Genomic DNA, 57171 nt, shown 5'->3' with positions numbered 1-57171 from the left:
GTAGAAGCCGATGACGGTTTTTTCTTCGGCGAGTTTTTCCGATTCGCTCCACATGGGGGCATCGACGAGCTGCACCGGTTCGATGGCGTCTTCCATCATGTCGAAAAGCCCGCCCTGATTGGCGTTGGCGGCTTTTTGGTCGGCGTTGTTCATGGCAAGGTCGATGTTCGCCAAGAGCATGGCGCGGTTGGGTTCGATGCTGTCGAACGCGCCGCCGCGTATCAGGGCTTCGAGGGTGCGGCGGTTCATGTGTTCTTTGCCGACGCGCTCGCAGAAGTTCAAGAGGCCGGTAAACTTGCCGCCGCTTTGCCGCGCGGCGATGATGGATTCGACGGCGGCTTCGCCCGTGCCTTTAATCGCGCCGAGTGCGTAGCGGATTTTCATGTTCGGATACGGCGTGAAGCGGTAGTCGGATTCGTTGATGTCGGGCGGCAGGAACTCGATGCCGTTGGCGCGGCAGTCGTCGTAGAAATGTTTGAGCTGGTCGGTATTGTCCAATTCAGACGACATGGTTGCCGCCATAAATTCGGCGGGATAGTGGGCTTTGAGCCATGCGGTCTGATAGGAAATCAGGGCGTAGGCGGCGGCGTGGGATTTGTTGAAACCGTAGCCGGCGAATTTTTCCATGTAGTTGAAGATTTCGTCGGATTTTTCGCGCGAAATACCTTGTTTTGCCGCGCCTTCGGCGAAGATTTCGCGGTGTTTCACCATTTCTTCAGGCTTTTTCTTACCCATGGCGCGGCGCAGCAAGTCCGCGCCGCCGAGCGAGTAACCGCCGATAATCTGCGCCGCCTGCATCACTTGTTCCTGATACACCATAATGCCGTAGGTCGGCGCGAGGATGCCTTCGAGCAGCGGATGGATGTATTGGAATTCTTGGCCTTTCATACGCGCGACGAAGTCGGGAATGTTGTCCATCGGGCCGGGACGGTAGAGCGATACGAAGGCGATGAGTTCTTCAAACTTGGTCGTATGCGCCGTTTTCAGCATTTTTTTCATGCCGGTCGACTCAAACTGGAAGACGGCGGTGGTGTTCGCATCGCGGAAGATTTGGTAGGCGGCCTGGTCGTCAAGCGGAATCTTGCCGACATCGACGATATCGCCGGTGGTGCTTTTGATGTTGTTCTGCGCCATTTCGATAATGGTCAGGTTGCGCAGACCCAAAAAGTCGAATTTCACCAAACCCACGTCTTCCACGTCGCCCTTGTCGTACATGGATACGGGCGAGGCGGATTCGTCCGCCTGATACACGGGGCTGTAATCGGAAATCTTGCCCGGCGCAATTAACACGCCACCCGCGTGCATACCCAGACCGCGCGTCAGGTCTTCCAGCTTTTTCGCCAGCGTAATCAGTTCGTCCGCTTCTTCTGCTTCAATTAATTCCTGAATTTGCGGCTCGGCCTCCATGGCTTTTTCCAAACTCAGGGGTTTGTTGGCTTCCAACGGAATCAGCTTGGACAGTTTGTCGCACAGCATAAACGGCAGTTCCAGCACGCGTCCCACGTCGCGGATGACCGCTTTGGACGACATCGTGCCGAAGGTAACAATCTGGCTGACCGCTTCCGCGCCGTATTTTTCGCGCACATATTCAATCACGCGGCCACGGTTTGCCTGACAGAAGTCAACGTCAAAGTCAGGCATGGAGACGCGTTCAGGGTTTAAGAAACGTTCAAACAGTAGCGCGTATTTGAGCGGATCAAGGTCGGTAATCTTCAATGAATACGCCACCAGCGAGCCTGCACCCGAACCACGGCCCGGCCCGACCGGACAGCCGTGCGTTTTCGCCCAGTTGATAAAGTCTTGTACAATAAGGAAATAGCCGGGGAATTCCATCTGGATGATGATGTTCAGCTCAAAATCCAAACGTTCTTGATATTCCGGCATTTTTGCCGCACGCTCCGCCTCGTCGGGATAAAGCTGAACCATGCGTTCCTGCAAACCCTCGTTGGACAGCTTCACCAAATAATCGTCCAGCGACAGACCGTCCGGAGTAGGGAAGAGCGGTAGGAAGTTTTTGCCCAGTGTGATGTGCAGATTGCAGCATTTGGCAATTTCCACCGTGTTTTCCAAGGCTTCGGGCAAGTCGGCGAAACGTTCCAGCATCGTTTCCGGCGGAATGAAAAACTGGCTCGGCGTAAAATCGCGCGGACGTTTCTTGTCCGTCAGTACCCAGCCGCCCGCGATGCACACCCGCGCTTCGTGTGCGTTAAAATCATCGCGGCTCATAAACTGCGTCGGATGCGTCGCTACCACCGGCAAACCCAACTCCTCCGCCAGCTTCACGCTGCCCGAAACGCAAGCCTCCCATTCGGGGCGTTCGGGCAGGCGTTGCAGCTCCAGATAAAACGCATCGGGAAACCACGCCGCATACTTCAACGCCGCCGCACGCGCCGCGTCTTCATTGCCGTTTAAGAGATTCACGCCCACTTCGCCGTAATGCGCGCCGCTCAAACAAATTAAGCCGCTGTTGTCGCCGTTTTCCAGCCATTCGGGATTGAGTTCCGCATGATGGATATTACGGTCTTTGCCGACATAAGCCGCCGTCAAAAGCTCGCTCAAGCGCAGATAGCCCGCATCGTTGCGGATAATCAGCATGGCGCGGAACGGCTTGTCGGGTGCATTCGGATTGCCTATCCATACGTCCGCCGCACCGATGGGCTTAATCCCCGCGCCGCGGCAGGCTTTATAGAATTTCACCAAACCGAATTCGTTCATCAAATCACTGATACCCAAAGCAGGCAAACCGTATTCCTGCGCTTTGGCGATCAGTTTTTTAATCCGCACCATACCGTCGGTAATCGAAAACTCGGTATGCAGGCGCAGGGGGATATAGGTCGGCTCGGTCATGGCAAAATCGGCGGAAAAAGAAAAGCTGTATTGTAGCAGGGTTGACAAAGGCCGTCTGAAAACGAGCGCAGCGAGTTTCGCTAAAATTAAGCGTAGCAAGTTTTATCAGAATGAATAAAACAGGAGGAGGATTTTCTTTCAGACGGCCATGTTAAAATATCGCCATCATTGAAAAGGATTGAATTATGGAAGCCACCGTCTATCTTGAAGACAACGAATACATCGCCTTATGCGACCTGTTGAAACTGGCCGGACTTGCCGAAAGCGGCGGACAGGCAAAAGCGTTTATCGCCGAAGGGCTGGTGTTGCGCAACGGCGAAACCGAAACGCGTAAAACCGCCAAAATACGCGGCGGCGAAGTGATTGAGTTTGACGGTGCGCGCTTGGAAATCGCCGATGGATACGACCCTGAAGAATAAAGCCGAAGCCATCTTGGGCGAGCCGCTTTTAGACGAACCTATCCGCCCCGAGTCGTGGGAGTGTTGCGGCAGCGAGTGCGGCGATGCCTGTATTCAGACAATGTATTGGGCGGAAAAATCCCGATATGATGCGCAACAGCGGAAGTTGAAAGAAGCAGGTTTGGTGGACGGCGAAGATGGTGCAAAGGCCGTCTGAAAATGGTTTGGTTGAATAGAAACCGCATATCTTTGAGAATCTTACTGATATATCGTTATGGCGTTTTGAGTTTTCGATAAGAAAAAAGCGCAATAAAAAAGGGTATGTGCATACATACCCCTTGAAAGTAAGATAGAAAACGGCATGATAGAAAAACAAATGACGGAATAAGATTTGCGGTTGGTCAATTCATCTTATTCCGCCTTGTTTTACAATCACTCAGGCGATGTTTCGCCTGCAAGATTCTCGATTTCTTCGCGATGCGCGTCAAACCATGAGCCGACCACTTGATTGACTTCGTCCATACCTTGTTTTTTCAGGCTGGAGAACAGTTGAACGCTGATTTTTTGGCGCTCGGTGTAGGGTTTAAGTGATTTTTTTACCGACGCCAACGTTTTAATCTGATCGTTTTTAGACAGTTTGTCTGCTTTTGACAGCAGGATATGCACAGGACGGCCGGTGATGTGGAAAAAGTCCAGCATTTGAATGTCTAAAGCTTTGAGCGGATGGCGCGAGTCCATAATCAGAATCAGGCCGATCAGCTGGCGGCGTTGTTGCAGGTAGTCGCCCAAGAGTTTGACCCAGTGCGCACGGATGGCCTCCGGTACTTGCGCGTAGCCGTAGCCGGGCAAGTCGACCATGAAATTGCCGTTTTCCAGCTCAAAGAAATTGATGTGTTGGGTGCGGCCCGGTGTTTTGGAAACATAGGCAAGGCGCACGTGATTGGTTAAGGTATTGATGGCGCTGGATTTGCCGGCATTGCTTCGGCCGACAAAGGCAATCTCGGCTGGCGTGTCGGGCAGGTCTTTCAGATGGTTGACCGTTGTAAAGAATTTGGCGTTTTGAAAAAGGTTCATCAGGATTTCCTTACATGGAAACAAAACTGCAACATCATAATTTGTATCGGGCATTTATGTTGCAGCAGTTTGGTAATTTGAGTAGTAATTTAATGTAAACTTGGTATAGAATAGCACGTTTATAGAATTATCGGTTTTAATCGGGAAAATTCCCCGGTATTTGAGAATAAAAAGGGCATTGACGCGGTACGCAATGCTGTAATCAGGAGCACTCCATGAAACGATTGACTTTATTGGCCTTGGTATTGGCTGCCGGTGCGGTTTCCGCTGCCCCTAAAGCAGATGCTGAAAAAGGCAAACAGGTAGCGACTACTATCTGTGCGGCGTGTCACGCAGCCGATGGTAACAGCGGTATCGCAACTTATCCTAAACTGGCAGGTCAGGCTGCGGCCTACACCTACGGTCAAACCATGGCCATCAAAGACGGTACCCGTACGCACGGTGCTGCCGGCGTAATGAAACCGATGGTGATGAACTTGTCCGAACAAGACATCCGCGACGCTGCCGCCTACTATGCTAAACAACAAGGCAAACCGGGCGAAGCCAATCCTAAAGAAAACCCAGAGCTGGGCGCGAAAATCTATCGCGGCGGCCTGAGCGCTAAAAAACTGCCGGCATGTATGTCTTGCCACGGTCCTAGCGGCGCAGGTATCCCTGGCGGCGGTACTGAAATCCAAGCCTATCCTCGTCTGGGCGGCCAGCACAAAGCTTACGTTGTCGAGCAAATGAAAGCTTACCAATCCGGCCAACGCAAAAACGCCATCATGGCCGATATTGCCAACCGCCTGAGCGAAGAAGAGTTGAACGCAGTAGCCAACTTTATCCAAGGTTTGCACTAATTTCGTTTTGAAACGAGCTTATTGATACAGGCCGTCTGAAAACCCTTCAGACGGCCTTAGCCAATATAGGCCGATAAGCCTGATTGTTTTTTTCAAATAGCGACAGCAAGATTTTTACTACAATATGCAGTATTCTTCCTTTCGCATCACACGTCATTGCAGTCCGTTCCATCGGATCGGGTTGCCCCAAGCCGACATTTGAGACATGAGTAAATCTTCATCATCCGTCCCACTCATCCGCAGACCGTGGTTTGCCTTTTTCAGCTCCATGCGTTTTGCCGTCGCCCTGCTCAGCCTGTTGGGCGTGGCTTCGATTATCGGTACGGTCTTGCAGCAAAACCAGCCACAAGTCGATTATTTGGTGAAATTCGGCCCGTTTTGGTCGCAGATTTTCGGCTTTTTGGGCCTGTACGACGTATACGCCTCGGCGTGGTTCGTTGTCATCATGATGTTTTTGGTGATTTCCACCGGATTGTGCCTGATTCGCAATGTTCCGCCGTTTTTGCGCGAGATTCGTTCGTTCCGTGAAAACGCGAAGGAAAAATCGCTGGCGGCAATGCGCCATTCCATCGTTTTAGTCGGACAGGTGACGCCTGAAGTCGCGCAACGATATTTGGAAGTGCAGGGCTACGGCTGCAAAACTGTTACGCGTGAAGACAGCTCGGTTTTGGTGGCGGCGAAAAAAGGCGCGATGAACAAATGGGGCTATATCTTTGCCCATGCCGCGCTTATTGTGATTTGTTTGGGCGGTTTGATAGACAGCAATATCCTGCTGAAAATCGGTATGCTTACCGGCCAAGTCGTGCCGGACAATACGGCGGTTTATGCCAAAGACTTTAAGCCCGAAAGCGTGTTGGGAGAATCCAACCTGTCGTTTAGGGGCAACGTCAATATCGCGGAAGGGCAGAGCGCGGACGTGGTGTTTCTGAATGCGGATAACGGCATGCTCGTGCAAGACTTACCGTTTTCCGTCAAATTGAAGAAATTCCATATTGATTTTTACGATACCGGTATGCCGCGTGATTTTGCTAGTGACTTGGAAGTAACGGACAAGGCGACCGGCAAAGTCAGCGAACACACCATCCGCGTCAACCATCCTTTGACGCTGCACGGTATTACAGTTTATCAGGCAAGTTTTGCCGACGGCGGCTCGGACTTGACGTTTAAAGCGTGGAATCTGGCTGATGCCGACCGCACTCCGGTCAAACTCAAAGCAACTTCCATGCGCGAGTTTCCGCTGGATTTGGGCAAGGCTTCTTATAAATTGGAATTCGACCAGTTTACTTCGATGAACGTCGAAGACATGAGCGAGCCGTCTGAAAAAGAGCAAAACCTGAAATCCGCCCTCAACGATGTTCGCTCCGTTCGTCAGGAAGGCAAAAAATACACCAATATAGGCCCGTCTATCGTTTACCGCATCCGCGACAAAGCAGGGCAGGCGGTCGAATATAAAAACTATATGTTGCCGGTAAAACAAGATGAAGACTATTTCTTCATTACCGGCACTCGCAGCGGCTTGGCGCAGCAATATCGTTGGTTGCGCATTCCGATGGATAAAAACGGCCAAATCGACACCTTTATGGCTTTGCGCCAATATCTGAAAGATGATGCGGCACGCCGTAAAACCGTTGCTAATGCCGTTAAAGGCGCGCCTGCCGAAATCCGTGAGCAATTCATGGCAGCGGCGGAAAACACTTTGTCGATTTTTGCCAAAGGCGGCTATTTGGCTTTGGACGAATTTGTTACCACCAATATTCCGAAAGAGCAGCAGGAAAAAATGCAGGGCTATTTCTATGAGATGCTCTATGGCGTGATGAATGCCGCTTTGGAAGATACGATCAGCACATACAATCTGCCGGCTTGGACACAAGATGAAAAACGCAACCGCTTCCTGCTGCACGCAATGGATGCTTACACCGGTTTGACCGAATATCCCGCGCCAATGATGCTGCAACTGGAAAGTTTTGCCGAAGTACGCTCTTCCGGTTTGCAGATGACTCGCTCGCCGGGCGCATTCTTGGTGTATTTGGGTTCGGTATTGCTGGTGTTGGGTACGGTGTTTATGTTCTATATTCGTGAAAAACGTGCTTGGCTGCTGTTTTCAGACGGCCGTATCCGTTTTGCCATGTCTTCCAGCCGCAACGAACGCGACTTGCAGAAAGAATTTCCGCAACACACACGGCAATTGCAGCAGCTTGCCAAGGATTTGAACCATGAATAACAAACATCAGGCTTTGCCCGAGCATGAGCTTCTGACACACAAATCATTTATCCGAAACCTCAACCTTTTCGACTGGGCATTCGCGCTGCTGATTGCAGTCGGTGCGTTTATTGCCCAAACCCAGTCCGGTCTGCATATGGACATCTACGAAATGGTGATTTTGTGGGCGAGTGCCGGTATTGCCGTTTTTCTGGGTTGGTTTTTCAAACCGATGCGCTGGTTTATCCCTTTGGGCGTGTGCTTGGCGTATTTGGCCGTTGATTTGTATGGCGGCAACATCAAACACGCAGACGGCTTCCTGCTCAAATACCTGTTAAGCAGCCAGTCGGCGATTATGTGGCAATGCGCGTTTGTGTTCTTCGCCTTGTTTGCCTATATCGTCGGTGCGATAGCGGCGGTGCGCAAAAATGTGCCGTCCAATACGCTTTTGGGCATGGGTACCGTGTTTGCATGGGTTTCCGCGATGGCGGGCTTTGTCGGTTTGCTGGTGCGCTGGCATGAAAGCTATCTGCTGCGTCCCGATGCCGGCCATATTCCGGTCTCCAACCTTTACGAAGTATTCATCTTGTTCTTGGTTATTACGGCGCTGATGTACCTCTATTACGAAGGTCGTTTTGCCGTACAAAAACTGGGCGGCTTCGTGTTCAGCTTTATGGCGATTGTGGTCGGATTTGTCTTGTGGTACAGCGTTTCACGCGAGGCGCATACCATCCAGCCGCTGATCCCTGCTTTGCAGTCTTGGTGGATGAAAATCCACGTTCCGGCCAACTTTATCGGCTACGGCGCATTCTGTATCGCCGCCATGTTGGGTATTGCCGAACTGCTGGCACTCAGAAAAGAAGATGCAGGCAAAAAATCATGGCTGCCGCACTCGCAAGTCATTGAAGAAGTGATGTACAAAGCGATTGCCGTCGGTTTCCTGTTCTTCACGATTGCCACCATTCTCGGCGCATTGTGGGCGGCTGACGCGTGGGGCCGCTATTGGAGCTGGGACCCGAAAGAAACTTGGGCATTCATCGTTTGGCTGAATTACGCGGTCTGGTTGCATTTGCGGCTGGTGGCAGGCTGGCGCGGCAAAGTGTTGGCTTGGTGGGCGGTCATCGGCCTGGTCATTACCGCCTTTGCCTTTATCGGCGTGAATATGTTCTTGAGCGGCCTGCACTCTTACGGCACTTTGTAAACCGCTTATTCCGCACTTTATTTCAGACGGCCTTTTTCCGTTTTCGGAGAAAACGCCGTCTGAATCGTTTTTAATCATTTTTTCAGACGGCCTCAAACCATGTTGGTATTAGGAATTGAATCATCTTGCGACGAAACCGGCGTTGCGCTCTACGATACCGAGCGCGGCCTGTTGGCGCATCATTTGCACACACAAATGGCGATGCACGCCGAATACGGCGGAGTTGTCCCCGAATTGGCCAGCCGCGACCATATCCGCCGTGTTGTGCCGTTGACGCAAGGTTGCTTGAAGGAAGCAGGCGTAGGCTATGCCGATATTGACGCGGTTGCCTTTACGCAAGGTCCGGGCTTGGGTGGCGCATTACTGGCCGGTTCAGGCTTCGCCAACGCTTTGGCATTTGCCATCGGCAAGCCCATTATCCCTGTCCACCATCTTGAAGGCCATTTGCTCTCGCCCTTGTTGGCAGACGATAAGCCTGAATTTCCATTTGTCGCTTTGCTGGTGTCGGGCGGACATACGCAATTTATGGCTGTACGCGGTATCGGTGATTACACCTTGCTGGGCGAGAGTGTGGATGATGCGACAGGCGAGGCATTTGATAAAACGGCCAAGCTCTTGGGCCTGCCTTATCCCGGCGGTGCCAAATTATCCGAGCTGGCCAAACTCGGCACGCCTGATGCTTTCACATTCCCACGCCCCATGCTCCATTCGCACGATTTGCAGATGAGCTTTTCCGGTTTGAAAACAGCCGTTTTGACCGCTGTCGAAAAAGTCCGCGCCGAAACCGGCAGCGATGAAATTCCGGAACAAACACGCAACGATATTTGCCGCGCCTTCCAAGATGCAGTGGTTGACGTATTGGCGGCCAAAGCCAAAAAAGCGTTGTTGGATACCGGCTTCAGAACTTTGGTGGTTGCCGGCGGCGTGGGTGCAAACTGGAAACTGCGTGATGAATTTTCGCGCTTAACCGTCAAAGTGCCGTCTGAAAAAGGCAAACCCAAACCGCAGGAAGAAAAAATCAATGTTTATTTTCCGCCGATGGCATACTGTACCGACAACGGCGCAATGATTGCCTTTGCCGGCGCGATGCGTCTTGCCGAGCGTCAGGCTGTCAGTGCATTCAATGTTAAGCCGCGCTGGCCGCTGTCGGATATTGTGAAGCAGGGCTGATGTATTAGACTGCTTCGATGCAATGAAAGGCCGTCTGAAAACCTGAAGATATGGTTTTCAGACGGCCTTTAATGAAACGGATGTTTGCGGTAAAACTTCATTCAAAAAGATGAGTAATTTTTTCATCCGTTTTTTCTACAATATTAACTTTGATTGATTGCAAAAGGCCGTCTGAAATGACGAATTTATCCAAAGGTTTGCTGGCTGCGATAGCGTCCAATTTGTTGTTTGCCATGCTGTTTCTGTACGGCGTATGGATGCAGCCGATGAGTGGCACAGAAATTTTCGCGTGGCGTATGGTGGCGATGTTGTCGGCTTTATGCGTGCTGATGACGATGGTCAACGGTTGGCGGGCGGCGGCGCGGTTTGCGAGCAATATCGGCCGCGATTGGAAGCGGTGGCTATTGATTGTATTGCCGACGCCGATATTTGCCAGCCAGTTGTGGCTGTTTGTCTGGGGGCCGGTCAACGGGGAAGGGGTAAACATCGCCATGGGTTATTTCCTGTTTCCTTTGGCGATGATGCTGGGTGGACGGATTTGGTTTAAAGAGCGTTTAAACCGATTGCAGACGGTTGCCGTTGCGTTGGCGTGTGCAGGCGTGGCATGTGAATTGGTACGGTCGGGTGCGTTTTCGTGGACGACTGTATGGGTGTTCGGCACCTATCCGTTTTATTATCTGCCACGCCGAAAACTGGGTGTGCCTTCTTTAATCGGTCTGACTTTTGATTTGATGATGATTACGCCATTTGCGTTGGCGTATATTATATTTGCAACGGATACGCCGGCGATGATTGCGGCCAAACCGGTTTTAATTTTCTTTATTGTGTTGCTAGGCTTCAATAGCGCAATATCTATGCATTTGAATTTGAAGGCGAGTCAGTTGTTGCAGGTTGCGGTGTTCGGCATGTTGAGCTATTTGGAGCCTGTATTGCTTTTTATTGTGTCGATTGTATGGCTGGGTGAGCCGGTGCAAAAAGGCGCATTGATCGGCTATGGCCTGATTTGGTCGGGATTGTGCGTGATGATTGTCAATGGCTTGTTGGGAATGAAGAAAGAAAAGAAATTGGCTAAAGCTTGATGATAGATTAAGGCCGTCTGAAAACTGAGTTGGTCAATATTTTCAGACGGCCTTTGATATTGAAAGGGACGTATCGGATACGCCCCTTTTGTTTTACCAGCTTTGGGCGACACGGTCGGCTTCTTGCAGGCGTTCGACTGTGCCGACGTCCAACCAAAGGCCGTTGTGGTGTTCGCCGCTGATTTGGCTTTGGCTCATGGCTTGACGCAACAGAGGGGCAAGTTTGGCAGCCTGATGCGCCGGGGTATCTTTGAAAAGTGCGGGATGATAAACGCCCACGCCGCTGAAAGTCAGGGCTTGGCCGTCTGCAGATGAGGCGGATACCAGGCCGTCTGAAAGCAGGCCGAAGTCGCCTTCGGGATGGTGGGGTGGATTGTCCACCAGCCATAAATGGGAGAGAAGGTTGTGTTCCTGCATACGCTGGGCAGCCAGTCGTGCAGCTTGGAAATCAATGTCAGTCAACACATCGCCATTGACGACCAAAAACGGCTCGTCGCCCAAAAGAGGCAGGGCGGTGGCAATGCCACCGGCGGTTTCCAGGCCTCCGGCGAGTTCTGGAGAATAGGCAATGCGTACGCCGTAGTCCGAACCGTCTTTCAAGGTATCTTCGATTTGTTGGCCAAGCCAGGCATGGTTGATGACGATTTCAGTGAAACCGGCTTGTTGCAGGCGGCGCAAGTGCCAGCCGATAAGCGGCGTGCCTGCTACTTCGAGTAAGGGTTTGGGCGTGTGGTCGGTCAGCGGGCGCATGCGTTCGCCGCGACCGGCGGCCAATATCATTGCTTTCATGGGTGTGCCTATAATGTGTGAAACAGAAAAAGTCTCAGGCCGTCTGAAACATCGGTTTCATTTTTCAGACGGCCTGAGACCTTTATTTATGCCAAAGATTTGAATTGCCTACGAAAATACAGCAATGCCGGTGCCTGCGTGTCGGTATTGCGGATTTCGTTGAGCTGAACGAAAAAGACGTAATGCGTGCCGATTTCGCGTTGATCGACAATGCTGCCGTGCAGGTGCGCCAGCGCACCTTCGACTTCAAGCTGTCCGGTTTGTCCCCTGTGCCAAATATGGTATTCGAAGCGTTCTTCGGGCGAGAGGTCGGTCAGTCCGGCAAAGTGTTCAGCAACATCCTGTTGGCTGTCGTTGAGCGTGTTGATGCACAAGTCACGGTTGCCTTGCAGGATGGGAATGATGGCGGATTGGCGGTTGATGCACAGCATGACCGTCGGCGGCTCGTCGGTAACGGCAGTTACGGCAGTCATAGTAATGCCATAGCGTCCCGTTTCGCCGTCTGTCGTGATAATGTGTACGCCGGCGGCACAGGAGGCCATGGCATCTCGAAATGGTCTCTTGAGTGTGTGTGTTGAGTCTGTCATCCGGCTTTCTTTATTTTAATGCCTGCTCGATTTTTGCCAGCTCTGCCAAGAGTTCTTTGAGTTGTGCCATTTTTTCTTTGGACAGAACTTTTTCAATCGCATCGTAGCGTTCGTCAACCAATGCACCGATGGATTCATAGAGTTTCTCACCTTCGGGCGTTAGTTTCAGATAAACACGGCGTTGGTCGTTGGAAGGCTTCAGGCGAACGGCCAAACCTGCTTTTTCCAGGCGAGTCAGAATGCCGGTCAGGCTGGGGCGAAGGATGCAGGCCTGATTGGCCAAATCTTGAAAGTCGAGTGTGCCGTTTTCCGCTAAGAGCCGGATGATACGCCATTGCTGGTCAGTAATATTGGCTTGGTTCAGAATAGGGCGGAATTGGGTCATCAATGCTTCCCGTGCCTGAATCAGACCGATATTGATAGATGCATGTTTAGATTGGTTGGGCATTACTAAGTCTCCGGTGTTATCAAAAATCAAACCGTTGAAGCGTGAGGTAGATTGATAAAGGTGAATATTGCTGTTTTAAGGCTGCCATCGGCAGCCGGGTCTATGGGAACAAAAGCATCACTGCCACGATATTAGATGAGAATCTCTAACAGTTTGTTTTGATAATAATGTTTCCAATTGTTCTTATGGTTATATCTTAGTCTATTTTCTTTATAATCTCAACAAAATGATATGTTATTGGGAAAGAGATAGTTTATTTATTTATGAAATTGAATTGTTTGAATATATTCAGGTGAAATTATTCTTTAGATTTTCTATTTTTAGTGGATTTTCAATGAATTTAGCTGAAGATATTTGCCAAGTAAATTCTGATTTTTAATCCGATATAACTGGAAAGTCCGGATGTGTGATGAATCATTTTGCCATCTTTTAATATGATAATGGTTGGTGTGACGGCTATGTTCCATTTTTGAGCCATCAGGCCGTCTGAATCGTTGAAGTTTGGAAAGGATAGATTGTTTTGTTGCATATGGTGGGCAATGTCCGCGTCACTTCCGGAGCGCAAGGCTACGCCCAATGTTGGGATATTGTCTTGGTGCAGTTTTTCTATGGTTGATGATGTGTATGAACAAATACGACACCAGCTGCCCCAAAAATAAACGACGGCAACCCGATTTTGGCTGAAGGATTGGAGGGAAGTGGTTTGACCATTGGTTAAAGTCAGTGTTTGTGCTGCCGACTGCAAAGGTTGGTCAGGCTTGCGCACCCAGTCGACAATCAGGGATAAGAAGATGAAGAGAATCACAGCCTGAAGCAATGATTTGGCGTAGTGGAGCAGGGTTTTCATCATATATTGCGGGGATATTGGATTATTGTTTGATAAATGAAAAAAGCCTTGCAAAGCAAGGCTTTTTGATTCGATTCTGAAAACGTATTAACGTTTGGAGAATTGTTTTGCGCGACGTGCTTTGCGCAAACCAGGTTTTTTACGTTCAACTTCACGAGCATCGCGAGTAACGAAGCCTGCTTGAGACAGGGCTGGTTTCAGAGCTGCATCGAAGTCGATCAGTGCACGGGTGATGCCGTGACGGATGGCGCCGGATTGACCAGTTTCGCCACCACCGGTTACGTTAACTTTGATGTCGAAAGATTCGGCATTTTCAGTCAAAACCAGAGGTTGACGTACAACCATGCGGCTGGTTTCACGTGCGAAAAATTCGTCAACGGGGCGGCCGTTTACGATGATTTGGCCGGTACCTTTAGTCAAGAATACACGAGCCACTGAACTTTTGCGGCGGCCTGTGCCGTAGTAGTATTTACCGTTCATGTCGTGTCCTTATTATTTCAGTTCCAAAACTTTAGGTTGTTGTGCAGCGTGGCCGTGTTCGGCGCCGGCGTACACTTTCAGTTTTTTGATCATGGCGTAGCCCAGAGGACCTTTAGGCAACATGCCTTTTACGGCTTGTTCCAAAGCGCGGCCAGGGAATTGCTCTTGCATTTCACGGAAAGTACGCTCGTAGATGCCGCCTGGGAAACCAGAGTGACGGAAGTATTTTTTGTCTTCGAATTTAGCACCGGTCACGCGCAGTTTGTCTGCGTTGATGACGATGATGTAGTCGCCGGTATCAACGTGAGGGGTGTATTCGGGTTTGTGTTTGCCGCGCAGACGGTGTGCGACTTCGGCTGCGACACGACCCAGAACTTTGTCTTCTGCGTCAATGACGAACCATTCGCGCTTCACCTCGTGGGGTTTTGCAGAGAAGGTTTTCATGGTTGGAATCCAGATATATATAGAAAGTTATGGATTTTAAAGAGGAGATTGGTTTTTGTCAATCTTAATCGAACGTGTTTGATGCATGAATATGCGGTTTTTTCAGACGGCCGGAAATCTTTACGAAAGTCTTTACTTGGAAAGGGAAAAGCCACACCTGTCGGTATGGCTTTTTTAGGGAATCCCCACGAGTGCCGTTTAGGCTGAATCCGCTTGAACCTTGCTGACAAGGCGGTCACCTCGGGTAGTTTCGGGTGCGTCCGATAAACGGACGCTCGCGCCCACTACAGCTCCCGGCAACCTAAAGCGAACGTATTGGTTCAAAGGAATGTATGCCTTCGCGAACACCGCAGGGAAAAGGGGAAAATCAGTTTTACTCCAAGCGCGCCAGTGCTTTTTGGCACGCGTTGTTCATGTCGGTTATTCTACGCTCAAATTCACCGATTGCCAAATCGTCGTTGAGGGTGGCTTTCAAGAGGTCGTGTACAACGTTGAGGGCTGCCATGACGACGATTTTGTCCGTGCCGACGATGCGGCCGCTTTCTTTAATCGCATCGCTTTTTTTGTTTAGCATTTCAACGGCTTGCAGGAGGGTGGCTTTTTCTTCACTCGGCGTGTTGATGGTGAAGTTGACATTCATGATGTCGAGATTGACTTGTTCGATACTCACGAGGCATCCTTTTATTGTTGTGTTTCTTGGGGCAATCGGGCAATGAGGCTGCGGATTTGGTCTGCACTTTGGGCCAGCGCGTTGCGGTAGTTTTCTTTTTCGGCAGTCAGGTTGTCAATTTTGCTTTGCAGGTCTTCTTTGAGTTTGCCGACTTGAACCAGCAAGGCTTCACTAAGTTCGTCAATGGCAGCGTCGTGTTGGTGTTTTTGTTGCTCTTGCTCGAGTTTGAGTCTGTCGATTTCTTCGTTGAGACGGCGGTTTTCTGAAACCAGCGTTTCAAATTTTTGGACAAGTTGGTAAACGTTGATTTCCAGATTGTTCAGTGATTGGTTCATGTGTTTCCCTTCAGACGGCCTGATGGCCGCCATATTGTGCGTCAGGCCGTCTGAATGGCAGACGGCGCGACCGTTTATTCGAAGCGCGCGCTTCGTTCCATCAGTCGTTCAACGACTTGCTGCGGGGTCATTTCTTTGCGGATGAGTTGCAGCAGGGTTTGAGTGATGGGCATATCGATTTGGTATTTGGCAGCGGTGTTGAAGACTTCTTCAATGGTGCTGACGCCTTCGGAAACGTGGCCGATTTCAACAAGCACTTGATGCAACTCTTTGCCTTCTGCGAGGCCGAGGCCGACGCGGCGGTTGCGCGAGAGTGCGCCGGTACAGGTTAGGATAAGGTCGCCGATGCCTGCCAAGCCCATCATGGTTTTAGGTTGTGCGCCCATGGCGATGGCAAGGCGGGTGATTTCGGCAAGGCCGCGTGTTACTAAGGCTGCGCGTGCATTGAGGCCGTATTCGAGGCCGTCTGAAAGGCCGGTGGCAATTGCCATGACGTTTTTAACGGCACCGCCCACAGCGACGCCGATGACGTCGGTGCTGCCGTACAGGCGCATTACGTTGGTGTTCAGTTGGGCAGTGGTTTCTTCCACCCAGTCTTTGTTTTCGGAAGCAAGCACGACGGCGCAAGGTAGTTGTGCTGCAAGTTCTTGGGCAAAGCTCGGTCCTGAGAGAACGCCGATTTTTTTATTGTTAGGCAGGACTTCTTTCAGTACTTGGAAAGTCAAAAGGCCGGTATCTTGTTCAAAACCTTTGCAGGCGGCGAGAACGGGAATATCGGCGGCGTTATGCTGTTTGAGCAGCTCGGCGCTGCTTCTGAGTCCGGCTACGGAGGTGACGATCAGGGCAAGTTGGCTGTCTTTCAGCGCTTCTCCCAAATCGGCATGAGCGGTCAGGGACTCAGGGAAAGGGAAGCCGGGCAGGCCGCGTTTGTTTTCGCGATCTGCTTGCAGGGTGCGGATTTGGTCGGGATTGCGTGTCCAAAGTGCAACTTCATTGTTGTGGTGCGCAAAGTGCAACGCGAGAGCTGTACCCCACGAACCTGCGCCGATGACGGTAATTTTCATGTTTCTCTTCCATATGGGAACGGGGCTTACTTTAAAACAAACGGCTTTGGGGTGCAAGGGCGGCGTTTGTGAAAAATTTTTTGTGCCGTTTAAAAAGCCTTAGGCCGTCTGAAAGTTCAGACGGCCTGCTTCGGTTTATGATTTATTGTTACCGGAATGGTAGGCATCGTAGGCGTAGTAGTCGTAGCTGTTGTTGGCTTCGCGCTTCATGCCGTTGAGGACGACACCTTTGATGTTGATGTGGTTTTGTTTGAGGCGTTCGACGCTGGCCTCAAGCTCTCGTACACGCGTGTGCGCATAACGGCTGATCATCAGGACGGTGCCTGCATGTTGGCCGATGATGACGGCGTCGGTCACGGCCAATACGGGCGGCGTGTCCAAGATGACGTAATCGTAGCGTTGGCGCGCGTGGGCGAGCAACTCGTTGAAACGTTTGTCCATCAAAAGCTCGGACGGATTGCTAGGATAGCTGCCGCTGCTGATGAGGTGGAGGTTTTCAATGCCGGTCTCTTGTACGGCTTTGGCCGGAGCCGCTTTGCCGTTGAGGATGTCAGACAAGCCGAACTCGGGGGTAAGGCCGAAGAGTCGATCGAGGTAGCCTTTGCGCATATCGGTATCGATAAGCAGAACGCGTTTGCCTGACTGCGCCATTACGGTGGCGAGGTTGGCGGAGATAAAGGATTTACCTGCTTCAGGCGCGGCACCGGTAATCATGAGGATGTTGTTAGGCGCGTCCAGCATGGAGAAGTAGATATTGGTGCGCAGGGAGCGGATGGCTTCGACGGCAGTATCAGCGCGGTCTTCACTGGCCAGCAGATAGTTGGAACGGCCACCGGTTTTCTTGAATTTGCTTTTGAAGAAGTCGCGTTTTTGCTGGGTTTTGGAGTGCGGAACAAGAGCGACGACTTCCAAATTGAGGTTTTCGATTTCTGCAGATGAAGTAATGCCGTTTTTCATGCGGTTGCGAATCATCAGCCACAAAGCGGTCAATGAGCCTGCGGCAAGTGCGCTCAGGAACGTGATTACGGCTTTACGCGGTGCAACGGGGTTTTCAGGGACATAGGCATAATCGACGATGCGGACATTACCTTGCGCGCTGGCTTTCATGATGTTGAGTTCTTGTTGTTTGCTCAACAGTTGGACGTAGGTAGCCTGGTTGGTTTCTACGTCGCGGGTCAGGCGGATAACTTCTTGTTGGGTATTCGGCAACTCGGCGATTTGTTGATTGATTTTGTTTTTAGCGCGCTCGAGAACGGCAAGTTTGTCCAATACGGCTTTATAGGAAGGGTGTTCCGGCGTGTACAGCTCGGCTAAGCCTGCTTCTTCGGTTTTGAGCAGGGTAATTTGGGTTTCGATGCCGGTCAGGCTTTCCAATGCGCCTTTGGACTCGAGTGGAATGTCGAGAGAGCCTGATTGTTGGCGGTAGGCATTGAGTTTGTTTTCAGCGTCTTGCAAGGTTTCTTTCAAGCGTGGCAATTCTTCGCTGATGAAGGCCAAACCGCTGGATGCAACTTGGACGTCGCGTTCACGGTTTTGCGCAACGTAGTTGTCGGCAATGCTGTTGAGGATGACGCTGGTACGTTTAGGGTCGGTGCCGGTAAAGGCAAGGTTGATGATGGGGCTGGTTTTACCTTTGCTGATAACCGCCAGTTTGTTTTGGATGTTTTCGATGGCGCTGATGCGGGAGAACTTGGTCAACGCAAATTCTTGACCCGGATTGGCCAATATTTGATCGATTTTGAGGATGGTGTGATTGTTGATTTTCAGAGGCACGCCGACCTTGCCTTCGACGACGCGTTTGTCAGGCAGGGTAAGGGTATAGGCCTTGTTGCTTTTGGCGGTCAGCGTGAAGGTTTTGTTGAACCATTCGTCTTGTACGGTAAAGCTGCCGACGGTCAATTTAGGATCGGGGTCGCCGCTGATATTGTGCATCAGGCTGCCGATAACGGGTGTGTATTTGGCTTTGACTTCTTGGTCAAGCTGAAGGTCATCGACGGTTTTACCCAGCACCAAGCGTGATTGAACCAGCTCGACTTCTGCTTCAGACGGCGTGGTTTGGTTGTTGAAGATGCTGTTGATTTCGGTCAGGATTTGGTTTTGTCGCGTTTCAATTTCCAGCATGGCATCGGCACGGTATTGCGGAGTGGATGCCAAGCTGAAGGCCGCGCCAAGAACGCCGCCTGCAAGCAGGGCAGCGAGGATTTTGTATTTATTTGTCCAAATTACGCGCAGCTGTTGGCCGAAGTCGATGTCGTCGTTGTCTGCGCTGTAAGGTATGTAGGTCGTTTTTTTCATTGCTTGCTTTCTTGTTCATGCCGGTTTTATACCGGTTGAGTTTTTCCGTTTAGTTTGGTTTTCCAAGTGTCTGCGGCAGCATTGAGCTGTTCAAAAACGGCTTCAAACATTTCGCTGCTTTGTTTGTATGGGTCAGGTACGGTTTTTTTAGGCAACCATTGGGCAAACAGCATGGTTTTGCTGCGTGCCGGCGAATGGATGTCGGCCACCATATCGATTTGACTGGGCTCCATCACAAGAATCAAATCGGCCTGTTCGCACATTTGGGCGGTCAGCTGGCGTGCCGTATGGCCTGCAACGATAACGCCGTGTTTGAGTGCGGTTTTAATGGCTTGGAAATCGGCATCCTTCCCTGTCAGTGCTTTTATGCCGGCGCTGCTGATTTGATGGCCGGGTAGTTTTTTCTGCATGATCCGCTCTGCTGTAGGGGAGCGGCAGATGTTGCCTAGGCAGACGATGAGTATGTTGTGGTACATGATATTGTTTTCGGTTTATGGTCTGAAAAAAGCGTGAGTCAGACTATAAGATACTGCTTTTCCGTTTATGTGGTGTGTACGGCTTTTGTATGCCGTTTATGTAATTGGTTTGGATTGTGCGTAATTTTGTATCCTGCTGTCAAACGAGGGTCTGACAGCAGGAACCACTGTTTATTTAAATGTATTGTCGAGGGTGTTGACGTTGCTGATGGAGTTGGTAATTTGTGACATTACGCGGTTCCAACGGGTAACCGGGGCGGCGGTAACGTAAACGGTATCTTCCGAACGCAGTTTGAATTCGCTGCCCAGCGCGTAAGAAGTCGCATCTTTCAGGTTGAGCTGATAGATGTGGATAGGTTTGGCCGCATCTTCTGGTGCGCGGCGGATCACGAATACGCCGGTTGCATCAGCATAGTTTTGGTTCATGCCGCCGACTTCGCCAAGCGCTTGGGTCAGGTTGAGGCCGTGATTGCCGATCGGCAGAGTGGCTTGTTTGCCGACTTCTCCCATGATGTAGATTTTGTTGTTGCTGCTGTTAGGAACGTAAACGATGTCGCCATGGCTGAGGAGGTGGTTTTGTGACATATCGCCGTATTGCAGCATGTCTTGCAGGGAGAGGGTGCGGTCGACGCCGTTGTGCGTCCATTTGATGTGTTGGGTGTCGGCACTTTGGGTGACGCCGCCTGCTTGGTTGATGGCATCCAAAATGGTCATCGGGATATTGGTAATCGGCAGCTGACCTGCTTGGCTGATGGCACCGGATACTGAAATACGTTGCGAACGGAATTCGGTAACGTTGATGGCTACTTGAGGATTTTTGATGTAGCGTTTCAGAAGGTTGGTCAGGGTATTTTGCAATTCGTCCAAAGTTTTGCCTTTGGCTTGAATTTTGCCTGCCAATGGGTAAGTGATGTAGCCGCCCTCATCTACCCAGGCACCGCGGCTGACTTGGTTGGTTTGCGGGTTGCTTTGCTGGATAGGGGAGTTGAGGTCGGAGTGGGCCCAAACCATGATATTGAGGACGTCGCCGCTGCCGATGCGGTAGCGGTAAGCACTTTTTCTTTGCTCCAAACCTTGGTTGTTTTGGGAAAGTACAGGCGGCTTACGCATTTTTTCAATCAGGTTGGGTGTGATGGGGTAAACGGCAACGCGGCTGTCGAGGTTGGTATCGGCTGCGGTGTCGGTATCGGTGTAAACAATGGTTTTGGTTCTGGTTTTGATGGTTGAACCAGGAATAATTGTCGTGCTGTTACAGGCAGTCAGTGCTAATAGAGCAAGTAGGGAGAGCGTTTTTTTCATGTAGTAGTCCTTGCGGGATGGTGTCCGGGCCGTCTGAAAATGTTCAGACGGCATTATTGTTTTGTTGCCAAACCAAGTCGCAGATACCGTCTTTGGGTACGAAGCCTGTCGGTGCGCGCAACAAAAGCTGGCGCAGGCTGTTTTGGTCGCTTTGGAGACAAGCGGTTTGGAGTTCCGACAGTATGTCAGATAATTGCGTCCATGGAAGCATTACTTCACTGGCGGTCATAATACGGGGATGAGTGGTTTTTTGTACCTCGTCGCCGATGAGCAGTTCTTCATAAAGTTTCTCGCCCGGGCGCAGGCCGGTAATCTTGATTTCGATGTCGCCGTGAGGGTGTTGCTCGTCTTTGACTTTGAGGCCGCTGAGGACAATCATTTGACGGGCAAGGTCGATGATTTTGACGGATTCGCCCATGTCGAGGACGAATACGTCGCCGCCTTTACCCATTGCGCCGGCTTGGATAACCAGTTGCGCTGCTTCGGGAATGGTCATGAAGTAGCGGGTAATGTCTTGGTGGGTCAGGGTAATCGGGCCGCCTTCGGCAATTTGTTTTTCAAATACAGGGACAACGGAGCCGGACGAACCCAATACATTGCCGAAACGCACCATGCAGAAGCGTGTTTTTTGTTCCGGCTCGGCGGCAAGGGCTTGCAGGCAGAGTTCGGCCATGCGTTTGCTGGCGCCCATGGTGTTGGTCGGACGGACGGCTTTGTCGGTGGAAATCAAAACAAAGGTGGAAACGCCTGCATCTACGGCAGCCTGCGCGCAGCAGAGTGTGCCGAATACGTTGTTTTGAATGCCTTCGATGGTGTTGAATTCGACCATAGGGACGTGTTTGTAGGCTGCGGCATGATAGACGGTATCGACTTGGTAGGCCTTCATGACGCTGCTAAGGCGTTCTTTGTTTTGAACCGAACCCAAAAGCGGTACGACTTCGACTTGGCTGCCTTGCGCGGCTTGGGTTTCGCGCAATTCTTTGTCTATGCTGTACAGGGCGAATTCGGACAATTCAAACAACAGCAGTTTGGTCGGACGGCAGTTGAGAATTTGACGGCAAAGCTCGGAGCCGATAGAGCCGCCTGCGCCGGTCACCATCACGACTTTGTCGCTGATGTCGGCGCTCATTAATTCAGGGCGAGGTGCCACAGGGGTGCGGCCTAGCAAATCGACCACAGAGATTTTTTTCAATGAGCTGACGTTGATTTTGCCGTCGACCAAATCTTTCATGCCCGGAATGGTCAGGACTTCGCATTTGTATGCTTCGAGGCGGCGAATGATGTCTTTGCGTTCTTCCGGCGTAGAACTTGGAATTGCCAGCAGAATTTTGCGGACGCCGTAACGGCTGATCAGCATCGGGATTTCATTGGGGTTGTAGACGGCAAGGTCATAGATGACGGTACGTTGGATTTTTGGGTTGTCATCGACAAAGGCAATGGCCGAATATTCGTTAACCTGTTTGATGGCTTCCAACAACTGGCGGCCTGATTGGCCTGCGCCGTAGATGATGACGGGGGTCATCTGTTTGCGGTGATGATCGGTCAGAATCGCACGCAGGATCATGCGCGAGCTGGTGACACCGACCACCAAGACCAAGAAATAGACGATGGGCAGGGCAAGGTGTAGTTTTTGTTCAAAAATCAGGGTGGTCAGGCAGAACAAGACCGCCGAAATAATGCTGCCGAATGCGGCGGCGGTCAGGACGCGGATACTGACGAAGCGCGTGACGGCGCGGTAGAGGCCGATACGGATGAAAAGGATGATGGTCAGCAACGCGGTGCTGCCGAAAGCCAGCCAGTTGGCGATACTCAACCATTCGTCGGAATATTGCACTTTGAGGCTTTGGGCAAACCAAAACGCCACGAATATCATCAAGATATCGTGGATGACGAAGAAGGTTTTTTTAAGGTTGCGCGGCAGAGCCAGCAGGGTTTCCAAGTTCATTTTATATTTCTTGTGTCTGAGTGTTGTAATGTGGCTTGGTACGGATTGTTTGAAGCAGGCTGTTTTATTTTTTCAGACGGCCTGAAGTTGCAGGCCGTCTGAAAATGATTATGCCGTGGCTTCAGTCAATACGGCTTCGATGTTTTCTTTGCAGAACGCAATTTCTTCATCGGTCAGGGTTGGGTGCACCAAGAACATCAGGCTGGTGTCGCCCAACTCGACAGCGTTTTTCAAACGCTCTTTCGGACGCCAAGGCGTGTCATCGAAGGCTTTTTCTAAATACACCTCTGAGCAGCTGCCTTGATAGCATGGGACTTTGCGCGCGGTCAGTTCGTTGACGATGCGGTCGCGTGTCCAGCCGTCTTTCATGTGTTCAGGTTTGACGAAAACGTAGAACTTGTATTGCGCGTGTTCGATGTAGTCGGCCACTTCGACCAAACGGATGCTGGCAAATTTGCCCAAGCTTTCAGCCAGTTTGGCGGCGTGCGCTTGACGGCGGGCAGTCCATTCGGGCATACGTTTGAGCTGGATGCGGCCGATGACAGCCTGCATTTCCATCATGCGCCAGTTGGTGCCGAAGCTTTCGTGCAACCAGCGGAAGCCGGGTGCGTGTTCGCGGTTGTACACGGCATCGTAGCTTTTGCCGTGGTCTTTGTACGACCACATTTTGCTCCACAGCTCTTTGTCGTTGGTGGTTACCATGCCGCCTTCGCCGCCGGTGGTCATAATTTTGTCTTGGCAGAACGACCAAGCACCGACGTGGCCGATAGAGCCGACGGATTTGCCTTTGTATTTCGCACCGTGCGCTTGGGCGCAGTCTTCGATAACCCACAAGTTATGTTCTTTTGCCAACGCCATAATGTCGTCCATTTCGGCCGGCATACCGGCAAGGTGAACCACGATGATGGCTTTGGTGTTTGGCGTCAAAGCGGCTTTGATGGTTTCGGCGCTGATGTTTTGGCTGTTCAAATCGACATCGGCGAACACAGGATTTGCACCGGCGGTCACGATGCAGGATGCGGAAGCCAAGAAAGTGCGCGAAGTGACAATCACATCATCGCCTTGGCCTATGCCCATTGCTTTGAAGGCTACGTCCAAAGCCAACGTACCGTTGGAAAGGGCGACGGCGTATTGTGTGCCGACAAAAGCAGCAAATTCTTTTTCAAATTCGCGACATTCCATACCTGTCCAGTAGTTGACTTTGTTGGACAGCAGGACTTTGGAAACGGCATCGGCTTCTTCTTGAGTAAAGCTTGGCCATGGGGAGAGTGATATATTAAGCATTTGTTTTTCCTGCGAAAAGACTGGTTGAGCCTTTGGGGGCGATTTCTTCCAGCAGTTGGCGGTTGATCAGGGTGTATTTCTGACCTTTGATTTCGACGTATGCGCCGTCGTAAGGCGGGAACCAAAACGCACGGATTTTTTTCTCCACATCGTCGCCGTCGCGGATTTGCTTCATGGCTTCCATCTCATCACGGCTGACGTAGCGGCCACCGATGTTTGGCGTAGTCGGCAATTTGGTTTTTGACTCGATGGCGCGGGTGATGATGCGTCGCGCGAAATCTTCCAATGCCTGCATGGTTTTGCGTTCGAGCGATTGGGCGGTTTCTGTTTCAGCTTCGATAGGGAAACGATCCACTTCGATGATTTCGCCGGTATCGATGGAAGCATCGACGTAGTGGGCGGTATTGCCCCATTCGTTCAGCTCGTCCATGATGGCTAGGTTGTAGCCGCCTGTGCCTTTGTATTCGGGCAACAGCGCAGGGTGGAAGTTGATCGTGCCTAAAGTCGGAATGCTCAGGAATTCATCACGCAGCTTGCGCCAGTAAAGGACAGACAAGCCCAAATCGTATTTCAGACGGCCTTCTCGCATTGCTTCCAAAGCCGTATCGAAGGTGTACAGGGGTAAGCCCAATTCCTGCGCGGCGGCCGTGGTCGGCGAACCTTGTAGATGGTTGTCGGTCAAGACACCGACGATTTCGATATGGTCTTGTTTGGTCAAAAAACGAAGCAGGTTGGCGGAAACCTGTTTACGACCCATAAATAAGATTTTCATGGAGAAATGTCCCTTATGCATTTGCTTTTTCGGTGGCGGAAGTTGTCAGTGTAGCCAATTCTTCCAGGGTGTTTATCCAAAGGGTGGGCTGGTATTCACGACCGTATTGCTCGGGATCGGCTTGATGAATATTGTGCGGCTTAGGCATGATGCCTATGGAGAGCCAACCCAGTTTGTTGGGTGCGACAAAATCTTTTTTGATGTTGTCGCCGATGTAGATGAAACGTTTTGCAGCCAGATATTTGTTTTGCAGGAAGACAAAACGCTTATCGTCGGGTTTTTCCGATTGCATGGCTTCCGAAATCAAAATGTCGTCAAACAAATCGGTCAAACCCAAGGCCTGTATTTTCAAACGCTGTGTCAGACTGCGGCCGTCTGTAATCAGGGCACGTGCGGCAAAAGGGCGCATCAGCTTCCGTAAAAAAGACGGTTCGACATAGGGTCGGATAACAGGCCGGTGTAGTCGATATTGCCACAAAAGTGATTGTTTCTCTAGTTCGTTTAATTTGCAATGATGACACAAATTTTCGAGCCAGTCTTTACTTTTATTGTCTGCAATTTCATTTAGTACGTCGACATTGTATTGCGGGTAAAGCGACGTAATTGTCCCTACAACTGCCTGTATTCCGGAGCATTTGTAGTCGTACTCAGAGTAAAGCGTATCGTCAAGATCGAAGACGATGACGGATTCTTCCGGCTTAATCATGTTCTCTTACCAAAATCTTAGCATCATAACGAAGCATGATTAAATTGTTTTCCCAGTCGTCGGAGAAAGGGATGTCTTGGCCGCCGATGTATTCTTGAATCAGCCAGCCCGGATAGTTGCCGCCTGCAGCGTAAGTCAGCGGGAAACCGCCGCCGAAACGAGGGTTGATTTCCACACCGTAGGTCGTGCTGTCGGTTTTGCTGACGAAGAATTGCGCGGTAATGCAGCCGCGTGCGCCTTCCAATACGGCCATTTTTTCAACCAGCTCTTTATACAGGGCATTGCGTCGGGTTGCGCCTTTGCTGACTTCGCCGGTGCGCACTTCCAAACGCTCGCGAGGAATGGCGCATTTCAGACGGCCTTGACGGTCGTAATACATATCGACGGTAAATTCGGAAAAAGTATTCTCGATATCGATGTATTGGGTGAACATCATTTTCGGGTCTTCGGTAATGTCGACAGTCAAATCAGCTGGTGTGTTGATTTTTTTCGCACCGATGGCGCGGCTGCCGTCATAAGGCTTGGTAAAACATGGGAAAACCAGGTGGTCCCGTTCGTAAATTTCAGGGGAACGGATGCTGTATTGTGCAAACAGGCATGAGGTCAGGCGCTTGTCGCGGCACAGGGTAATCAGTTTTGCATCGGAAATGACAATATGTATTCCTTCAGCTTCAAAACGGTCACGTGCTTCGGCCAGTTTGAGCAGCTCGGTATCGATGGTTGGCACAATCAGACCGATGTCGTGTTGTTTGGCCAACTCGAAAATGCTGTCAATGTATTCGGCTGCATCGATACGCGGCACGCTGAAAGTGCGGTCGGCAACATGGCAGGCAGAAGACATGTGGGGGTTGAGGTCAGTGGCAAAAACGCCGATACCGTCTGAAAAACGTGCGGCTTCGGTTTGAAAGTCCTGCACCAATTCGACACGGCGACCTGCCGACAGAATCAGTATATTATTTTTTTTCATCAGTTTTGTTACCCGTGAAATAAGGCATTGTGGCTTCCCCTTCGGCTGAGATGCCTTCTTTGACGAAGACTTTTTTAACTGTCAGGAACAAAATTTTTATATCCAGCCAAAAGCTAAAGTTGTCGATGTACCAAACATCGTGGGCGAATTTTTCATCCCATGAAATGGCGTTGCGGCCATTGACTTGAGCCCAACCGGTCACGCCTGGTTTCATTTCGTGGCGGCGGTTTTGAAAGTCGTTGTACAACGGCAGGTAGTGCATCAGCAGCGGACGAGGGCCAACTAGACTCATCTCACCTTTTAAGACATTCCATAATTCAGGAAGTTCGTCCAAACTGGTGGCACGTAATTTTTTGCCGAAATCGGTCAGGCGTTCGCTGTCCGGCAGTGGGTTGCCGTCTTTGTCGATTGCATCGCGCATGGAGCGGAATTTAATCATTTTAAACGGCTTGCCATCTTTGCCCGGCCGCTCTTGGATGAAGAACACGGGCGAGCCTAGGTTTTTACGGATGAGGTACACCAAAATCAAAAACACAGGCGACAGGATAATCAGTCCTGAAGCGGAGGCGACAATGTCAAACAGGCGTTTGAAAAATTTATTCATGAGCTAATCTTTCAATCAGGTTGACGATTTTTTGATAGGCAACGTCGCGTTTGAAGCGGCCGACGATTTCTTCGGACTGAACAGGATCGCTTTTGCGCTTCAAAATATCTTTGGCGGCTTGAACGAAACCGTCCACATCGCCGGAATGGTAGTTCGCATGCGGCAGCAGGGTAAGGACTTTGGCAACTTCGTTGTTGACTTGGCTGTTCAGAATCGGTTTTTGCAAAGCCATATAGTCGGAGAGTTTGTTGGTAATCGATGCCATTGAATAGGACTGGATGGCATTGATGGCAATGTCGCAGCCCTTAGCAACCGACATCATTTCGGCATAGGGAATGTAGCCGTAAAACTTGATGTCGTCGCAGGCGTATTGTTTGAGCCTGTCCAAATCAGGGCCACCGCCCATGATGTGCAACTCGACGTTTTCGCCGGCGTCCAACAGCTTGAGAACGCCTTTGCACACGGTTTCCACGTCATAGCTGTAACTGAGCGTGCCCAAGTAGAAAAAGCGGGTTTTGTCATCGCCAAAATCTTTGGCAGGCGCGGCATCGAGTTTCGGAAAGTCAGCACCGATATAGACGACTTCGCCAGGTACATTCGGATTGGCTTCTTTGGCACGGTAGAGATAAGTCTGCGATACGGCAACCAGCGCGTCGGCGTAGCGGTAGGCTTGGTTGGCGCGTGAAGCAAAGGGCAGCAGGTTGTGCGGTACTTTTTTCAAAAACGGTACGACCGAGGAAAAAGACTCCGGCCATACGTCCTGCACATCGACAATCAGTTTGTAACCCAAACGGGCTTTGTGTTTGCCCAACAGCAGGTTGGTGGCAATCAGCGGATAGGCGGAAAAGACGACGTCTTGTTCGCCCGGACGGCAGTTTTCCAACCATTTTTCAAAATGTTTGACGAAGTGGTGATGGCTGGCCAAGCGTCCTAAAGACACGTTTTTGCTGTATCCGCTTTCTTCCAACAGCATGACTTTCAGACGGCCTTGTGAGGCGGCCTCGGCATCTTCGGGCCGTCTGAAAGATTTGTCGTAGTGTTTGAAATTGCTGGTAATCAGCAGCACGTCATGCGACTGCGACAACAGCTCGGCAAGATACCAGAAGCGGTTGAAATGCGGCTCGGACGGCAGTGAGCAATAAGGGGCGACGATGGTAATGTTCATGTTTCAGACAGCCTTACATTTCGTACGCAGCCATGGTGGTGCGGTAGATTTCGTCGTCGGAGCATAAGGTTTCGACGTGTTTGCGCAGGGCTTTACCCATTTGACTGCGCAACTCAGGATGCTTGATGAGTGTATCGACGGCTTCGATAAATGCTTCATCGTCGCCGAAAGGAATGCAGTAGCCGGTTTGGCCGGTAATGACCATTTCCGAAATACCCGCCATGTTGTAGGTCACGACAGGCGTGTCGTAAAGGCCGGCTTCCAAAATATTGTTGCCGACACCTGCGCCGTGGTCGCCCACGCAATGCGGTGTGTTCACCAAAATATCGACTTCTTTGAAGTAGCCGGTCAAGTCGCGGACGCCGCCGAGGAAGGTAACTTTGTCTTCGATGCCCAAACGTTTGGCTTGGGCTTTGAGGTTGTCCATTTCTTCGCCGATACCTGCAACGTTGAGGCGTACAGGCATACCGCGGTCAACCATTTTCTTCAAAATATCCAACATCAGGTGCACGGCGCGGACGGTGTCCAAACGGGAAAGCGTGCCCAGTTGGACATAGTCTTTGACCGTTTTTTCAGGAACGAAATCTGCTTTGTGCAGGGCATTGTAGGTGTAGGTGATGCGGTTGGCAGGGAAACCGTAGCGGATGAGTTTTTCGCGTTCGTGTTTGCAGTTGCCGATGATGTACACGCCCAGCTTGTCGAAAAGCTTGGCAATTTTCGGATAAGTTTCCGGATCAAGGCCGCGCGCGTGGTAGAACACTTTGGTTTTCGGCGAGGCAAACTTGGCCGCAATGGCGCAGGCCGGAACGATACGTGCCATTTGGCAGTGAATCACATCGGGCTTCTCTTTTTTCAGCAGTTTCATATAGGCAAACATGCCTTTGACATAACCCAAAAGACCACCTTGGTAAAAATCAATCGGCTGCCAACGGATGCCCAATGCTTGCGCTTCCTGAATCAAAGGGCCGTCTGAAGAGGCCAATACGATATCGTGTCCGCGTTGTTTGAGCAGGCGACCAAGGCGGAAAGTGGCGTTTTCAGTGCCACCGAGGCCAGACATGGAGGTAGTCAGGGTGATTTTCATGATATTCCCTTTGTTTTAGATGGGGTATAGCTATATGTGTAAGCGGCCTGATTTTGTAATTTGGATGCGACAAATGCGCTGTAAATGTAAATCAGCAGGCAGGGTAGCCAGATGAAGGGCATACGCAAAATGGTGGACGGAATAAAACCTGCCAACAAGAAAATGCCCAAAGTTACCCAAGCCAGTACGCGTGATTTGTTGGTTAGTGCACGGCTTGAGGTAGTGTAGAGGAAATAAAACGCTACAAATGCAATAAAACCGAGCAGGGAAATTATGCCGAAACCCAAATACAGTTCGATGATGAAACTGTGCGGATTTTCAAAACCCAGGCTGTTACTCAAGTGGCCGCCAAAATAGTCGCGAAAATTTTTTGGTCCGTAGCCGGTTAGCAACAGGGGCGGATTATTCCAAAAATAGTTGTAAATCTCCTGACGGTAGGACACAGAGTTGTCGCTGTCTAAATCGAATAGAAAAAGGTACACGCGGCTGGAAAACCGTTCAAGAAAAGGGTTGCCGTTAAGTGACAGCAAAAATTCCGCGATGACACGGGATGGAATCATCGATAATGTTAACGCGAGCAGTCCTGTGGCAATAACGGTAATAAAACCATTTTTACGATAAGCTATATAAATGAGTGAAATCAAAAGGTAGCAGGCAATAGCTGTTCTTGATACGCAAACAAAAATGGCCATACCTAGTAGTAAATATAATCCCCAGCCCAGTAGTTTCTCTTTGTGTTTGCGTCCTTGCAGTTGAAAGAAAAACAGGATGGCGGGTGCGAGGCAAACGGCAGTAGCAGCAAGGTTGTTGGGGTTGAAAAACAGCCCTTTGAGCGAGCCTTCTTTAATGGCCAGTTCATCACTGGCACTGACAAACTGAATGCCGGTAATCAATTCCACAAATGGTGGAATGGCAACATAAAGGGCAAAGACCAATAAAAACTTCTGAATAACGCCCAATGGATCTTCAGCGCGCATAAGCACTTGGTAAAACAAGTAGAAAAAAACCGGCACCGCCATAAAAAACAAGATGTCCATGTATTGAGTCGGTATCAGCGATGTAATGCCCATGTGGATGGCCGGCCAAATACACATGGCGGCCAGGGCGCAGAGCATGACAAAAATTTTGCGCGGAATATGCTTGCCCTCCAAAAAGAATACGGCAAGGCCAATCAATACGAACAACAACGATAAAGGATTATCGATGCGCGGTACGCCGATTTTAAAAGACAGCGCCGGCCCCAGCATATAAGCTGTAAACATAATGTATAGGATGTAAGTGTATAAATTTAGACGTTTTATTTTCATAGTCGTTCTGTTGTTATCGTAGAGACCTGAATCTCAGGTTGGCTATTTTGCCGAACGGTTTAATTTGGCTTTGATTTTTTCGGTCGCGGCAAATAGTGCGTGTTTGTATTTTAGGAACAGGAAACCTAGCCCGACTGCCCATGCCAGCGCAAACCAGATGTAGTTGTCGCGCGTACCCAGCCAAGTATAGGCAAGGCAGATCATCAGGCAGAGCGTTGAGTTTGTATAAATCTTCAGGCGCGGCAAAGGCTGCCACAGGCGTGAAGAGAATTCGGTTTTAAAGATGAAAAACAGCCAAAAAGCCGTTGCGCTGGCCATAGCCGCACCTTTTGCACCGAATTTCGGTACCAGCAGATAGAGCAGGGCGGTATTGGCGATAAAGGCAACGATGTTGATGACGGTAATCAGCCAAGTTGAGCGGACAACGTTCAAACCGATGCCGCTGACTTCGGTCAGCGTGTAAAACAGGGGGAAGAGCATACACGAGAGCAGGATAAATTGAACCTGCGTGTATTTTTCCGGCAGTATCCAGGTCACCATCGGCGAGAAAATCCCAATGAGGCAAATCATTGCGCTGATGAGGACGGTCATGGAAAGCGTGATGTCGCCGATTTTATCCAGATTGGTTTTTTCTTCTACCCATTTGAACACCAAAGGCGCCCAAATAGTGGAAAACACACTTTGGAAAATCAAGGCGACGGCACCAAAGCTGACTGCCATCGAATAGATGCCCAATTCGTCCAAACCCGAGATGTCTTTGAGGACAAAGCGGTCAATCGAAGTCAGGCCCCAATAGGCCAAGTTGCCGAATGCCAGCGGCAGGCCGTAGCGCAGGCCGTCCCGATGCAGCTCGGGCGACCATTTCGCATGGGAAACGGCTTGCAGGTCTTGGCGCAGCTGATATATCAACAGTACAACGGTCAGCACTTGGGCTGCGGTGTAGGTAAAAACCAGCGAAGTAGTATTGGTAGGTAAGCCGGAAGCAATCACGGCAAAAACCAACACCAAAATCAAGAATTTCGGCGCAAGCTGGCTGACGGAAAAAGCCAATGCCTGCTCTTTCATCCGCAAAATCAAGGCTAAAAAACGGGTAATCAGCGTAGTGGCCAAGAAAATCAGAAAGAGAATCCCCAAATTTGCACTGGGGATGTCAAAAATGATTTCAGACGGCCATGATGCGTTTATCAGTAACACTAAAACCACAACCGCCACAGTCAGAATCAATGGCGATAAAAAAACGGATTTGAACAGCGCGGCCTTGTCTTTAACGGCGTAATAGTCGCGAATATAGGATTGGTCCAGCCCCAAGCCCAGCAACAGGATGCTCAGTCCGGCAATGGTCTGCAAGAGTACGATACGGCCGATGTCTTCCGCAGGGAAGTACCATGAGATGAGCGGCAGGGAAAGCAGGCCGAAAGCGGCGCTTCCTATCGGGCCCAATGCGTAGCCGAGGATTTTTTTCGCGTTCATATTATTTGTTTTCAGACGGCCAGAAGTTCGAGCTGAGCGTTTTTCGTAGGGTATGTGTTGTTACCGTTGCCGGTTTGCCAAGGCCGTCTGAAAAACAAATAGCCTTGGGAAACCGGCTACCGTCCCGGTCGGGGAAACCGGAGGCAGCCGGATGTGTCTGAAGCAAGATTATGCTTTGATGACTTTAGGATTTTTTACTGGGAATTTGCCGCGTGTATCGACAATCAGCTTGGCATGTTCGGTGATCATGTCATAGTCGAATTTGTCGTGATCGGTGGTCAGAACCACGCAATCGTATTGGGCGACAGTTTCAGGAGTCAGCGCTTCGCTCTTCAGGTCGAAGTAGTGGTGGCCGGGGATGTGCGGAAACTCTGGAACGTGCGGGTCAGAGTAGGAAACCACTGCGCCCAGTTTGTGCAGGCGGTCCATCACTTCTACAGACGGGCTTTCACGCATATCGTCCACGTTTTTCTTGTAGGCGATACCCAATACCAAGATTTTGCTGTCTTTGATAGAACGGTTGTGGTCATTCAAAGCCAGGCCGACTTTTTCGATAACGTAGTCAGGCATGTGGGAGTTTACTTCGCCGGCAAGCTCGATGAAGCGGGTGTTTACGCCGTATTCGCGTGCTTTCCAAGTCAGGTAGAACGGGTCGATAGGGATACAGTGACCACCCAAGCCTGGACCTGGGTAATAAGCAACGAAGCCGAACGGTTTGGTCGCAGCGGCATTGATGACTTCGTGAATGTCGATGCCCATTTTGTCGGCAACGATTTTCATCTCGTTCACCAAGCCAATGTTTACGGCGCGGTGGATGTTTTCCAGGAGTTTGGTCAGCTCGGCAGCTTTGGTGGAGCTTACTGGAACAACTTTATCGATGGCAGGTTGGTACAGCGCAAGGCCGACTTCCAAACAGGCAGGGGTATGGCCGCCGATGACTTTTGGAATGGTACGGGTTTCAAAGTTAGGGTTACCCGGGTCTTCACGCTCAGGAGAGTAAACTAAGAACACGTCTTGACCGACTTTCAAGCCGCCTTCTTCCATACGTGGCAGCAATTCTTCTTCGGTAGTACCGGGGTAGGTGGTGGATTCTAAAGACAGCACTTGACCGGCGCGCAGGTAAGGTTTTACCGCATCGGTAGTGTCAATCACAAAGCTCATGTCCGGCTCACGGTATTTGTTCAGCGGAGTCGGTACGCACAAAATGACGGCTTCTACTTCGCCGATGCGGGAGAAGTCGGTCGTTGCTTCAAACAGGCTGTTGGAAGCAGCGGCAATTTTGTCGGAAGGGATATGCTCAATGTAGCTTTCGCCTTTGTTGAGCTTGTCGACTTTGTTGGTGTCAATGTCGAAACCCAAAACTTGGTAACCGATATCCACATAGCGCAACATCAGTGGTAAACCGACGTAGCCTAAGCCAACGATGCCGATTTTTGCGGTCTTATCGGCAAATTTTTGTATCGTAACGTTTTTCATGATGTCTTTCGTTTAATGAATGAGTAAATCGGGAGTGTTTTCCCGATGCCTGAGTTGTTTGCTGCAACCGCATAGCCATAGCCGGCTGCCGTATCGTGTGAAGCCTTAAAACCATACTTATAATTACATTAGACGGAATCATAAGCACTTATCTGATTCGTCTCAATCAAAAAAGTTTAACGGTCGTTCAGACGGCCTGTAAGGTATGAAAAAGGTATTTTTGAATATTGAATTTTTAGAAATTACACTCAACCAAATGTTTTAATTTTAAATATCTCTTTGTCAAATGCATGGTTCATGAAATTAAACTACCGTTTATGCCGTTTAAAACCCTTCTAGAATAAAAACTTTTAACAAATTTTCATGGTTTAACTTATCTTAATAATTCATTCTTTTGTGATGAAAAAAAGGAAAATTTGTCGACAATCAGCTCGAGGATAGTTAGTGCAAGTCAAAGTTTTAAATTGGAATACGTTATAGTCATTATAATATTTCGGCGAAAAACACATTTATTGCCATGCAAATGATAGATAGATTCTATTGAAAATGGTTTAATTATCAAGCTGAGGCAATTAGGTGGATTTTTTCCGGAGAACCCATTTAATGTCCTGCCCGATGATTTCTACTGATTGACTTTGCCAAGGGCCGTCTGAAAGCAGGACGGCCGGATTTTCAGGAATGGAGAAAAGAGGTTTGCCTGCGCCTAATAGTTTCGGCGCTTGGTAGAGGACGATTTCATCCACCAAGTCATCCTTCAGGAAGGCTGAAGCAAGTGTTGAGCCGGCTTCTACCAGAACTTCGCCAAAGCCAAGCTCTGCCAGTTGCGGCATGAGTGAAAGAAGATTGATGCGACCGTTGATGTGTTCAGACGGCCTGATGATGCGGATATGTTCAAATGCACTCAGAGCCTGCAAACGTTGTTCGTCTGAGGAAAGGGTAACGATAACGGTCGGGCTTTCGGTATCGGTCACGAGGTGGCAGTCCAAAGGGATTTGCAGTCGGCTGTCCAAGACGATACGCGCAGGTTGACGTAGGGTGGGGAAGCTGCGAACGTTGAGTTTCGGGTTGTCGGCAAGTACGGTACCGATACCGGTCAAAACGGCGCAACTTTCGGCACGGAGAATTTGTACGTCTTCGCGTGCCGCTTCGCTGGTAATCCAAAAGCTGCGGCCGTCTGAAAGAGCGGTTTTGCCGTCCAAACTGGCAGCGCATTTGAGGCGGACAAACGGTCTGCCGCGTTCGATACGCGACAGGAAACCGCGGTTGAGTTCGCGCGCCTGAGCTTCCAGCAAACCGCTTTCTGTACGGATTCCGGCGGCTTCCAGCATGGATAAGCCTTTGCCTGCGACCAACGGGTTAGGGTCGGTCATGGCGGCGACTACGCGCGTTACGCCGGAATGAACCAGCGCTTCGGCGCACGGTGGTGTACGGCCGTAATGGCTGCAAGGTTCCAGCGTGACATAGGCTGTTGCGCCTTTTGCCGCCGCTCCGGCCTGCCTCAATGCGTGAACTTCAGCGTGCGGCTCGCCTGCTTTGACGTGGAAACCTTGTCCGACGATTTGTGTGCCGTGTGCAATCACGCAACCGACGCGGGGATTGGGGGAAGTAGAAAACCGCCCAAGCTTGGCCAGCTCGAGGGCGGTTTGCATCATTTGGGTATCAAGTGCGGAAAACATGGTTTCAGACGGCCTTATTTGGCTTTGCATTCGGCGATGACTTGGGTGAATTCGGAAACGTCTTTAAAGCTTTTATAGACAGACGCGAAGCGGACATAAGCAACTTGGTCGATTTTTGCCAGTTCCTCCATCGCCATTTCGCCGACGATGTGCGAAGCGACTTCTTTTTTGCCCAAACGGTAGAGGCGCTGCTCGATAAGGGCAACGGTTTCATCGATTTGTTCTTGTGTGACAGGACGTTTGTGCAGCGCGCGCTCAAGGCTGGTCTGCAGTTTGTGCGCATTGAAGGGAACCCGTGTGCCGTTGGATTTGATGACTTGCGGCATCCGCATTTCAACGGTTTCAAAAGTGCTGAAGCGTTGTCCGCATTCCAAGCATTTGCGACGGCGACGGATGCTGTTGGTGTCTTCTAGCCATCGCGAGTCGGTTACTTGTGTGTTGGGGTGTTGGCAAAACGGGCACTTCATCGGGTTTCCTTGTCATACGCTCGGCAAGGTCGCTAAGCAATTGAATTTATTGTTTGTGAACTATTATTGTAGCGGATTGCGTTATTTTCGTATAGTAAAGGCTTTGTCTATGGATTAAGTATAAAAAGGCCGTCTGAAAGGGCAACTTGAGCGAAGTTGAGCCTTTCAGACGGCCTTGAGTTTTTCAGCCAATCAAACGTCAAACCGATACGCCGACGGCACGGGCGATTTCCAAACCTTCTTCCGCGCTCATGTAAACCGGATTGTCGGGGCGGTCGCTGAGGACAATGTCGCCGTCTTGAAACATCACCAATTCATTGACTGCCAATTGCGACCAAGTTTCATCTCGCGTCAGGGGCAGGGTAGCGATGACGGAAACTTTATCGTTCGGGGTGGTCACTTCTGAAAAATCGACCATGACATCATCGTCCAGCAGGCGTGCTTTGCCAAACGGGGCTTTGCGCACGATGTAGTGCAGTAAGGTACTGGCGTGGGCAAACAGGCAGTCACCGTTGGACATCACAAAGTTGAACAAGCCGTAGCGGCGGATTTCATGAGTCAGGCCGGCAATGGCGTCAAACAAAACTTCAGGTTCGGGCTTGGTGGCAAAGCGGCTGCGCAGGCGGTTGAGGATAAAGCAGAACGCGCGTTCGGAATCGGTCGTGCCGACGGCATGGTAGTACTCGCCCTGCTCGGGGTAAAAATCAATCAAATGGCCGTTGTGGGCAAACAGCCAATATTCGCCCCACATCTCGCGCATGAAGGGATGAGTGTTCGCCAATGAGGTCTGACCTTGTGAGGCCTTGCGGATATGGGCGATAACGTTTTCGGATTTGATTTGGTAGGCGCGCACCAAGTCGGCAACGGGCGAGTTGGCACTGGGTTTGTCGTCGTGAAACAAGCGCACGCCTTTGCCTTCAAAGAAACCGATGCCGAAACCATCGGCATGGTGGTCGGTAATGCCGCCTCGACGGCGGAAGCCTTCAAAAGAAAACATGATGTCTGTGGGAGTGTTGCAATTCATGCCGAGCAGTTGGCACATGGCGTTAACCTTTTTTCCGAGTATTTATAGGGTCATTATGGTGTATCGGGCAGGCAGTTTCAATATATTCTTTGCCGTTTTAGGGTAGGTGATACAGGCTGTATCGAATTAAAAATAAAGAATTTCGCTTTGTAGGGGATTGTTAGGATATTTACTAATTCTGTGCTAACACTTCCCCTATAAAATGCTTTGCAGAACAAAAAGACCTCCTCACATAACGATATGTTCTACTCACAACGAAACATAATTTTCCCCACCATCGTTTTACCTCAAGGAGTGTTCAATGAAACTGAATCTGCAAAAAACCACCGCTGCTGTTTTGGCTGTTGTGTTCAGCGTAGGCGCATTTGCAGCTAATAATGCCTATAACCCATTCGAGTATGGCTACAAAAATCACAAATACGGCAAAAAATGGGGCAAGCCTGCATCTGAAGCCGAAGGCGAAAAAGTGATGAAACACGCTGCCTACCGTTCAGGCGTGTACTACACCAACGTAAACCGTATGCCTGGCAATGCAGACCGCAATGGCGTGAAAACCGTACAGGTTAACGACGCATATACCCGTCAAAACCTCGGCCGCTATGCGTTCAACACCATCAAGAGCGGTGACTCTGAAGTATACTACGGTGAGTGGGTCGGTAAAGAATACGCTAAAGGCTCTAACCGCGGCGTTTTCTACTCCGGCGACAAACGCGCTACCTCTATGCCTGTATCCGGTGTAGCCAACTACGCAGTTAAAGGTATCAATAACTACACCGGCAACAACCCGATGGTTGGTACTTTGCGCGCAGACTTCGGTCAACGCGTCTTGACCGGTTCTATGAAAAATAACGCTGTACAGATGGACATCCATTCCCGCATCAAGCCATCCAGCGCATCATTTGAAGGCTACGCTCGCGCCAACGGCCACTTCGGTAAAACCGAAGGCCACTTCTTCGGCAACGGTGCAAGCGCGTTGGCCGGTGTTGCCAAATTTAAGACCGACCGCAATCTGGATACGGCATACGGCGGCGTAAAACGCTAAAATCTGTCTTTAAGTAAAATAAAGCCTGCCATCCGCAGGCTTTTTTAAACACTTGCTTCCAAATTTCTCAAGGTCGTCTGAAACTTGCGACCGGAAAGCCGATCCCATGTACAAACCGTCTGCCTGCCTGATTCTGCTTCTTTCTGCTCCCGTCCTTGCCGCGCCGCGTTCTGATTTTTCAGACGACCGCACCGCGCAACGCCTGTGGCAGGATACCCGCCAAACCATGCAGGAGCAGGAACAAAAAGTGCGCGAATATCATCTCGATATTTCTGCTCCGCATACCGGGAAGACAGCCGAGAGCGACTCCGAAGCCGACCAAGGCGAGGCACTGTTTAATGCTGTCAACCGCAGCGATTGGCAAACCGTTCGCCCTCTGCTGGAGCGTTATACCCAGCAAACCGAATACGATCCCGATATCGCTTCGTTTGCCCGTGCTTCTCTTGCACGAGGCGAAGGTAAGTGGAAAGCCGCCAAACAAGAATACGAAACCCTGTTGCAACGTCATCCCGATTTTACACGCGGACGGCTTGATTACGCACGCCTGCTTTTTGAAGGCCGTCTGAACCGCGAAGCATCTTCTGAATTTGTACACCTTCAAAACGAAGACTTGCCTGAAGCCGTCAAAGAAAACATCGCCCATTTCCAAGATGCCTTGAACCAGCGTCAAAGCTGGAAAGGCAGCCTCTCCGTCGGCGCCGTCCACAATAGCAACATCAACGAAGCCAGCGGCAAAGTGTGGTGTAAAACCGAAATCGACGGCGAATGTTGGGAAGAATTTTCAGGCGACAAACCCATTTCCGCCAACGGCATCAAATACGAAGCCGCCGCCGTCCGCCGCTGGCAGGTTAAAGGACACCACGGCATTGCCGCTCGCGCGCTCGGCTATGGCCGCTTCTACCGCGACCATAAAGATTTCAACGAACACACGCTCAACCTCAGTGCAGGCTATCAGTTTGAAAACCAGCGCCACACTTTCGCCTTCGCACCACTTGTCGAATGGAATGGCAGCGGCAGCAAAACCCTCAACCGCGCCTATGGTGTGCGCAACGAATGGAACCTCGACAAGGGCGATTGGACATGGAACACGGAAGCTGAGTGGAAACACCTTTCTTATGCAGACAAAACCCGTTTGCTCGACGGCAGCCTCCTCTCCGTTTACAACACCTTGTCTTATTTTCCGCGCAACGACCTGATGCTCTACGGTGGCATAGACTGGCAGCAGCGCAAAACGAAAGACCCTGTGGACAGCTATCGCCAAATTTCCGCACGGCTGGGTGCGGCAAAAATGTTTGAAGCCGGTTTCGACGTTTCCGTGTCTGCTACCTTCGGCATCCGCAGCCATAGGGAAGAGAATGCCGTCCTCGAACAACGCCGCCGCGACAAAGAACAAACCTACCGCCTCAGCATAGGCGCTGACCGCTGGAAATTCGCCGGCCTTAAGCCCGTCCTCAGCTATAAACACCGCCGCGTTAACGGCAACACCGACTGGCTGTACAGCTACAAACAAAACGAAGTCGGTTTGTCACTGGTGAGGTCGTTTTAACTTGCGGTAAACAGAAATAAAAATGCACAGGCCGTCTGAAAGTATTTTTCAGACGGCCTGTGCATTTTTATTTCTGTTGTTATGATTTTACTTAGAGAAGGGAGTATATTATAGTTATACAGTATTTTTATGTTATTTTTATTTATTGCAAATATGGATTTTATATCTAAATATTCAAAATTTGTTACTCTTTGAGTTAAATATTGGAGATAAGAAGTGAAGAAGCGTGGAATTATTATGGCACCTCCTGTCGAGGTTAATGGTAATACGATCATTGGGGGTGGAGTTGATTTAGAACAGGAAATTAGAATGGCACTGTTTTTTTGGGATAAAATCATTTTACCTAATAATAATATGTTCTATATGAGTTATTCCAATATAGGTGATGTTAATTTACTTCAAAATGAAAAAATTCTAACAATTGAAGAAGTATGGTTAACAGGAAGTTATTCGGTAAATGAAGATTTCTTCTTGAATATTCAAGAAGAAATTTTTAATAATTATAATCATAAAGGTACAGAGTATCTCTGGAGTTTGCAACAATTACATAAAGATTTGTCTTTTAAAGCTTCTAAAAACATAAGGAAAACTCTTCAAAGGACGATTGAATTTGAACTATATAAAGCTATTCCTATTCCACAAAGATCTATACCTCTTGAAGAAATTTTAAATTTCAAAGAAAAATATAATGATGAATTAATAATGTTGCGTTTATGCTTAAGTGCTATGTATGATGAAATAATTAGTTCTCCTGATCAAATATTTACTCAGAATACAAAGATGTTGCAACTAGAAAAAGCAATTTGTGATTTACATAAATCAATGGACTCACATAAGGTAATGAAAAACAAATGTCTGGTTAGTCATAAAATTGTATTAAGAGCAGATTTTTCAGATTTGGTTGGATCCATCTCGGCAGCTTATGGATTCTATGAAGGGATGAAGAATCTTGGAGTATCTCAATATTTTTCTGCGTTTTTGGCGTCAGTGGGTGCCTTTATAAAAATAGGAATTAAAAGAAATGAAATAATTGAGGATATTCCTAATGAATTAAAAGATTATGCATATATTTCTAGAATAGAGAATGAGTTTGCCTAACACATTGCTTAAAAACGATACATGTCAGTTGAGGGAGTTTTATGAGGTATATTTGATTATTGAATTTACTTATGTAAATTGTGTAGATGCTGTGTCTCTGTTTATAGATAGATAAGCTATTTACAAAAATATGAAAAAATTCAGACGGCCTTAAAGTGTTCCCAGACAGGACGGCATTGTTCGGGTAGGTCGGGACAGGCGCCGAGTATGCCGCCGCTGAAGTCGTTGGGGCGGTGGAAGTCGCTGCCTGCGCTGGCGAGAAAGTCGAAACGGTCGGCAAGCAGGGCATAGTTGAGGCGGTCGTTTTTGCAGCAGTTGCCGCTGTGCACTTCAATTCCTGCGCCGCCGAGATTTTTAAATTCTTGAAAGAGGTTTCGTTTGGCGGTGGCGGATAATTCATAGCGCATCGGGTGGGCGATAATGGCCATGCCGCCCGCGCCTGTAATCGCGACTACGCAGTCTTCCAGTGTGGCCCATTCATGTCTGACGGAACAGGATTTGCCGTCGCCCAGATATTTGGTAAATGCCTGCTGTTTGTTTTTAACATGGCCTTCGCGAATGAGGAATTCGGCAATGTGGGTACGGCTGGCCATTTCTTTGTTGGCGGCCAATGCCAGCGCGCCTTCATACGAGCCTGTTATGCCTTTTTTCTCCAGTTTGGCCGCGATGGCTTCCAATCGTTTTAGACGGCCTTTGCGGACTTCGGCAAGCAGGTTTTGCAGGGCTTCGTTGTGTTCGTCAAAGTCCAAACCGACAATGTGGATGGTGCGGCCGCGCCAAGTGACGGATATTTCCACGCCGTTGACGAAGGGGAGGCCGAGGGTATCGGCTTCGGCACGTGCTTCGGCAAGTCCGCCGGTATGGTCGTGGTCGGTCAGGGCGAGCAGGGTGCAACCGTTTTGAAGGGCGAGTCGGACGACTTCGGTTGGGGAAAGCATGCCGTCTGAAACGGTTGAATGGCAGTGTAAATCAATCATGGTTTTGCTTTGAATTTTCTCAAAAAAGGCCGTCTGAACGTTTCAGACGGCCTTGATTTTGTTAGAACAGAGAGTCCAGTTGTTGTCTGTTATTGTTGCCGGTATTGCTTGGCAGAACTGGGGTTTCGTCTAATTCTTCACGGGCTGGCGCATTGCCGCTCTCGGTACGGCGGCGGTTTTCATTCGGAACGGCACGATGGGCAGGACGCGGAGCAACGCCGCTGTTGTCCAAGGCCAGGTCGGAGCTGGTGGTCATGCGTTCGCGCATATACACTTCGCCGCCGTTTGTAACCACGCCTTCAGGTGCTTTCATCGGTTTGACGCTGGTGCCTTTCAGGGCGAAGCGCATGTATTCTACCCAAACCGGTACGGCGATTGTACCACCGTAACCTGCACGACCCATGCTGCGCGGTTTGTCAAAGCCGATATAGACGGCAGTCACAACGCTAGGGTTGAAGCCGACAAACCATGCGTCTTTGTTGTCGTTGGTGGTACCGGTTTTACCGGCGATGTCGGCGCGGCCGAGTGCGGCTGCACCGCGTGCGGTACCGACACGGACAACGTCTTGCATGATTTTGTACATGATGTAGGCGTTGCGCGGGTCAATGGCCTGAGGTGCGTTCTCACCGGCTACCAAAGGTTGCATTTGCGCTCTCAGACGGCCTTGGCTGTCGTAGATTTTGTCGATGACGTGGGCAGATACTTTGTAACCGCCGTTGGCAAAGACGCTGTAACCTTCTGCAATACGCAACGGTGTGGTTTCGCCTGTACCCAAAGCCATAGACAGGCTAGCAGGGATTTCAGACGGCTTGAAGCCGAAGCGTTGGATGTATTGTTGCGCGTAGCCGATGCCGATAGACATCAGGATGCGGATGGACACCATGTTTTTCGAAGCGGTCAAAGCCTGGCGCAGCGTGATGTAACCGGAATAGCGGCCGTCTGAATTTTTCGGGTTCCACACTTTGCCGTTTGCACCTTTGCCCGGCAGGGAAATCGGCGCATCGTTAATCATGGTGGAGGCAGTCATGCCTTTTGCCAAAGCGGCGGAATAAACAAACGGTTTAAACGTAGAGCCGGGTTGGCGCATGGCTTGAGTTGCGCGGTTGAAGGTTTTGCTGTGGTAGTCGTAGCCGCCGACCAATGCGCGGACTGCACCGGTTTTCGCATCTAAAGACACCAATGCGCCTTGCAGCAAAGGCTCTTGAACGACGGTAAAGGTATCGCCGCTGCCTTTAACGCGGATGACGGAGCCGCGGCGGATGCGGTCTTCGCCCATTTTTTCGTTGTTGACGGCACGGGCGGCAAAGCCTAAAGCGTGGCTGTTCAGCGTCACTTTACGGCCGCTTGGCAACTGAATCTGTACACCTTTGCGTGAGGCTTCCAATACAACCGCCGGAATCATTTTATCAACGGTGTAAAGCGTAGAAAGATATTGGCTGACGGTTTCTTCTACGTTGTCGCTTTTGCTCAGGTCGATGTAGTTTTCTGCACCGCGGTAGCTGCTGCCGCGGTCGAAGTTGCGCAGAACTTTGCGCAGGGCTTCGGTGGCCACGCGCTGGTGTGCAGTGTCGACAGTGGTATATACCTTAAAGCCTTGAGTGTAGGCATCTTCGCCGTATTTCTCAAACAGCTCTTGACGTACCATTTCGGCAACGTACAGGGCGCTTTGATCGATGTTTTGTACAAAACGCTCGTAATGCAACTCTTCTTTCAAAGCCTGATCGCGTTGCTGCAGGGTAATCATGCCTTCTTCCAGCATATTGTTCAGAATATAAGCCTGACGCAGTTTGGCACGCTCAGGGTTCACAATCGGGTTGTAGGCAGAAGGTGCTTTAGGCAAGCCGGCCAACATGGCGGCTTCGGCCAATGTTAATTCGTTAACATTTTTGTTGAAATAAATTTGGGCGGCGGAGGCAAAACCATAAGCACGTTGACCCAAATAGATTTGGTTGAAGTACAGCTCCAAAATCTTATCTTTGCTCAAAGACTGCTCGATTTTGTAGGCCAACAGGGCTTCGTTGAATTTACGGGTGAACGAACGCTCGCTGCTCAGGTAGAAGTTTTTGGCAACCTGCTGCGTAATCGTACTGGCACCGGATTGAACGCCGCCGGCCATGACGTTGCCGATTGCGGCACGCGCCACACCCCAAACGTCCACGCCCCAGTGGTCATAGAAGCGTTTGTCTTCGGCGGCAATCACGGCATCTTTCAAAATTTTCGGGAAGTCGCCGATTTTGGTAAATTCACGCCGTTGTTCGCCGTAAACGCCAATGACTTGGCCGTCTGAAGAATAAATCGTCAGCGGCATTTTTGGTTTGTAGTGTTGTAAAGAGTCCAAAGACGGCAGTTTTGGATAGGTTACCAAAATTGCAATTGCAATCAGACCTACACCAAAAAGAGCCAGTCCTAATAAGAGACCCATGCAGGTCGTTATAATCTTTTTAATCATGACTAGGTAATAATTTTGCCATTAATGGCGATAAATAAAGTAAAATGGGAAACGATTTCTATCAGCCACAGTCAATACTGTGTAAAGAATAAGAAGTCCTTTACGGATAACGAAACAGTTACTCACTCCTAAATGATACAGGGAAGTCAAATCATGCGCTTATTTAAAAGCACGAAAGATACCAAAACAGGCAAGGCTTCTAGCGGATTGAACAACCGCTCTGCCATCGGCGTCGACATCAGCCAACATGCCATTAAGATGGTACAACTGACAGGCCGTAGTTTAAACCAAATTCAGCTGGAAAAATACGTTATTACCAAATTGCCTAAAAATATTGTCAAAGGCAACAAAATTCAAGACTACGATCAGCTTGCTACTTACATCCAACATACTTACACACAATTACGCAGTTCTTGCAAAAATATTGTTGCTGCCGTGCCACAAAATTTGGCGACAGTCGAGCAAATTATTTACAACCCGCGTGATACCGATTTGGACTTGGAAGAGTTTATCGAGGCGGAAGTCGGCCAATTTGCGCCTATTGAAGAAATGAACTACGACTTTCAAGCTGAAGAAGTCGGTTCGGGTCAGCATGTTTTAGCTGTTGCCGCCAAAAAAGACGATGTCGAGCCACGCATTGAAATGTTTGAAAATGCCGGTCTGCCTTTGTCTGCTTTGGACTTGGACTTGCTGGCGCAACGCAATGCCTTTGTCTATTGGATGAATACGCATGCTCCCGAAATGGCAGAGGAAAAAGTTGCCGTGTTCGGTATTCATGCGACTCAAATGTATGCCCTGATTCTGCAAAACGGCCGTATCCTCTACAAACAAGAAACACCGGTCAGTACAGAGCAGCTCAATCAGCTGATTCAGCGTACTTATCAGGTAACGGAAGAAAAAGCCGCTCAAATGATGGCTTCCCAAAACAAGCCTTCCGACTACCAGTCTCAGATTGCCGACCGTTTTAATGTGCAGGTTGCACAAGAAGTTCAGCGTGTCCTGCAATTTTACTATACCACGCAGGCCACTGATTTTTTTCACAATATCAAACACATCCTGCTGACCGGCTTTACCGCGCAGCAGGCAGGTTTGGCAGAAAGCATTTTCTCGCAAACCAATACGCCAACAGAATATCTGCATCCGATTTCATATGTGGAACGCAGTGCAAAAGTAGAATTGCCGCAGTTTCAAATTGATGCGCCGTCACTGACTTTGGCGTTCGGATTGGCATTAAGGGGACTTTGAGAACATGATCGAATTAACCAGAATCAACCTTCTCCCATATCGGGAAGAGATTAAACAGCGCAAGCAGCAGCAATTCAAAATATTGATGCTTGGCGCTTTTGCAGTAGGTTTGGGCTTGGCGGCCGCTACCTATCTTGGTATTGACAGCGCCATCAGCAATCAAGAAGGCCGCAACAACTTCCTGCAAACCGAAATCGACAGACTTGATAGAGAATTGGGCGAAATCGATAAACTTCAGCAAGAAAAAGAAGCCTTCTTGGCCAAAAAACTGAAAGTTGAAGAGTTACAGGAAAAACGCTATCAAGCGGCCTATATCCTTGATTCTTTGAATACACTTACGCCCGATAATACTTATTTGACCGCGTTGGAAGCCGAAAGTCCGACCAGCTATAAAATCAGCGGTCATGCCATCAGCGACAATAAAATTGCCGTTATGATGCGCTCCTTGCCAAGTACAGGTATTTTCTTGCAGCCTGAATTGTTGAGCATTAAAAAAGTAGATAACTACCAAGAATTTACTTTGAAATCTTCAATCAACCAAGTGAATACGCCGGCTCCTGCACCAACTGCCCAAAGTAGCGGTGAAATGGCCGAACCTGTGGCAGAACCTGCTCCGGAGGCTCAATAATGGCATCTAAAAACCTGAAACAATTGGACGTACAAAACCTGTACCTGCTTAATATGCCTTCAAAACTTTTGCTGGCAGGTTTATTGATTGTCGGTATGTTGGCTTTGGGCTATGTCGGCGTATTTAAAGATCAGATTGAAACTTGGAATACGCAGGAAGCTAAAGAAGAAGAACTGAAGGAAACCTTTACGCGTAAAAGCATTCAGGCAGCAAGCTTGAATAATCTGAAGGCTGAATTGGCTTCGATTCGTTCTGCATTTGATGTGTTGTTGAAACAACTTCCGACCGACGCGGAAATTCCGAATCTGATTCAAGAGCTGCATCAGGCAGGTTCAACCAACGGATTGCGTTTGGACAGCGTTGCACCGCTCCAACCTGAAAACGATGGTCCGATTCAAAAACTGCCGTATCAGATTTCCATCACAGGCAAATACTCACAGATCAGCCAATTTACCCGTGATGTAGGCGATTTGTCGCGCATTATTACTTTAGATTCTTTAAAACTCGTGAACGCAGGCGAGGACAAAGAAGGCAAAGGCAATAAAGGCGAATTGACATTGAGCGCGATTGCGACGACTTACAAAGCACGTCCGGCCGAAGAGATTGCTGCCGAATTGGCTGCGCAACAGGCACAAGAAGAAGGCAAACCTGCCGAGAATGAGCAAAAATAAAAGAATAGGGAAATCATGAAAAAAATCATCTTACTCTTAAGTCTTCTTCCCTTGGCAGCCTGTACGCAAAGCTATGAAGATTTGACTCAATGGATGACGCAAACCCGTCAGGAAGCAAAATCCAAGATTATTCCGTTTGAAGAGCCGACGGTTACATTGCCTAAGCCGTATAGCCCGCCGAACTTTAAAGGTATGAATGCGTTTGATTCACGCCGTTTGGACACTGCCCCTAAAGGCGGTAATGCGCCGGATGTGAACCGTCCGAAAGAAACATTGGAAGCCTTCAGTTTGGAAAATATGGCCTTTGTCGGAACGCTGCAAAGCGGCGGCAAAGTTTCCGGATTTATCAAGGTCAAGGACCATGTTTATACCGTTTATCCCGGAAACTACATCGGTCAGAATTACGGCAGAATCCAAAGTATTACCGAAGATAAAATTATCTTAACCGAGCAAGTTGAAGACAGCTACGGCAACTGGGTGTACCGGAAGGCCGAATTGCCATTAAGCAGTAAAGAGGCGGATTCTTCCAATAGCTCAGATAGTTCGAATTCAAATTAATTTAGGGGTCTCACTCAATTATGAAAACCAAACACATGACAAAATTATTTGCCGGCTTCAGCGTTGCCCTCGCTGTTCAGATGGCCTTTGCAGGCAATATTACCGATATCAACGTTTCCACTTTGCCTGACAACCAAAAAATCATCAAAATCCGTTTCGACAAAGACGTCACTACACCTCATGGTTTTGTAACATCTACTCCGGCGCGTATTGCATTGGATTTTGCCAATACCAATATCCGTTTGCCTCAGCCTGTTTTGGAATATGCCGACCCATTGCTGAATCAAATTACTGCGGCGCAAAACAATGACCGTGCACGCGTGGTTTTGGGTTTGAACAAAATCAGCCAATACAATACTGAGATTCGCGGCAACGAAGTTTGGGTATTTGTAAACGAATCTACTGACCAAACCAATGCTGCCGTTGCCAATGAACGTGTGGCTACACCGTCTACTGCGCGCGCTACTCAGGCTTATCAAGCCGTTTCGGCCGCCAATATCGATTTCCGCAAAGGCGCACGCAATTCCGGCATTATTGAATTGTCTGCCCCAGGTTTTAGCGGGCAGCCGGACATTAAACAGCAGCGCGACCGCGTGGTTGTGACATTGAAAAACCATACGCTGCCGACACAAGCGCAACGCAGTTTGGATGTGGCTGACTTCAATACGCCTGTACAAAACGTTACGCTCAAACGTATCGGCAATTCTACCCAGCTTATTATCCGCAATAATAATGCGAATTGGGACATCAATACCAAAGCTTCTTCCGGCCGTTTTGTATTTGAAGTATCGCCTAAAGCCGCCAATACCGAATCCAGCGGCTTGAACCAAAATGCGAACAAATCGTTCAAAGGTCGTAAAATTTCTTTGGACTTCCAAGATGTAGAAGTTCGTACCATCTTGCAGATTTTGGCAAAAGAATCCGGTGTGAATATTGTTGCCAGCGATACCGTCAAAGGCACCATGACTCTGTCCTTGAAAGATGTACCTTGGGATCAGGCATTGGATTTGGTTATGCAGGCGCGCAATTTGGATATGCGCCGTCAAGGCAACATCATTAATATTGCGCCTCGCGATGAATTGTTGGCAAAAGACAAAGCCTTCTTGCAGGCTGAAAAAGAGATTGCCGAATTGGGTCCGCTGTATTCTCAAACCTTCCAGTTGAAATACAAAAACGTGGAAGAGTTCCGCAAAATTCTGCGTTTGGAAGAATACGACAGCAATAATTCCAATACCCGCAACACTCTGTTGAGCAATCGAGGCAGCGCCTTAATCGATCCGGCCACCAATACGCTGATCGTGACCGACAACCGCGGCGTGATTGAAAAATTCCGCAAACTGATTGATGAATTGGACGTTCCAACCCGTCAAGTGATGGTGGAAGCGCGTATTGTGGAAGCAGAAGATACCTTCTTCCGCAACTTGGGCGTTAAATTCGGTTCCGGTGGTGCAAGTGGCCGTAACGCATGGGGCAGCAACTGGAGCAATGCACAAACCAACTACAATACCAATGCCTCGTTTAACCGTGGTGATGTCCGCTATCCTACTTGGTCTTTGGATCCGAACGTCAGCCTGCCGACCGCAGCCGCAGTCAACAGCATTGCGCTGGTGCGTGCGTTCTCGTCCGGTGCATTGGGTTTGGAAATCAGCGCGTCTGAAGAACAAGGTAAGAGCAAAACCATTTCCAATCCGCGTGTGCTGACACAAGACCGCAAAGAAGCCAAAATCGAATCCGGTACGGAAATTCCTTACCAAGAAGCTTCTTCCAGCGGTGCGACTTCGATTACCTTCAAGAAAGCCGTTTTGGGCTTGACCGTAACGCCGAACATTACGCCTGATGGTCAAATCATCATGACTGTGAAGATTAATCGCGATACCCCGATCGACTGTACCGTGGATTCTCTGACAACCAAGTGTATCAACACCAAACACTTGAATACCCAAGCCATGGTTGAAGATGGCGGTACGCTGATTGTCGGCGGTATTTACGAAGAAGAAAGCACCAATGCAGTGAACAAAGTACCTGTTTTGGGCGATATTCCTGTTGTCGGCAATCTGTTCAAATCACGCGGTAAACGTGAAAACCGCCGTGAGCTGTTGATCTTCATCACGCCGCGCATTATGGATAATGTGGGTAACAATCTGCGCTACTGATTTTTAAAATGACAAACAGGCATATCTGCAAAGGTATGCCTGTTTTGGTTTTCGGACGGCCTGAGATGAAAAGGCCGTCTGAAAAACGACGAACTTTTCCACGAAACCACCATATCGTATAAAATGACCCTCATGGAAAAAATCAACGGTAATTTAATTTTAATCGGGCTGATGGGCGCGGGCAAAACCACTTTGGGCAAGCAGCTTGCCCAAATGTTTGAATGCCCGTTTTACGACAGCGACTACGAAATCTGCACTTCTTCGGGCGTATCCATTCCGACTATTTTTGAGATGGAAGGGGAGGAAGGCTTCCGCAACCGAGAAACCAATATGCTGAAGAAGCTCGCTTCCCGGCGCAACATCGTTTTATCGACCGGTGGCGGCTCCGTATTACGCAGTGAAAACAGACAGATTTTGCGCCAAAACGGCACGGTTGTTTATCTGCATGCCAGCCCCGAAACCTTGCTGGAACGTACCCGCTACGACAGCAACCGGCCGCTGTTGCAAGTTGCCGACCCTTTGGCCAAACTGCAAGAGCTGTATGACCAACGCGATACGCTGTACCGTCAAACCGCCCATCTCGTCATCGAATCCGACAGCTGTCACAAAACGCTCAAACGCCTGATACAGGCTTTAGGCGAATAAAAACGCTTTGCAAAGGAACACCATGCGCACACTGACTGTCCAAACCCCGTCCCATCAATACCCCATCTTTATCGGGCATAAACTGATTGAGCAGGCCGATACGCTGCTTCAGCCCTATTTAGGCAAAAAAGCAGCCATCATTACCAACGAAACCGTTGCGCCGCTTTATCTCAAACAGCTTCAGACGGCCTTAGACAGACTGGGCGTGCCGCATTTCAGCATCATCCTTCCCGACGGCGAAGAGTATAAAAACTGGCAGACGCTTAACCTGATTTACGATGGCCTGATGCAAAACCGTGCCGAACGTAAAACTACTTTAATCGCTTTGGGCGGCGGCGTGATAGGCGATATGGTCGGCTTTGCCGCGGCGACTTATCAGCGTGGCGCACCTTTTATCCAAGTGCCGACCACATTGCTCAGCCAGGTCGATTCCTCGGTCGGCGGTAAAACCGCCATCAACCACCCGCTCGGTAAAAACATGATTGGCGCGTTCTACCAGCCGCAAGCCGTTCTGGCCGATTTGACCGCCCTGCAAACGCTGCCGCAACGCGAACTTTCCGCAGGCATGGCCGAAGTCATCAAATACGGCGCATTGGGCGATGCTGAATTTTTTGCTTGGTTGGAAGAAAATATGGCCGACCTGATGGCGCAACATCAAGAAAAAATGGCAGAAGCCGTTTACCATTGCTGCAAAATGAAGGCCGATATTGTTGCCCAAGACGAAACCGAGCAGGGCATCCGCGCATGGCTTAATCTCGGCCACACTTTCGGCCATGCCATTGAAGCCGAAATGGGCTACGGCGTATGGCTGCACGGCGAAGCCGTTGCCGCCGGTTGCGTCCTTGCTTCCCGTTTGTCGCAAATCTTGGGCAAAACCCAACAAGCCGATACCGACCGAATTGCCGCTTTAATGGAAGCCGCCTCCCTCCCGTCTGCGCCGCCTGTTTTCTCCTTTGAAAAATGGATTGAACACATGAGCCACGACAAAAAAGTCAGCAGCGGCATCATGCGTTTTGTCGGCTTGGAATACTTGGGCAAAGCCAATATCACCGAAATTACCGATATGGAAATCCTCCGCCTAACCTTGCAGCCGTATTTGTGAGGAATGAATGAGGTTTGCTTTAAAATATAAAAGGCCGTCTGAAAGTCATTTTCAGACGGCCTTTGGTTTTAAAACGTTTTCATTTATCGGCTTAAAGCTAGATAAACCAATTTGAGCGGGTCAATTATTTAAAGCGTCTTTTTATCCAACTCGGCAATAATCAGCAAGCCGCTGTCAAAGCGTCGGCTGTCGGCCAGTTTCAGACGGCCTTGATGGCGTTTGACAATGGTGTTTGCGATGGAAAGCCCCAGGCCGGTGCCTTGTTGTTCGGTGCCGAGAATGCGGTAGAAGGGGTCGATAACGCGTTGGCGCTCGCTTGGGGGAATACCGGGGCCGTCGTCTTCCACCCAGATGTTGAGGTATTCGGCGGTTTCGTCAAAGCCCAAATCTATGCGGCCGCCTTTGGGGGTGTAGCGGATGGCGTTGTCGGTAAAGGTTTTGATGAGGGTGTAGATTTCAGTGTCGTCGGCGTGGATTTGGCAGTCGTTTTCAACGGCGACGCCGATGTCTTGACCTTTGGCCAGCGCCAGCGGCATGAGTTCCTGCAAGATACGGCGGAACTGGTTTTGCAGGCTGATCAGGGTTTTGGGGCGTTGAGTTTTGGGTGATTGGGCACGTGCGAGGGAAAGGAGTTGCTCGAGCAGGTGGCGGTTGCGCTGTATGCTTTGTTGCAACAGGGCGGACTGCTCGCGCGCTTCGGCGGACAGCTGCATATTGTTGAGCCGCTCTGCCTGAAGGGAAAGGGCGGTCATGGGGCTGCGCAATTCGTGTGCGGCATCGGCGATAAAGCGTTGCTGTTGGCGGACGTTTTCGTCGGTACGCTGCAACAGGTTGTTGATGGCGACGACAAAGCCTTGGATTTCGCTGGGAATGTCTTGCGTGTCCATCGGCGAGAGGTCGTTGATTTGGCGCTGTTCTAAATCGTTGGACAGGGTTTTGACGGAACGCATGGCGCGGTGGGTAATCCAGACGGTGAGCAGGATAATCAGGGGTAGGGCGAGGAGCATGGGGAGGATACTCTGCACGGCGGCCATTTCGGCCAGCTCTTCGCGGTAGTCGCTTTCCTGCATGACGGCGATGCGGCCTTGCTTGGTGTTGCGGGTATAAACGCGGTAGTAATCGTCGTCGTCATCGGCCTGAATGGTGTGCAGGCCGTCTGAAATCTTCTCAGGCAGGCTGACAATGGGGTTGGGCGTATTGGGAAATTGAACGGAAATCTTGTTGTCGTTGTCGAGCGAGTGATTCTCGTCATCGGCATCGCTCGGGTCGAGATAGTTCGCGACTTGGCGCAACAGATCGTCTTGAACCTCTTGGGTCTCGTGATAAGTATCGTAATATGAAAATATGCCTGCAAGGATGGAGAGGGGCAGGAGCATGCAGATCAGGGCGAGGCTGATTTTGACTTGCAGGGATTGTTTGATGGTGTGGATAAGGCGTTGCATGGTTTGTGTGTTGATATTGTTGTGGTTTTTCAGACGGCCTGGTTGTTTTGTGCAACCAGCCAGCCGACCCCGCGGACGTTTTGAATCGCTTCTTTGCCGAGTTTTTTGCGTAAGGCGTGAATCAGGAAGTCAACGGCATTGCTTTCGACTTCTTCCCCCCAGCCGTAGATTTTGTCTTCCAAATCGCTGCGCGACAGAATCATGCCCGGACGCAGCAGCAGGGCTTGGAGGACGGCAAATTCTTTGTTGCTGAGCATGATGGCCTGTTCCTGCCCGACTACTTCCGCCTGATGGGTGGAAGGGTTGAGCGTGATGATGCCGTTGCTCAGCAGCGTTTGCGCCTGTCCGCCGTGTCGGCGCAATACGGCACGCATACGGGCTTGCAGTTCCGCCATGTCGAAGGGTTTGACGATGTAGTCGTCTGCGCCGCCGTCTAGGCCGTTGAGCCGGCTGTGCAAATCGTCACGCGCGGTCACGATTAAGACGGGAACGGTACAGCCGCCGTTGCGGATTTGCGCCAATACGTCCAAACCGTCTTTGCCGGGCAAACCCAAATCCAAGAGTAGCAAATCGTATGCCTGCGCCGCCACTGCTGCGGCAACTTCCGAACCGCGGCTGACCCAATCGACAGCGTAGCCGGTGTCTTTCAGGTTGGCACTGACGGCTTGGGCAATCATGGCATCGTCTTCAACCAATAATACGCGCATGGAAATTCTCCAGAGAATGGGCGGACAGTGATTATAACCGCACTCAATTAGTAAAAATTTAGGAAGGGTTGAAAAACTGATTTTTTGCAAAAGATGAGGCCGTCTGAAATTCGTTTTTCAGACGGCCTGTATGCTTCAATCCCGATTATTTAGGGTTTTTCTCAATCAAGGCAACCAATTGGTCGATATAGCCTTGAACAAAGCCGCGTGCGGATTCGATGAGCTGGCCGTTGTCGTCAAACAGGGTAGGCGAGTTGCCGAGGAACACTTCCGGCTGGCCGGTCAGTGGCATATCGAAATACGAAAGGGCAAGGCGCAGATTTTTTTGCGCGCTATAACCGCCCATTTTGCCGACAGAATGACTGATGATGCCGGCAGGTGTTTTTTTCCAGGCAACATCGGCATTGGGTTTGGAGCCGATGTCGATGGCGTTTTTCAGGCAGGCCGGTACGGTACGGTTGTTTTCGGAAGTCACGAACAATACGCCGGCAGAGGCTTTGATGGTTTCACGGAACTCGGTATAGCTGGACGGAGTAGGGAAGTCGGTAACGGCAGGATCGTCGTAGTCGAAGTTGTATAAAGGCAAATGCCCGATTTCGACGATTTGCGCTTCGTAGCCTTCGGGGAACATGGAAACGACGTTTTGTGCGACTTTTCGTGCGAACGAGCCTTTACGCAGGCTGCCGACCAAGATGCTGACTTTCTTTGACATGTTTTTCTCCTGTTTAATAATAAAAATGAAAACAATTCTAAATTTTAGTATTATCTGGGGAAGCGGTCAAGGTTTCAGACGGCCTGTCAAAACGGTTTATGCTAAAATAACGGTTTCGCTGATATTTCAAATTATTATGCACGCTTCTGATTCGCAAGAGGGCGAAACGGTACACGAATACTACGCCGACAACCCCGACAACCCCGACTTTCCTGCTAAAACCATTGTGGCGACGCTGTTTATCGGCGCATTTTTCGGCTATCTCAACGACACGCTGCTGAATGTCGCGCTTACGCCGATTATGAAGGATTTCGGTGTCGATAAGACCACGGTTCAATGGCTGACGACGGGTTTTCTGCTGGTCATGGGTGCATTTACGCCGATTACGGCAGGCGTGATTCAATGGTTTGAAACGCGAAAAATGGTGCTGTTTACGCAGGCAACGTTTTTAGCAGGCTCGTTGATTTGCGCGTTTGCACCGACTTTCGGAATTTTGGTTGTGGGGCGTATGGTGCAGGCAGTGTCTGCCGCGTTTTTTGTCCCGCTTCTGTTTAACGGCGTATTGTCAATTTTCCCGCCCAATAAGCGCGGAACGGCGATGGGCGTGATTACCATGATGTTTACCGCCGCGCCTGCAATGGGGCCGACGCTGTCGGGCATCATCATCGACCATACGCATTGGCGCGTGCTGTTCGGCTTTACCGCGCCGTTTATGTTGGCGGCGATGGTGCTGGTGGGCAAATATTTGACGGTCAATTTGAGCAACATCAGCCGTCCGAAAATCGATATGTTGTCGGCCGTGTTGTCGATTGCGGGCTTCGGCGGGCTGGTTTATGCGAGCAGTAATTTTGCCCATATGCCGCTGCTGGAATTTATCCTGCTCTTTGCCGCTTCCGTTGTACTGGTGGGTTGGTTTGCGCACCGTCAGTTCCGTTTGGCTACGCCGTTGTTGAACCTTCGTGCTTTTGAATACAAACAGTTCAGATATTGCGTTGTGATTTTGGCCGGTGCGGTATTCCTGTTCTTGGGCTTGGAACTGATGGTGCCGATGTACACGCAGCAAGTGTTGATGCTGACCGGTACGGCAACCGGTCTGATTCTGATGCCTGCCAGTATTGCCCAAGCGGTTGCCGCACCTTTGTTCGGCAAATTGTTGGACAAAAAGGGCGGACGCTTTGTCGTTTTGCCGGCAACAGTGATGCTGGTGGTGTCGTTGGCGGTATTGTGGCTGTTTTTGCGGATTGATACGCAAGTGGTGATGTTGACGGCGATGTTTACGCTGTTGGCGCTTTCCGTGTCTGCTTGTGTAACCGGCGAAACTCATGGTCTGAACGCGTTGCCGAAAACGCTCAATCCGCACGGTGCGGCGATTCTGACCACCATCAACCCGATTGCCGGTGCCATCGGCGCGGCGTTTTTTGTCGGTGCAACCAATATCGGCGAGAAACTTTCCAGTGCAGATATGCCGCAACAGGCAATGTTGGATGGTATCCATTTGGCGATGGGTTGCGCTTTGGTTGTCGGTGTCGTGGTCGTCATGTTTGCTTTGCGTTTGAAAGCGCATCAGAAATAAATAAAAAGGCCGTCTGAAACGTTCAGACGGCCTAAGTACCTCGTAAGAATTTATAAGATTTTGTAACACAATGAAGTTAAAAAGTATTTTATCAATCAGCCTGATGATGACGGTTTGTCCGTCATGGGCTTTGGATTTCGGGCGTATTCCTGAAAATGAAATTTCCGTTTATGTGCAGGAATTGGACAGCGGTAAAGTGATTGCCGAACACCGTGCCGATGAATTGCGCAATCCTGCTTCGACGATGAAGCTGGTAACGGCGTTTACCGCGTTTCGTATGTTGGGCGGCGATTATCGTTGGAAAACCGAGTTTAAAACCAACGGCCTAATCAAAGGCGATACGCTGAAAGGCAATGTGTATTGGGTGGGGAGCGGCGATCCTGTGTTTGACCAGCATGATCTGGTGCAAATGCAGCAACAGATGCGCGATAAGGGCATACGCCATATTGACGGACATCTGATACTCGACCGCAGCCTGTGGGGCGATGTGAAGAATCCGGATGATTTTGCTTCCGATTCTGCCGAAAGCTTTATGACACCGCCCGATCCTAATATGTTGGCGTATAAAACCGTTGAACTTCGTGCTGAAAAAGAAGAAGACGGAAGCTTGGTCATCCGTACCAATCCGCCGCTGCCGAATTTGAACATTCAAAACAAATTGACGCTTGAAGATAAGGAAGGGAAGTGCAGCGTTTTAAAGAACCACATGAAAACTTCCTATAAAAACAATACGCTGACCGTATTGGGCAAGCTGCCGGAAAGCTGCTTGGGCAAAGAGCTGTATCTGAATATGTATAGCATGAAAGAATTTGTCGGCAAAAGTTTTGTCAACCAATGGCGCCAACAAGACGGCACGATTTCAGACGGCCTGACGACAGGTGCTGCGCTTCATGACGCGCATGTGTTGGCGAGTCATCAATCCAAACCGCTTGCCGATATCCTCACCGATATGAACAAGCATTCCAATAATCTGATTGCCCGTTCGGTTTTCCTTAAATTTGCCGGACATATATCTGATTACAAGCAGGCGCAGGCCAAGGCCGCGTCTATCGTAAAAAGCGAGTTGGCGGTTGCCGGTATCAATACGGAAGGGCTGGTGTTGGAAAACGGCTCAGGCCTGTCCCGCGTAGAACGGCTCAATGCGCGAATGATGGCGCAAATGTTGGAAAAAGCCTACTTCAGCCCGTTTAAAAACGAGTTTATCAGTACGCTGCCGATTGCCGGTAAAGACGGCACGCTTAAAACACGCTTGAAACAGCCCGGTGAAAACTTACGCCTTAAAACCGGTACGCTTAAAGATGTCCGTGCATTGGCAGGATATTGGTTGGGCGAAAAGCCGTTGCTGGTTGTCGTCATTATCAACAGCCAAAAATCAACCAATTATTTACGCGACTTGGATAAGCTGGTGTCTAAAATTGTTCAGCCAGGTGGTGAACATTGGATTGATGCTAAGGCCTCCTGCATGATTAGATATCAGGCTTGATAAGCTAAAAAGGGCCGTCTGAAAATGTATTGACGTTTTCAGACGGCCTTTGTGTAAGAAGGGGAGGCAAGTATTTATGTCTATTTTGAAAGATGATTTAGGGATTTGATGAATAAGCGTTTGGTGTGAAGCAGCTTGAGATAGATGGCCTTTCAGGATTCAAGCCATATGTCTGCTTTATTGTGATGTCCTGTTTATACTATCTAAAAAGCTCGATTTTTTATAAAAAGGCATAGGGTACAGACGAAAAAAATACCGGTAAAAACCGGTATTTTTATTTTTAACTTGATGGCGCGGCGGACGGGGCTCGAACCCGCGACCCCCGGCGTGACAGGCCGGTACACTAACCAACTGAGCTACCACCGCGCATCCATTGTCAGAGACAATGAAAAGGAAAGTGGTGGGTGATGACGGAGTCGAACCGCCGACATTCTGCTTGTAAGGCAGACGCTCTACCAACTGAGCTAATCACCCGAAAAAGGGAGATACTGAAGAGTCAGTATTTTTAAATAATGGCGCGGCGGACGGGGCTCGAACCCGCGACCCCCGGCGTGACAGGCCGGTACTCTAACCAACTGAGCTACCACCGCGTATTCACTGTCAAAGACAATGAAAAAAAACTTGGTGGGTGATGACGGAGTCGAACCGCCG

General features: G+C 49.8%; 52 protein-coding genes, 4 tRNA genes and 1 other RNA gene (2 of these 57 running past the window's edge). 19 read left to right on the top strand and 38 right to left on the bottom strand.

Going from position 1 to position 57171, the window contains the following annotated elements:
• Positions 1-2847, bottom strand: the 5' portion of a protein-coding gene (gene dnaE / locus HMPREF3139_RS03380) for a DNA polymerase III subunit alpha (RefSeq protein WP_070460636.1). The gene continues 588 nt to the left of window position 1, outside the view; the window shows 2847 of its 3435 coding nt (coding positions 1-2847); the start codon lies at positions 2845-2847; its stop codon lies beyond the left edge, outside the window.
• A 185-nt stretch (positions 2848-3032) separates the two neighbouring features.
• Here dnaE and HMPREF3139_RS03375 point away from each other — a divergent pair, with 185 nt between their 5' ends.
• Together HMPREF3139_RS03375 and HMPREF3139_RS03370 are read left to right on the top strand one after the other, a co-directional pair.
• On the top strand, positions 3033-3266 hold the full coding sequence (locus tag HMPREF3139_RS03375; RefSeq protein ID WP_002221492.1) for an RNA-binding S4 domain-containing protein: 234 nt from the start codon (positions 3033-3035) through the stop codon (positions 3264-3266).
• Entirely contained in the window at positions 3244-3462 is a 219-nt protein-coding gene (locus HMPREF3139_RS03370) for a hypothetical protein (protein ID WP_070460499.1), read from the top strand. Before HMPREF3139_RS03375 ends, HMPREF3139_RS03370 begins: the two co-directional genes overlap by 23 nt.
• 215 nt (positions 3463-3677) lie before the next feature.
• On the opposite strand, the gene yihA is transcribed toward HMPREF3139_RS03370, so the two are convergent.
• On the bottom strand, positions 3678-4319 hold the full coding sequence (gene yihA, locus HMPREF3139_RS03365; protein WP_070460497.1) for a ribosome biogenesis GTP-binding protein YihA/YsxC: 642 nt from the start codon (positions 4317-4319) through the stop codon (positions 3678-3680).
• 215 nt (positions 4320-4534) lie between these two features.
• Between yihA and HMPREF3139_RS03360 the strand changes: the two genes are divergently transcribed.
• From HMPREF3139_RS03360 to rarD, 5 genes are all read left to right on the top strand, one after another.
• Positions 4535-5158: a c-type cytochrome gene (locus HMPREF3139_RS03360; protein ID WP_003684518.1), complete on the top strand. Its 624-nt coding sequence runs from the start codon at positions 4535-4537 to the stop codon at positions 5156-5158.
• A 268-nt stretch (positions 5159-5426) separates the two neighbouring features.
• Positions 5427-7379 (top strand): cytochrome c biogenesis protein ResB, encoded by a 1953-nt coding sequence (locus HMPREF3139_RS03355; protein ID WP_070460495.1) that lies wholly within the window; start codon positions 5427-5429, stop codon positions 7377-7379.
• Positions 7372-8559 (top strand): c-type cytochrome biogenesis protein CcsB, encoded by a 1188-nt coding sequence (gene ccsB, locus HMPREF3139_RS03350; protein WP_070460493.1) that lies wholly within the window; start codon positions 7372-7374, stop codon positions 8557-8559. The genes HMPREF3139_RS03355 and ccsB overlap by 8 nt, the downstream gene beginning before the upstream one ends.
• A 99-nt stretch (positions 8560-8658) precedes the next feature.
• Complete coding sequence (tsaD, locus tag HMPREF3139_RS03345) at positions 8659-9729, top strand: tRNA (adenosine(37)-N6)-threonylcarbamoyltransferase complex transferase subunit TsaD (RefSeq protein WP_070460491.1); 1071 nt, start codon at positions 8659-8661, stop codon at positions 9727-9729.
• A gap of 176 nt (positions 9730-9905) precedes the next feature.
• On the top strand, positions 9906-10808 hold the full coding sequence (gene rarD, locus HMPREF3139_RS03340; RefSeq protein WP_070460489.1) for an EamA family transporter RarD: 903 nt from the start codon (positions 9906-9908) through the stop codon (positions 10806-10808).
• A 93-nt stretch (positions 10809-10901) separates the two neighbouring features.
• Here rarD and murU read toward each other — a convergent pair whose 3' ends face one another.
• From murU to HMPREF3139_RS03205, 27 genes are all read right to left on the bottom strand, one after another.
• Positions 10902-11597, bottom strand: a complete 696-nt coding sequence (gene murU, locus HMPREF3139_RS03335) for an N-acetylmuramate alpha-1-phosphate uridylyltransferase MurU (protein ID WP_070460487.1) — start codon at positions 11595-11597, stop codon at positions 10902-10904.
• Positions 11598-11683: 86 nt separating this feature from the next.
• Positions 11684-12184 (bottom strand): 4-hydroxyphenylacetate 3-monooxygenase, reductase component, encoded by a 501-nt coding sequence (hpaC, locus tag HMPREF3139_RS03330; RefSeq protein WP_070460485.1) that lies wholly within the window; start codon positions 12182-12184, stop codon positions 11684-11686.
• A gap of 10 nt (positions 12185-12194) precedes the next feature.
• Positions 12195-12632: a homoprotocatechuate degradation operon regulator HpaR gene (gene hpaR, locus HMPREF3139_RS03325; RefSeq protein ID WP_003684610.1), complete on the bottom strand. Its 438-nt coding sequence runs from the start codon at positions 12630-12632 to the stop codon at positions 12195-12197.
• A 340-nt stretch (positions 12633-12972) separates the two neighbouring features.
• A complete protein-coding gene (locus HMPREF3139_RS03320) occupies positions 12973-13482 on the bottom strand; it encodes a protein disulfide oxidoreductase (protein WP_199900384.1) in 510 nt (169 codons plus the stop codon).
• Between the two features lie 84 nt (positions 13483-13566).
• On the bottom strand, positions 13567-13959 hold the full coding sequence (rpsI, locus tag HMPREF3139_RS03315; RefSeq protein WP_003681515.1) for a 30S ribosomal protein S9: 393 nt from the start codon (positions 13957-13959) through the stop codon (positions 13567-13569).
• Positions 13960-13971: 12 nt separating this feature from the next.
• On the bottom strand, positions 13972-14403 hold the full coding sequence (gene rplM, locus HMPREF3139_RS03310; protein WP_003684605.1) for a 50S ribosomal protein L13: 432 nt from the start codon (positions 14401-14403) through the stop codon (positions 13972-13974).
• Between the two features lie 178 nt (positions 14404-14581).
• A non-coding RNA gene (gene ssrS / locus HMPREF3139_RS03305) (6S RNA) lies at positions 14582-14762 on the bottom strand.
• Between the two features lie 14 nt (positions 14763-14776).
• Positions 14777-15073, bottom strand: coding sequence for a cell division protein ZapA (gene zapA / locus HMPREF3139_RS03300; RefSeq protein WP_070460483.1), 297 nt, complete (start codon positions 15071-15073; stop codon positions 14777-14779).
• Positions 15074-15084: 11 nt separating this feature from the next.
• Complete coding sequence (locus HMPREF3139_RS03295) at positions 15085-15408, bottom strand: hypothetical protein (RefSeq protein WP_039864236.1); 324 nt, start codon at positions 15406-15408, stop codon at positions 15085-15087.
• A gap of 74 nt (positions 15409-15482) precedes the next feature.
• Positions 15483-16472, bottom strand: coding sequence for an NAD(P)H-dependent glycerol-3-phosphate dehydrogenase (locus HMPREF3139_RS03290; protein ID WP_070460481.1), 990 nt, complete (start codon positions 16470-16472; stop codon positions 15483-15485).
• 135 nt (positions 16473-16607) lie between these two features.
• On the bottom strand, positions 16608-18767 hold the full coding sequence (locus tag HMPREF3139_RS03285; RefSeq protein WP_070460479.1) for a polysaccharide biosynthesis tyrosine autokinase: 2160 nt from the start codon (positions 18765-18767) through the stop codon (positions 16608-16610).
• Between the two features lie 26 nt (positions 18768-18793).
• Positions 18794-19243: a low molecular weight protein-tyrosine-phosphatase gene (locus HMPREF3139_RS03280; RefSeq protein WP_070460478.1), complete on the bottom strand. Its 450-nt coding sequence runs from the start codon at positions 19241-19243 to the stop codon at positions 18794-18796.
• A gap of 171 nt (positions 19244-19414) precedes the next feature.
• Positions 19415-20542 carry a polysaccharide export protein gene (locus HMPREF3139_RS03275; RefSeq protein ID WP_070460476.1) on the bottom strand — a complete coding sequence of 376 codons (1128 nt, stop codon included), beginning with the start codon at positions 20540-20542 and terminating at the stop codon, positions 19415-19417.
• A gap of 43 nt (positions 20543-20585) precedes the next feature.
• On the bottom strand, positions 20586-22487 hold the full coding sequence (locus tag HMPREF3139_RS03270) for a polysaccharide biosynthesis protein (RefSeq protein WP_070460475.1): 1902 nt from the start codon (positions 22485-22487) through the stop codon (positions 20586-20588).
• Between the two features lie 108 nt (positions 22488-22595).
• Positions 22596-23771 (bottom strand): DegT/DnrJ/EryC1/StrS family aminotransferase, encoded by a 1176-nt coding sequence (locus tag HMPREF3139_RS03265; RefSeq protein WP_070460472.1) that lies wholly within the window; start codon positions 23769-23771, stop codon positions 22596-22598.
• Complete coding sequence (locus tag HMPREF3139_RS03260) at positions 23764-24543, bottom strand: methionyl-tRNA formyltransferase (RefSeq protein ID WP_070460470.1); 780 nt, start codon at positions 24541-24543, stop codon at positions 23764-23766. The genes HMPREF3139_RS03265 and HMPREF3139_RS03260 overlap by 8 nt, the downstream gene beginning before the upstream one ends.
• Positions 24544-24556: 13 nt before the next feature.
• The gene (locus tag HMPREF3139_RS03255) at positions 24557-25249 is read right to left on the bottom strand and encodes an HAD family hydrolase (protein ID WP_070460468.1); all 693 of its coding nucleotides are present in this window, start codon (positions 25247-25249) and stop codon (positions 24557-24559) included.
• Positions 25242-26216 carry an ATP-grasp domain-containing protein gene (locus tag HMPREF3139_RS03250; RefSeq protein ID WP_070460467.1) on the bottom strand — a complete coding sequence of 325 codons (975 nt, stop codon included), beginning with the start codon at positions 26214-26216 and terminating at the stop codon, positions 25242-25244. The genes HMPREF3139_RS03255 and HMPREF3139_RS03250 overlap by 8 nt, the downstream gene beginning before the upstream one ends.
• Positions 26203-26820, bottom strand: a complete 618-nt coding sequence (locus HMPREF3139_RS03245; protein WP_049333552.1) for a sugar transferase — start codon at positions 26818-26820, stop codon at positions 26203-26205. The genes HMPREF3139_RS03250 and HMPREF3139_RS03245 overlap by 14 nt, the downstream gene beginning before the upstream one ends.
• Positions 26813-27985, bottom strand: a complete 1173-nt coding sequence (locus HMPREF3139_RS03240; RefSeq protein ID WP_070460465.1) for a glycosyltransferase — start codon at positions 27983-27985, stop codon at positions 26813-26815. Before HMPREF3139_RS03240 ends, HMPREF3139_RS03245 begins: the two co-directional genes overlap by 8 nt.
• Positions 27986-27998: 13 nt before the next feature.
• On the bottom strand, positions 27999-29069 hold the full coding sequence (locus HMPREF3139_RS03235) for a glycosyltransferase family 4 protein (protein ID WP_070460464.1): 1071 nt from the start codon (positions 29067-29069) through the stop codon (positions 27999-28001).
• Complete coding sequence (locus HMPREF3139_RS03230) at positions 29066-30376, bottom strand: O-antigen ligase family protein (RefSeq protein WP_070460461.1); 1311 nt, start codon at positions 30374-30376, stop codon at positions 29066-29068. The genes HMPREF3139_RS03235 and HMPREF3139_RS03230 overlap by 4 nt, the downstream gene beginning before the upstream one ends.
• A gap of 42 nt (positions 30377-30418) precedes the next feature.
• Positions 30419-31846: an oligosaccharide flippase family protein gene (locus tag HMPREF3139_RS03225; protein WP_070460460.1), complete on the bottom strand. Its 1428-nt coding sequence runs from the start codon at positions 31844-31846 to the stop codon at positions 30419-30421.
• Positions 31847-32014: 168 nt separating this feature from the next.
• Complete coding sequence (locus HMPREF3139_RS03220; RefSeq protein WP_070460459.1) at positions 32015-33322, bottom strand: nucleotide sugar dehydrogenase; 1308 nt, start codon at positions 33320-33322, stop codon at positions 32015-32017.
• Between the two features lie 572 nt (positions 33323-33894).
• Positions 33895-34998, bottom strand: coding sequence for a bifunctional diaminohydroxyphosphoribosylaminopyrimidine deaminase/5-amino-6-(5-phosphoribosylamino)uracil reductase RibD (gene ribD / locus HMPREF3139_RS03215; protein ID WP_070460458.1), 1104 nt, complete (start codon positions 34996-34998; stop codon positions 33895-33897).
• A 14-nt stretch (positions 34999-35012) separates the two neighbouring features.
• Positions 35013-35465: a transcriptional regulator NrdR gene (gene nrdR / locus HMPREF3139_RS03210; RefSeq protein WP_004520863.1), complete on the bottom strand. Its 453-nt coding sequence runs from the start codon at positions 35463-35465 to the stop codon at positions 35013-35015.
• Positions 35466-35664: 199 nt separating this feature from the next.
• Positions 35665-36507, bottom strand: coding sequence for a class II glutamine amidotransferase (locus HMPREF3139_RS03205; protein WP_070460457.1), 843 nt, complete (start codon positions 36505-36507; stop codon positions 35665-35667).
• Between the two features lie 283 nt (positions 36508-36790).
• Between HMPREF3139_RS03205 and HMPREF3139_RS03200 the strand changes: the two genes are divergently transcribed.
• The 3 genes from HMPREF3139_RS03200 (at position 36791) to HMPREF3139_RS03190 (ending at position 40175) form a co-directional block, all read left to right on the top strand.
• Entirely contained in the window at positions 36791-37531 is a 741-nt protein-coding gene (locus HMPREF3139_RS03200) for a Slam-dependent surface lipoprotein (RefSeq protein WP_070460456.1), read from the top strand.
• A gap of 106 nt (positions 37532-37637) precedes the next feature.
• Complete coding sequence (locus tag HMPREF3139_RS03195; protein ID WP_070460453.1) at positions 37638-39077, top strand: surface lipoprotein assembly modifier; 1440 nt, start codon at positions 37638-37640, stop codon at positions 39075-39077.
• 237 nt (positions 39078-39314) lie between these two features.
• Positions 39315-40175 (top strand): DUF6236 family protein, encoded by an 861-nt coding sequence (locus tag HMPREF3139_RS03190; RefSeq protein ID WP_070460452.1) that lies wholly within the window; start codon positions 39315-39317, stop codon positions 40173-40175.
• 140 nt (positions 40176-40315) lie between these two features.
• On the opposite strand, the gene HMPREF3139_RS03185 is transcribed toward HMPREF3139_RS03190, so the two are convergent.
• Both HMPREF3139_RS03185 and HMPREF3139_RS03180 read right to left on the bottom strand, forming a co-directional pair.
• A complete protein-coding gene (locus HMPREF3139_RS03185) occupies positions 40316-41152 on the bottom strand; it encodes a PHP domain-containing protein (RefSeq protein ID WP_070460450.1) in 837 nt (278 codons plus the stop codon).
• Positions 41153-41213: 61 nt separating this feature from the next.
• The gene (locus HMPREF3139_RS03180) at positions 41214-43601 is read right to left on the bottom strand and encodes a penicillin-binding protein 1A (RefSeq protein WP_070460449.1); all 2388 of its coding nucleotides are present in this window, start codon (positions 43599-43601) and stop codon (positions 41214-41216) included.
• 153 nt (positions 43602-43754) lie between these two features.
• Here HMPREF3139_RS03180 and pilM point away from each other — a divergent pair, with 153 nt between their 5' ends.
• The 7 genes from pilM to aroB all read left to right on the top strand — a co-directional run bounded on the left by pilM (position 43755) and on the right by aroB (position 50603).
• Complete coding sequence (pilM, locus tag HMPREF3139_RS03175) at positions 43755-44846, top strand: type IV pilus assembly protein PilM (protein ID WP_070460447.1); 1092 nt, start codon at positions 43755-43757, stop codon at positions 44844-44846.
• Positions 44847-44850: 4 nt separating this feature from the next.
• Entirely contained in the window at positions 44851-45474 is a 624-nt protein-coding gene (locus tag HMPREF3139_RS03170; protein ID WP_070460446.1) for a PilN domain-containing protein, read from the top strand.
• On the top strand, positions 45474-46145 hold the full coding sequence (gene pilO / locus HMPREF3139_RS03165) for a type IV pilus inner membrane component PilO (RefSeq protein ID WP_070460443.1): 672 nt from the start codon (positions 45474-45476) through the stop codon (positions 46143-46145). The genes HMPREF3139_RS03170 and pilO overlap by 1 nt, the downstream gene beginning before the upstream one ends.
• A gap of 15 nt (positions 46146-46160) precedes the next feature.
• Positions 46161-46703, top strand: a complete 543-nt coding sequence (locus HMPREF3139_RS03160; RefSeq protein ID WP_070460442.1) for a pilus assembly protein PilP — start codon at positions 46161-46163, stop codon at positions 46701-46703.
• Positions 46704-46723: 20 nt separating this feature from the next.
• Positions 46724-48856, top strand: coding sequence for a type IV pilus secretin PilQ (gene pilQ / locus HMPREF3139_RS03155; RefSeq protein WP_070460440.1), 2133 nt, complete (start codon positions 46724-46726; stop codon positions 48854-48856).
• 132 nt (positions 48857-48988) lie between these two features.
• Positions 48989-49501, top strand: a complete 513-nt coding sequence (locus HMPREF3139_RS03150; RefSeq protein WP_049333679.1) for a shikimate kinase — start codon at positions 48989-48991, stop codon at positions 49499-49501.
• A 22-nt stretch (positions 49502-49523) separates the two neighbouring features.
• Positions 49524-50603 carry a 3-dehydroquinate synthase gene (gene aroB, locus HMPREF3139_RS03145; protein ID WP_070460438.1) on the top strand — a complete coding sequence of 360 codons (1080 nt, stop codon included), beginning with the start codon at positions 49524-49526 and terminating at the stop codon, positions 50601-50603.
• A 128-nt stretch (positions 50604-50731) separates the two neighbouring features.
• Here aroB and HMPREF3139_RS03140 read toward each other — a convergent pair whose 3' ends face one another.
• The 3 genes from HMPREF3139_RS03140 to HMPREF3139_RS03130 all read right to left on the bottom strand — a co-directional run bounded on the left by HMPREF3139_RS03140 (position 50732) and on the right by HMPREF3139_RS03130 (position 53464).
• A complete protein-coding gene (locus HMPREF3139_RS03140; protein ID WP_070460436.1) occupies positions 50732-52045 on the bottom strand; it encodes a sensor histidine kinase in 1314 nt (437 codons plus the stop codon).
• 29 nt (positions 52046-52074) lie between these two features.
• Positions 52075-52752, bottom strand: coding sequence for a response regulator (locus HMPREF3139_RS03135; RefSeq protein ID WP_070460434.1), 678 nt, complete (start codon positions 52750-52752; stop codon positions 52075-52077).
• A gap of 145 nt (positions 52753-52897) precedes the next feature.
• Positions 52898-53464: an NADPH-dependent FMN reductase gene (locus tag HMPREF3139_RS03130; RefSeq protein WP_039864340.1), complete on the bottom strand. Its 567-nt coding sequence runs from the start codon at positions 53462-53464 to the stop codon at positions 52898-52900.
• Between the two features lie 136 nt (positions 53465-53600).
• Here HMPREF3139_RS03130 and HMPREF3139_RS03125 point away from each other — a divergent pair, with 136 nt between their 5' ends.
• Positions 53601-55037 (top strand): MFS transporter, encoded by a 1437-nt coding sequence (locus HMPREF3139_RS03125; protein ID WP_070460431.1) that lies wholly within the window; start codon positions 53601-53603, stop codon positions 55035-55037.
• Between the two features lie 70 nt (positions 55038-55107).
• A complete protein-coding gene (gene dacB / locus HMPREF3139_RS03120; RefSeq protein WP_070460429.1) occupies positions 55108-56520 on the top strand; it encodes a D-alanyl-D-alanine carboxypeptidase/D-alanyl-D-alanine endopeptidase in 1413 nt (470 codons plus the stop codon).
• Between the two features lie 289 nt (positions 56521-56809).
• Here dacB and HMPREF3139_RS03115 read toward each other — a convergent pair.
• The 4 genes from HMPREF3139_RS03115 to HMPREF3139_RS03100 form a co-directional block, all read right to left on the bottom strand.
• Positions 56810-56886, bottom strand: a tRNA-Asp gene (locus HMPREF3139_RS03115).
• A gap of 32 nt (positions 56887-56918) precedes the next feature.
• Positions 56919-56994 (bottom strand) — tRNA-Val (locus HMPREF3139_RS03110).
• A 39-nt stretch (positions 56995-57033) separates the two neighbouring features.
• Positions 57034-57110 (bottom strand) — tRNA-Asp (locus tag HMPREF3139_RS03105).
• 32 nt (positions 57111-57142) lie between these two features.
• Positions 57143-57171: transfer RNA gene (locus tag HMPREF3139_RS03100), tRNA-OTHER, on the bottom strand (it continues 54 nt past the right edge of the window).

This window comes from Neisseria sp. HMSC15G01, assembly GCF_001808255.1.
Classification (GTDB): Bacteria; Pseudomonadota; Gammaproteobacteria; order Burkholderiales; family Neisseriaceae; genus Neisseria; species Neisseria subflava_A.
Note: the sequence above shows the minus strand (reverse complement) of the source record. Positions and strands in the feature narration are given on the sequence as shown.

What these genes read in the sequence shown, in the direction of transcription:
- HMPREF3139_RS03295 (WP_039864236.1), bottom strand. Translation starts at nt 15,408, where the DNA reads ATGAACCAATCACTGAACAATCTGGAAATCAACGTTTACCAACTTGTC.
- tsaD (WP_070460491.1), top strand. Translation starts at nt 8,659, where the DNA reads ATGTTGGTATTAGGAATTGAATCATCTTGCGACGAAACCGGCGTTGCG.
- HMPREF3139_RS03225 (WP_070460460.1), bottom strand. Translation starts at nt 31,846, where the DNA reads ATGAACGCGAAAAAAATCCTCGGCTACGCATTGGGCCCGATAGGAAGC.
- HMPREF3139_RS03140 (WP_070460436.1), bottom strand. Translation starts at nt 52,045, where the DNA reads ATGCAACGCCTTATCCACACCATCAAACAATCCCTGCAAGTCAAAATC.
- rarD (WP_070460489.1), top strand. Translation starts at nt 9,906, where the DNA reads ATGACGAATTTATCCAAAGGTTTGCTGGCTGCGATAGCGTCCAATTTG.
- HMPREF3139_RS03275 (WP_070460476.1), bottom strand. Translation starts at nt 20,542, where the DNA reads ATGAAAAAAACGCTCTCCCTACTTGCTCTATTAGCACTGACTGCCTGT.
- rplM (WP_003684605.1), bottom strand. Translation starts at nt 14,403, where the DNA reads ATGAAAACCTTCTCTGCAAAACCCCACGAGGTGAAGCGCGAATGGTTC.
- HMPREF3139_RS03370 (WP_070460499.1), top strand. Translation starts at nt 3,244, where the DNA reads ATGGATACGACCCTGAAGAATAAAGCCGAAGCCATCTTGGGCGAGCCG.
- HMPREF3139_RS03185 (WP_070460450.1), bottom strand. Translation starts at nt 41,152, where the DNA reads ATGATTGATTTACACTGCCATTCAACCGTTTCAGACGGCATGCTTTCC.
- HMPREF3139_RS03240 (WP_070460465.1), bottom strand. Translation starts at nt 27,985, where the DNA reads ATGAACATTACCATCGTCGCCCCTTATTGCTCACTGCCGTCCGAGCCG.
- HMPREF3139_RS03195 (WP_070460453.1), top strand. Translation starts at nt 37,638, where the DNA reads ATGTACAAACCGTCTGCCTGCCTGATTCTGCTTCTTTCTGCTCCCGTC.
- HMPREF3139_RS03255 (WP_070460468.1), bottom strand. Translation starts at nt 25,249, where the DNA reads ATGATTAAGCCGGAAGAATCCGTCATCGTCTTCGATCTTGACGATACG.
- HMPREF3139_RS03250 (WP_070460467.1), bottom strand. Translation starts at nt 26,216, where the DNA reads ATGAAAAAAAATAATATACTGATTCTGTCGGCAGGTCGCCGTGTCGAA.
- HMPREF3139_RS03375 (WP_002221492.1), top strand. Translation starts at nt 3,033, where the DNA reads ATGGAAGCCACCGTCTATCTTGAAGACAACGAATACATCGCCTTATGC.
- dacB (WP_070460429.1), top strand. Translation starts at nt 55,108, where the DNA reads ATGAAGTTAAAAAGTATTTTATCAATCAGCCTGATGATGACGGTTTGT.
- HMPREF3139_RS03200 (WP_070460456.1), top strand. Translation starts at nt 36,791, where the DNA reads ATGAAACTGAATCTGCAAAAAACCACCGCTGCTGTTTTGGCTGTTGTG.
- HMPREF3139_RS03230 (WP_070460461.1), bottom strand. Translation starts at nt 30,376, where the DNA reads ATGAAAATAAAACGTCTAAATTTATACACTTACATCCTATACATTATG.
- hpaC (WP_070460485.1), bottom strand. Translation starts at nt 12,184, where the DNA reads ATGACAGACTCAACACACACACTCAAGAGACCATTTCGAGATGCCATG.
- HMPREF3139_RS03355 (WP_070460495.1), top strand. Translation starts at nt 5,427, where the DNA reads ATGCGTTTTGCCGTCGCCCTGCTCAGCCTGTTGGGCGTGGCTTCGATT.
- aroB (WP_070460438.1), top strand. Translation starts at nt 49,524, where the DNA reads ATGCGCACACTGACTGTCCAAACCCCGTCCCATCAATACCCCATCTTT.
- HMPREF3139_RS03205 (WP_070460457.1), bottom strand. Translation starts at nt 36,507, where the DNA reads ATGTGCCAACTGCTCGGCATGAATTGCAACACTCCCACAGACATCATG.
- HMPREF3139_RS03245 (WP_049333552.1), bottom strand. Translation starts at nt 26,820, where the DNA reads ATGAATAAATTTTTCAAACGCCTGTTTGACATTGTCGCCTCCGCTTCA.
- HMPREF3139_RS03290 (WP_070460481.1), bottom strand. Translation starts at nt 16,472, where the DNA reads ATGAAAATTACCGTCATCGGCGCAGGTTCGTGGGGTACAGCTCTCGCG.
- HMPREF3139_RS03270 (WP_070460475.1), bottom strand. Translation starts at nt 22,487, where the DNA reads ATGAACTTGGAAACCCTGCTGGCTCTGCCGCGCAACCTTAAAAAAACC.
- HMPREF3139_RS03130 (WP_039864340.1), bottom strand. Translation starts at nt 53,464, where the DNA reads ATGTCAAAGAAAGTCAGCATCTTGGTCGGCAGCCTGCGTAAAGGCTCG.
- HMPREF3139_RS03320 (WP_199900384.1), bottom strand. Translation starts at nt 13,482, where the DNA reads ATGATGAAAACCCTGCTCCACTACGCCAAATCATTGCTTCAGGCTGTG.
- HMPREF3139_RS03280 (WP_070460478.1), bottom strand. Translation starts at nt 19,243, where the DNA reads ATGTACCACAACATACTCATCGTCTGCCTAGGCAACATCTGCCGCTCC.
- hpaR (WP_003684610.1), bottom strand. Translation starts at nt 12,632, where the DNA reads ATGCCCAACCAATCTAAACATGCATCTATCAATATCGGTCTGATTCAG.
- ribD (WP_070460458.1), bottom strand. Translation starts at nt 34,998, where the DNA reads ATGTTTTCCGCACTTGATACCCAAATGATGCAAACCGCCCTCGAGCTG.
- HMPREF3139_RS03360 (WP_003684518.1), top strand. Translation starts at nt 4,535, where the DNA reads ATGAAACGATTGACTTTATTGGCCTTGGTATTGGCTGCCGGTGCGGTT.
- HMPREF3139_RS03285 (WP_070460479.1), bottom strand. Translation starts at nt 18,767, where the DNA reads ATGAAAAAAACGACCTACATACCTTACAGCGCAGACAACGACGACATC.
- yihA (WP_070460497.1), bottom strand. Translation starts at nt 4,319, where the DNA reads ATGAACCTTTTTCAAAACGCCAAATTCTTTACAACGGTCAACCATCTG.
- HMPREF3139_RS03220 (WP_070460459.1), bottom strand. Translation starts at nt 33,322, where the DNA reads ATGAAAAACGTTACGATACAAAAATTTGCCGATAAGACCGCAAAAATC.
- ccsB (WP_070460493.1), top strand. Translation starts at nt 7,372, where the DNA reads ATGAATAACAAACATCAGGCTTTGCCCGAGCATGAGCTTCTGACACAC.
- HMPREF3139_RS03190 (WP_070460452.1), top strand. Translation starts at nt 39,315, where the DNA reads ATGGCACCTCCTGTCGAGGTTAATGGTAATACGATCATTGGGGGTGGA.
- HMPREF3139_RS03150 (WP_049333679.1), top strand. Translation starts at nt 48,989, where the DNA reads ATGGAAAAAATCAACGGTAATTTAATTTTAATCGGGCTGATGGGCGCG.
- HMPREF3139_RS03260 (WP_070460470.1), bottom strand. Translation starts at nt 24,543, where the DNA reads ATGAAAATCTTATTTATGGGTCGTAAACAGGTTTCCGCCAACCTGCTT.
- nrdR (WP_004520863.1), bottom strand. Translation starts at nt 35,465, where the DNA reads ATGAAGTGCCCGTTTTGCCAACACCCCAACACACAAGTAACCGACTCG.
- HMPREF3139_RS03160 (WP_070460442.1), top strand. Translation starts at nt 46,161, where the DNA reads ATGAAAAAAATCATCTTACTCTTAAGTCTTCTTCCCTTGGCAGCCTGT.
- pilM (WP_070460447.1), top strand. Translation starts at nt 43,755, where the DNA reads ATGCGCTTATTTAAAAGCACGAAAGATACCAAAACAGGCAAGGCTTCT.
- HMPREF3139_RS03125 (WP_070460431.1), top strand. Translation starts at nt 53,601, where the DNA reads ATGCACGCTTCTGATTCGCAAGAGGGCGAAACGGTACACGAATACTAC.
- HMPREF3139_RS03180 (WP_070460449.1), bottom strand. Translation starts at nt 43,601, where the DNA reads ATGATTAAAAAGATTATAACGACCTGCATGGGTCTCTTATTAGGACTG.
- HMPREF3139_RS03135 (WP_070460434.1), bottom strand. Translation starts at nt 52,752, where the DNA reads ATGCGCGTATTATTGGTTGAAGACGATGCCATGATTGCCCAAGCCGTC.
- murU (WP_070460487.1), bottom strand. Translation starts at nt 11,597, where the DNA reads ATGAAAGCAATGATATTGGCCGCCGGTCGCGGCGAACGCATGCGCCCG.
- HMPREF3139_RS03265 (WP_070460472.1), bottom strand. Translation starts at nt 23,771, where the DNA reads ATGCTTAATATATCACTCTCCCCATGGCCAAGCTTTACTCAAGAAGAA.
- pilQ (WP_070460440.1), top strand. Translation starts at nt 46,724, where the DNA reads ATGAAAACCAAACACATGACAAAATTATTTGCCGGCTTCAGCGTTGCC.
- rpsI (WP_003681515.1), bottom strand. Translation starts at nt 13,959, where the DNA reads ATGAACGGTAAATACTACTACGGCACAGGCCGCCGCAAAAGTTCAGTG.
- pilO (WP_070460443.1), top strand. Translation starts at nt 45,474, where the DNA reads ATGGCATCTAAAAACCTGAAACAATTGGACGTACAAAACCTGTACCTG.
- HMPREF3139_RS03235 (WP_070460464.1), bottom strand. Translation starts at nt 29,069, where the DNA reads ATGAAAATCACCCTGACTACCTCCATGTCTGGCCTCGGTGGCACTGAA.
- HMPREF3139_RS03170 (WP_070460446.1), top strand. Translation starts at nt 44,851, where the DNA reads ATGATCGAATTAACCAGAATCAACCTTCTCCCATATCGGGAAGAGATT.